General features: G+C 43.9%; 47 protein-coding genes and 2 pseudogenes (2 of these 49 cut by a window edge). 24 read left to right on the forward strand and 25 right to left on the reverse strand.

All coding sequences use genetic code 11. From position 1 onward, the window contains the following. The 6 genes from moaA to CXF82_RS21375 all read right to left on the reverse strand — a co-directional run. A protein-coding gene (moaA, locus tag CXF82_RS21350; RefSeq protein ID WP_102039950.1) for a GTP 3',8-cyclase MoaA crosses the window boundary here: on the reverse strand, positions 1-315 show its 5' end (the start). Its footprint begins 672 nt before the window's first position; 315 of the gene's 987 nt are visible here — the first part of the coding sequence; the start codon lies at positions 313-315; the stop codon falls past the left edge of the window. A gap of 20 nt (positions 316-335) precedes the next feature. Continuing rightward, a complete protein-coding gene (locus tag CXF82_RS21355) occupies positions 336-2,132 on the reverse strand; it encodes a bifunctional molybdopterin-guanine dinucleotide biosynthesis adaptor protein MobB/molybdopterin molybdotransferase MoeA (RefSeq protein WP_102044908.1) in 1,797 nt (598 codons plus the stop codon). Further along, positions 2,129-2,743: a molybdenum cofactor guanylyltransferase MobA gene (gene mobA / locus CXF82_RS21360; RefSeq protein ID WP_101090081.1), complete on the reverse strand. Its 615-nt coding sequence runs from the start codon at positions 2,741-2,743 to the stop codon at positions 2,129-2,131. Before mobA ends, CXF82_RS21355 begins: the two co-directional genes overlap by 4 nt. Before the next feature lie 94 nt (positions 2,744-2,837). Next, complete coding sequence (locus CXF82_RS21365; RefSeq protein WP_180961243.1) at positions 2,838-3,566, reverse strand: ABC transporter ATP-binding protein; 729 nt, start codon at positions 3,564-3,566, stop codon at positions 2,838-2,840. After that, a complete protein-coding gene (locus CXF82_RS21370; protein ID WP_101090079.1) occupies positions 3,566-4,273 on the reverse strand; it encodes an ABC transporter permease in 708 nt (235 codons plus the stop codon). Before CXF82_RS21370 ends, CXF82_RS21365 begins: the two co-directional genes overlap by 1 nt. Further along, positions 4,270-5,082 carry an ABC transporter substrate-binding protein gene (locus tag CXF82_RS21375; protein WP_101090078.1) on the reverse strand — a complete coding sequence of 271 codons (813 nt, stop codon included), beginning with the start codon at positions 5,080-5,082 and terminating at the stop codon, positions 4,270-4,272. Before CXF82_RS21375 ends, CXF82_RS21370 begins: the two co-directional genes overlap by 4 nt. A 279-nt stretch (positions 5,083-5,361) precedes the next feature. Here CXF82_RS21375 and CXF82_RS21380 point away from each other — a divergent pair, with 279 nt between their 5' ends. Then, positions 5,362-6,744: a sigma-54-dependent transcriptional regulator gene (locus tag CXF82_RS21380; protein ID WP_101090077.1), complete on the forward strand. Its 1,383-nt coding sequence runs from the start codon at positions 5,362-5,364 to the stop codon at positions 6,742-6,744. Positions 6,745-6,766: 22 nt separating this feature from the next. Next, positions 6,767-8,902, forward strand: a complete 2,136-nt coding sequence (locus CXF82_RS21385; RefSeq protein ID WP_102044910.1) for a sensor histidine kinase — start codon at positions 6,767-6,769, stop codon at positions 8,900-8,902. 866 nt (positions 8,903-9,768) lie between these two features. Here the strand turns inward: CXF82_RS21385 and CXF82_RS21390 are convergent. Both CXF82_RS21390 and CXF82_RS21395 read right to left on the reverse strand, forming a co-directional pair. Then, positions 9,769-10,428 carry a 7-cyano-7-deazaguanine/7-aminomethyl-7-deazaguanine transporter gene (locus tag CXF82_RS21390; protein WP_101090075.1) on the reverse strand — a complete coding sequence of 220 codons (660 nt, stop codon included), beginning with the start codon at positions 10,426-10,428 and terminating at the stop codon, positions 9,769-9,771. A 220-nt stretch (positions 10,429-10,648) separates the two neighbouring features. After that, on the reverse strand, positions 10,649-12,007 hold the full coding sequence (locus CXF82_RS21395) for an isochorismate synthase (RefSeq protein ID WP_102044911.1): 1,359 nt from the start codon (positions 12,005-12,007) through the stop codon (positions 10,649-10,651). A gap of 430 nt (positions 12,008-12,437) precedes the next feature. Here CXF82_RS21395 and CXF82_RS21400 point away from each other — a divergent pair, with 430 nt between their 5' ends. The 9 genes from CXF82_RS21400 (at position 12,438) to CXF82_RS22430 (ending at position 20,734) form a co-directional block, all read left to right on the forward strand. Next, on the forward strand, positions 12,438-14,471 hold the full coding sequence (locus tag CXF82_RS21400; RefSeq protein ID WP_102044912.1) for a TonB-dependent receptor plug domain-containing protein: 2,034 nt from the start codon (positions 12,438-12,440) through the stop codon (positions 14,469-14,471). Between the two features lie 17 nt (positions 14,472-14,488). Next, positions 14,489-15,862: an ATP-binding cassette domain-containing protein gene (locus tag CXF82_RS21405; protein ID WP_102044913.1), complete on the forward strand. Its 1,374-nt coding sequence runs from the start codon at positions 14,489-14,491 to the stop codon at positions 15,860-15,862. Further along, positions 15,852-16,538, forward strand: coding sequence for an energy-coupling factor transporter transmembrane component T (locus CXF82_RS21410; protein ID WP_102044914.1), 687 nt, complete (start codon positions 15,852-15,854; stop codon positions 16,536-16,538). The genes CXF82_RS21405 and CXF82_RS21410 overlap by 11 nt, the downstream gene beginning before the upstream one ends. Continuing rightward, positions 16,535-17,080, forward strand: a complete 546-nt coding sequence (locus CXF82_RS21415; protein WP_102044915.1) for a core component of ECF transporter — start codon at positions 16,535-16,537, stop codon at positions 17,078-17,080. Before CXF82_RS21410 ends, CXF82_RS21415 begins: the two co-directional genes overlap by 4 nt. 40 nt (positions 17,081-17,120) lie before the next feature. Continuing rightward, positions 17,121-17,879 carry a DNA-binding protein gene (locus CXF82_RS21420; RefSeq protein WP_102044916.1) on the forward strand — a complete coding sequence of 253 codons (759 nt, stop codon included), beginning with the start codon at positions 17,121-17,123 and terminating at the stop codon, positions 17,877-17,879. A gap of 8 nt (positions 17,880-17,887) precedes the next feature. Beyond that, complete coding sequence (locus CXF82_RS21425) at positions 17,888-18,112, forward strand: hypothetical protein (protein WP_102044917.1); 225 nt, start codon at positions 17,888-17,890, stop codon at positions 18,110-18,112. Positions 18,113-18,371: 259 nt separating this feature from the next. Beyond that, entirely contained in the window at positions 18,372-19,568 is a 1,197-nt protein-coding gene (locus tag CXF82_RS21430) for an HD-GYP domain-containing protein (RefSeq protein ID WP_101090067.1), read from the forward strand. A gap of 182 nt (positions 19,569-19,750) precedes the next feature. Further along, complete coding sequence (locus CXF82_RS21435; RefSeq protein WP_232775014.1) at positions 19,751-20,467, forward strand: DJ-1/PfpI family protein; 717 nt, start codon at positions 19,751-19,753, stop codon at positions 20,465-20,467. Between the two features lie 117 nt (positions 20,468-20,584). Continuing rightward, positions 20,585-20,734 (forward strand): hypothetical protein, encoded by a 150-nt coding sequence (locus tag CXF82_RS22430; protein ID WP_180961128.1) that lies wholly within the window; start codon positions 20,585-20,587, stop codon positions 20,732-20,734. A 17-nt stretch (positions 20,735-20,751) separates the two neighbouring features. On the opposite strand, the gene CXF82_RS21440 is transcribed toward CXF82_RS22430, so the two are convergent. The 4 genes from CXF82_RS21440 to CXF82_RS21455 form a co-directional block, all read right to left on the reverse strand. Further along, the gene (locus tag CXF82_RS21440; RefSeq protein ID WP_101090066.1) at positions 20,752-21,684 is read right to left on the reverse strand and encodes a YeiH family protein; all 933 of its coding nucleotides are present in this window, start codon (positions 21,682-21,684) and stop codon (positions 20,752-20,754) included. 221 nt (positions 21,685-21,905) lie between these two features. Then, positions 21,906-23,261 carry a glutathione-disulfide reductase gene (gene gorA / locus CXF82_RS21445; RefSeq protein WP_101090065.1) on the reverse strand — a complete coding sequence of 452 codons (1,356 nt, stop codon included), beginning with the start codon at positions 23,259-23,261 and terminating at the stop codon, positions 21,906-21,908. 344 nt (positions 23,262-23,605) lie between these two features. Next, positions 23,606-24,073 (reverse strand): hypothetical protein, encoded by a 468-nt coding sequence (locus tag CXF82_RS21450; protein WP_102039939.1) that lies wholly within the window; start codon positions 24,071-24,073, stop codon positions 23,606-23,608. A gap of 112 nt (positions 24,074-24,185) precedes the next feature. After that, on the reverse strand, positions 24,186-24,971 hold the full coding sequence (locus CXF82_RS21455; protein WP_101090063.1) for a hypothetical protein: 786 nt from the start codon (positions 24,969-24,971) through the stop codon (positions 24,186-24,188). Between the two features lie 273 nt (positions 24,972-25,244). Here CXF82_RS21455 and prlC point away from each other — a divergent pair, with 273 nt between their 5' ends. Next, positions 25,245-27,284, forward strand: coding sequence for an oligopeptidase A (gene prlC / locus CXF82_RS21460; protein ID WP_101090062.1), 2,040 nt, complete (start codon positions 25,245-25,247; stop codon positions 27,282-27,284). A 135-nt stretch (positions 27,285-27,419) separates the two neighbouring features. Beyond that, positions 27,420-27,950 carry a thioesterase family protein gene (locus CXF82_RS21465; RefSeq protein ID WP_101090061.1) on the forward strand — a complete coding sequence of 177 codons (531 nt, stop codon included), beginning with the start codon at positions 27,420-27,422 and terminating at the stop codon, positions 27,948-27,950. Positions 27,951-28,035: 85 nt separating this feature from the next. Here CXF82_RS21465 and CXF82_RS21470 read toward each other — a convergent pair whose 3' ends face one another. Next, a complete protein-coding gene (locus CXF82_RS21470) occupies positions 28,036-28,662 on the reverse strand; it encodes a glutathione S-transferase family protein (RefSeq protein WP_102039937.1) in 627 nt (208 codons plus the stop codon). Between the two features lie 229 nt (positions 28,663-28,891). Here CXF82_RS21470 and CXF82_RS21475 point away from each other — a divergent pair, with 229 nt between their 5' ends. The 3 genes from CXF82_RS21475 (at position 28,892) to CXF82_RS21485 (ending at position 34,247) form a co-directional block, all read left to right on the forward strand. Continuing rightward, positions 28,892-29,581: a DNA-3-methyladenine glycosylase I gene (locus tag CXF82_RS21475; protein ID WP_102044918.1), complete on the forward strand. Its 690-nt coding sequence runs from the start codon at positions 28,892-28,894 to the stop codon at positions 29,579-29,581. Between the two features lie 343 nt (positions 29,582-29,924). Next, on the forward strand, positions 29,925-31,082 hold the full coding sequence (locus CXF82_RS21480) for an efflux RND transporter periplasmic adaptor subunit (RefSeq protein ID WP_102039936.1): 1,158 nt from the start codon (positions 29,925-29,927) through the stop codon (positions 31,080-31,082). A gap of 9 nt (positions 31,083-31,091) precedes the next feature. Continuing rightward, entirely contained in the window at positions 31,092-34,247 is a 3,156-nt protein-coding gene (locus CXF82_RS21485; RefSeq protein WP_101090057.1) for an efflux RND transporter permease subunit, read from the forward strand. 499 nt (positions 34,248-34,746) lie between these two features. Here CXF82_RS21485 and CXF82_RS21490 read toward each other — a convergent pair whose 3' ends face one another. Further along, a complete protein-coding gene (locus CXF82_RS21490; protein WP_102044919.1) occupies positions 34,747-36,366 on the reverse strand; it encodes an AbgT family transporter in 1,620 nt (539 codons plus the stop codon). A gap of 1,843 nt (positions 36,367-38,209) precedes the next feature. Between CXF82_RS21490 and CXF82_RS21495 the strand changes: the two genes are divergently transcribed. The 3 genes from CXF82_RS21495 (at position 38,210) to CXF82_RS21505 (ending at position 40,579) form a co-directional block, all read left to right on the forward strand. Then, on the forward strand, positions 38,210-38,779 hold the full coding sequence (locus tag CXF82_RS21495) for a LemA family protein (RefSeq protein WP_102039933.1): 570 nt from the start codon (positions 38,210-38,212) through the stop codon (positions 38,777-38,779). A 91-nt stretch (positions 38,780-38,870) separates the two neighbouring features. Then, complete coding sequence (locus tag CXF82_RS21500) at positions 38,871-39,893, forward strand: DUF3137 domain-containing protein (RefSeq protein WP_102044920.1); 1,023 nt, start codon at positions 38,871-38,873, stop codon at positions 39,891-39,893. Continuing rightward, complete coding sequence (locus CXF82_RS21505; protein ID WP_102044921.1) at positions 39,890-40,579, forward strand: lytic transglycosylase domain-containing protein; 690 nt, start codon at positions 39,890-39,892, stop codon at positions 40,577-40,579. Before CXF82_RS21500 ends, CXF82_RS21505 begins: the two co-directional genes overlap by 4 nt. Before the next feature lie 12 nt (positions 40,580-40,591). Here the strand turns inward: CXF82_RS21505 and CXF82_RS21510 are convergent, their stop codons facing one another. After that, positions 40,592-41,974: an MATE family efflux transporter gene (locus CXF82_RS21510; RefSeq protein ID WP_102039931.1), complete on the reverse strand. Its 1,383-nt coding sequence runs from the start codon at positions 41,972-41,974 to the stop codon at positions 40,592-40,594. A gap of 96 nt (positions 41,975-42,070) precedes the next feature. Between CXF82_RS21510 and CXF82_RS21515 the strand changes: the two genes are divergently transcribed. From CXF82_RS21515 to CXF82_RS21525, 3 genes are all read left to right on the forward strand, one after another. Beyond that, complete coding sequence (locus CXF82_RS21515) at positions 42,071-42,952, forward strand: LysR family transcriptional regulator (protein WP_101090051.1); 882 nt, start codon at positions 42,071-42,073, stop codon at positions 42,950-42,952. Between the two features lie 171 nt (positions 42,953-43,123). Further along, entirely contained in the window at positions 43,124-44,518 is a 1,395-nt protein-coding gene (locus tag CXF82_RS21520) for a M28 family peptidase (protein WP_101090050.1), read from the forward strand. 20 nt (positions 44,519-44,538) lie between these two features. Further along, complete coding sequence (locus CXF82_RS21525) at positions 44,539-44,790, forward strand: hypothetical protein (RefSeq protein WP_101090049.1); 252 nt, start codon at positions 44,539-44,541, stop codon at positions 44,788-44,790. Positions 44,791-44,894: 104 nt separating this feature from the next. Here the strand turns inward: CXF82_RS21525 and CXF82_RS21530 are convergent, their stop codons facing one another. Beyond that, positions 44,895-45,737, reverse strand: coding sequence for a 23S rRNA (adenine(2030)-N(6))-methyltransferase RlmJ (locus tag CXF82_RS21530; protein ID WP_101090048.1), 843 nt, complete (start codon positions 45,735-45,737; stop codon positions 44,895-44,897). Positions 45,738-45,877: 140 nt separating this feature from the next. Here CXF82_RS21530 and CXF82_RS21535 point away from each other — a divergent pair, with 140 nt between their 5' ends. Beyond that, positions 45,878-46,639 (forward strand): class I SAM-dependent methyltransferase, encoded by a 762-nt coding sequence (locus CXF82_RS21535; protein WP_101090162.1) that lies wholly within the window; start codon positions 45,878-45,880, stop codon positions 46,637-46,639. A gap of 353 nt (positions 46,640-46,992) precedes the next feature. On the opposite strand, the gene CXF82_RS21540 is transcribed toward CXF82_RS21535, so the two are convergent. Next, complete coding sequence (locus CXF82_RS21540) at positions 46,993-48,669, reverse strand: hypothetical protein (RefSeq protein ID WP_102044922.1); 1,677 nt, start codon at positions 48,667-48,669, stop codon at positions 46,993-46,995. A gap of 381 nt (positions 48,670-49,050) precedes the next feature. Between CXF82_RS21540 and CXF82_RS21545 the strand changes: the two are divergent. Next, a pseudogene (locus CXF82_RS21545) lies at positions 49,051-49,179 on the forward strand (class I SAM-dependent methyltransferase); the annotation flags it as partial. A gap of 425 nt (positions 49,180-49,604) precedes the next feature. On the opposite strand, the pseudogene CXF82_RS21550 reads toward CXF82_RS21545, so the two are convergent. The 8 genes and pseudogenes from CXF82_RS21550 to CXF82_RS21585 form a co-directional block, all read right to left on the reverse strand. Next, positions 49,605-50,250, reverse strand: a pseudogene (locus CXF82_RS21550) (ISAs1 family transposase); the annotation flags it as partial. 428 nt (positions 50,251-50,678) lie between these two features. Then, entirely contained in the window at positions 50,679-51,743 is a 1,065-nt protein-coding gene (locus CXF82_RS21555) for a porin (RefSeq protein ID WP_257982842.1), read from the reverse strand. A 178-nt stretch (positions 51,744-51,921) separates the two neighbouring features. Beyond that, complete coding sequence (locus CXF82_RS21560) at positions 51,922-52,803, reverse strand: cache domain-containing protein (protein WP_101090047.1); 882 nt, start codon at positions 52,801-52,803, stop codon at positions 51,922-51,924. Between the two features lie 57 nt (positions 52,804-52,860). Next, positions 52,861-54,201, reverse strand: coding sequence for a TRAP transporter large permease (locus CXF82_RS21565; RefSeq protein ID WP_101090046.1), 1,341 nt, complete (start codon positions 54,199-54,201; stop codon positions 52,861-52,863). Position 54,202: 1 nt separating this feature from the next. Continuing rightward, positions 54,203-54,748, reverse strand: coding sequence for a TRAP transporter small permease (locus tag CXF82_RS21570; RefSeq protein WP_102044923.1), 546 nt, complete (start codon positions 54,746-54,748; stop codon positions 54,203-54,205). 105 nt (positions 54,749-54,853) lie between these two features. Then, on the reverse strand, positions 54,854-55,861 hold the full coding sequence (locus CXF82_RS21575) for a TRAP transporter substrate-binding protein (RefSeq protein ID WP_102039927.1): 1,008 nt from the start codon (positions 55,859-55,861) through the stop codon (positions 54,854-54,856). Positions 55,862-55,919: 58 nt separating this feature from the next. Beyond that, on the reverse strand, positions 55,920-57,359 hold the full coding sequence (locus CXF82_RS21580) for an NAD(P)/FAD-dependent oxidoreductase (RefSeq protein ID WP_101090043.1): 1,440 nt from the start codon (positions 57,357-57,359) through the stop codon (positions 55,920-55,922). Positions 57,360-57,397: 38 nt separating this feature from the next. Continuing rightward, positions 57,398-57,671: the 3' portion of a nuclear transport factor 2 family protein gene (locus CXF82_RS21585; protein ID WP_101090042.1), read on the reverse strand. Its footprint extends 119 nt past the window's final position; the window shows 274 of its 393 coding nt (coding positions 120-393); the start codon falls outside the window, past its right edge; its stop codon occupies positions 57,398-57,400.

Here is a 57,671-nt window from a genome sequence, read left to right on the forward strand (position 1 = left end):
GAAGCGGGTTAACCGAGAACCATTGGTGGTCATCGAAAGCTCTTCAAGACCGGGTAGCTTGCCGAGTAGTTTTACCAACTTATCACAGTCGGTTCGCACTAAAGGTTCACCCCCTGTGAGACGTATTTTCTTAACGCCTAACTCGGTAAAAGCTTGTCCGATCCAGGCTAATTCTTCAAGACTTAGCACATGTTCTTTACTTAAAAAGCAGGGATCTTCACTCATGCAATAAACACAGCGAAAATCACAGCGGTCAGTTACAGACAGCCGTAGGTATTCGACTGTCCGGCCAAAATTGTCAACGATCAAACTCATACTACTTACCTATATGACCCTTAAAGAAGGTCGGAAAAAGGTTGGATATAAACTGTGTCACCTGGATTTAACTGGTCATCTTTTTCGCCTATCACGATGAGACAGTTTCCTTTTACCATAGAGCTAAGCATCCCTGAGCCTTGAGCACCTGTTGTGGTTACATGTAACTTACCATCTGCTGCCAGATGGTAGATCCCGCGCATAAATTCGGTACGACCGACTCGGCTGCGCAGTGGTTTTTCTGTGATTGCTGGCACCATGGTGGGTGTCCAGTTTTGCTCTCCCGCAAGCTTGCGGATAGCAGGTTGAACAAATTGTAGGAACGACACCATTACCGCAACGGGGTTACCTGGTAAGCCGAAAAATAAGCTGTTGTCGATTTGACCAAAGGCCAATGGGCGACCAGGACGCATATTAATACGCCAAAAGTTTATCTGACCAACTTCTTCCAATACGGTTTTGATGTAGTCAGCGTCACCCACAGATACGCCACCTGAACTGATCACGATATCAGCTTGCTTAGCGGCACTTGTTAAAGCCTCTGCTAGTGCGGCTTCACAATCTTGAATAATGCCCAGATCGATTACTTCACAACCGAGCTTCTTCGCCATCGACTTGATGGTGTAGCGGTTGGAGTCGAAGATGCAGTTTGGCTTTAACGGTTCGCCTGGTTGGCAAACTTCATCACCGGTAGAGAACACGGCAATGGTTGGACGTTTGAAAACGGGCAGTTCGCCAAAGCCTAATGAGGCGAGTAAACCTTGTTCGGCGGCATGCAGGCGAGTGTTAGCGGCTAGTGCGGCTTCGCCTTGCGCTATATCTTCGCCCGCTTGTCTTACGTGTTGGCCTAACGCCATAGCACCTTCAAACTCGACTTTCCCGTCTTGCTCGTTGGCGAGTTCACGTAGCTGAATGGTGTCGGCACCAGCAGGCACTGGAGCGCCTGTCATGATGCGTACGGCTTCACCCGCTTGAATAGTGCCAGCATAAGCGTGACCTGCCATGACTTCGCCCATCATGGTATAGGCTTGGTTCTCTTCGCCTAGCTTAAATGCGTAGCCGTCCATTGCTGAATTGGTGTGTTGTGGCACATTGACTGGTGAAATAGCATCGGTCGCTAAAATACGATTTTCGAGTTCGTCCAAATCCACTGATTCAGTGGTACTGATCGGCTTGACGTAAGAGAGAATTTTATCGATGCCTTGGCGTACCGACAGAGTGGTGCTGTTATCGAGTTCGCAACCACAGCTCAGTGCCATAGGCAGGTCGATTGGGCAGGGTTTCCACGCCGCAATATAGTCACTGACATAATCAGCTATTTGCGCCACGTTATTAATATCTAAACGCTGCAGCTCACTTGGCAATTTGGTGTCATCGCAACACGCCACAGCAAGAATATTTTCATCATGGGTGTGAATAAACGGCTTACCATGCGCGGCGCGGTGGAGTTCTATTTTAGGCAGTTCTAATTTTTTGAAGCCTTCAACCAACACGATATCAACACTGTCTGTTTCAATCTGCTTGAGCAGGTAAGGCAGTTCAGGATCTGATTCCCTGGCATCTTCGGTCATCAACGCCCAGCGTATATGAGAGGCGACTAACATCTGCTTGGCGCCAGCTTTACGCATCTCAAAGCTATCTTTACCCGGAATATCTACGTCAAAGTTGTGATGAGCATGCTTGATGACGGCAAGTCGAATTCCACGGCGATTAAGCTCAGGGATTAATTGCTTTAATAATGTGGTTTTACCGGTGCCGCTATAGGCACAAAATCCGAGAACAGGGATAGGTAGCGGATTCGTAAAAGGTATGCTCATTTACACCTCTGGTTGTTCTTTTCGTTGGCGATGGCTTCGCTAAGCTGCTGTTTTTGTTCTGGCGTATTCACGTTAATAAAGGCATTTGGTTGGTCACTAAAGTCGGTCACAACATAATTGTGTTTGGCATACCAAAAATCTATCTTGCGTTCGCCAGCATCTAAGAATGCTTTCATTGATGTGCGTAAGCTGGGCTTTAATAACATGACGACGGGTTGCTCCCGTTTACCGTCACTAGCCACTGCAAGCTCTGCATCTTCAGCAATTAACTGCGCTAGCATTCTGGCTACCAAATCTGTGGGTAGCAACGGGCAATCACAGGGGACAACCATCAAATAGTCTGCTTGTGTGTGACTCATCGCAGTGATCATACCTGCTAATGGGCCTAAGTAGCCTGTATCTTGATCACTGATCACCTGAAAGCCAAATTCAGAATACACCTTTTGATTACGGTTTGCGTTGATCAGGATCTCCTTAACTTGAGGTCGAATCCTATCAATTGTATGTTTGATCATCGGTTGGCTTTCTAATTCAACTAAGCCTTTATCATTGCCACCCATACGTCTGGCCATTCCGCCGGCGAGGATCACTGCATCGATCTTTGTCATCACATATTCCTGTTATTAGTTGCAGCTTACGTAACAATAGCAATCATACTCCGTCGCTCCATAACTTAATGCTGGCGCGGTAGCAATTTTAGCAAGGCTATTTGACCATACTGTTTAACATGTTGGGATTGATATGGACTGCTAAAGTCGGTGCTGCTGCATGCACCATGTCATTGGTGCTAATTTTGTTATTGTCGATTAGCCACGCATGATCGCAGATTTGCGTCAGCATACATGATTGATGGCTACTAATAATCATTCCTGTGCCTTGCTGTTTTAGATCTGAGACCATCTGCAACACAAGTCGTTGAGAATGCTTATCCATATTTGACGTTGGCTCATCGAGCATCAACAGCTTGGGTTCGACAATCCAGGCTCGCGCTATCGCAAGCCGCTGTCGTTCACCGCCAGATAAACTAGAGGCAGATTGCCCTAATAGATGGCTTAACTGGGCCATTTCAATTGCTTGTTCAGTGCGTGCACTCAGCTTTGCCTTATCTTCGCTTGAGAATGCTAAAGGATAAGTCAGGTTATAAAGCACACTCCCATCAAAAAGGTAGGGGTGCTGATGCAGATATAGCGCTTTACCAACAATAGCATTACTACGCCACCATGGCGCCAGTGAATAACCGACGGCCTGCACTTGGCCTTGACTGGGTTTAATCAGTCCTGCAAGTAATTTCATTAATGTGGTTTTCCCGCTGCCATTATCACCCTGTAGGTGGATCACTTGCTTCTGCGGAAAAATAAGCTCTTGAGCGCTAAACAGATGCTTATCATCGAAACGCATCTCAAGATCTTGTGCAATAATTTTTGCCATGCTAATTAATGACTCCTCGGCTCGGCCTTGCCTCTTAGGGTACCTAGGGCAAAGTTTAGCACTAGTGCTAATACTAACAGTACCAGCCCAAGCGCTATCGCTTGAGCAAAGTCGCCCTTGCTGGTTTCTAAGGCGATAGCGGTTGGAATATTTCGAGTGACGCCAGCAATATTACCACCGACCATCATCGAGCAGCCTACCTCGGTCAGGATGCGGCTAAATGCGGCGATTATAGTTAATAATAGTGGTACTTTAAGCTCTCTGCAGACGGTCCAAATGGCGCTGTACCAAGGCGCGCCTAATGTTCGAGAGGTTTCCCAAGCACGGCGGTCAACACTGGTGAAAGCGGCTTGGCTCATGGCGACAATTACGGGTGCGCAAATCATCATCTGCCCTAAAATCATGCCTTGTTGGGTGAAAAGCCATTTCAGATCGCCAAGCGGCCCCATTCTGGTTAACAAAAGATAGACCAATAATCCGATGACAACGGTGGGAATAGATTGCAGGGTTTGAATCAAGTTAGTGACGAGCCAGCGACCACGGAAGCGAGAAAAGGCCAATATGAAGCCGAGCACCATTGAAGGCAGCAAAGTAATTACTAATGCTGCCAATGATACTGAAAAAGATACCGATATAATGGACCAGACTTCTGGATCCAATGAAAACAGCAGGCTTAACGCCTGCTGTGTTAGGGCTAACCAGCCTTCATTCATTCGCTATATGTTGCCTTGAACAATTGCTCACCTTTAACTTTATAGTTATTGATCATCGTTTGCGCTTCAGCGCCGATCAGCCAGTCGCTTAATGCTTTAGCCCCTTTATGATTTAAGTCAGGGTACTTGTCAGCATTAATGAGCATGATTTGGTATGGATTCGCCAGAGCTTCACCACCATCAAAGTCTACTGCAAGGCCTATTTTACCCGAATATGCCACGAAAGTACCACGGTCAGATAAAGTATAACCTTGTAATTCGTTTGCCATTAATAGTGTTTTACCCATGCCTTGGCCTACAGAAGTATAGCCTGCAAATTCTGGCTTAACATTGGCTTTGCCCCAAAGAATAAGTTCTTTCATATTAGTGCCAGAGTTGTCACCACGTGAAATGAACGGTGTATCTGATTTAGCTATCTTGGCAAATGCCGCTTCTGCTGACTTGCTAGAACGGATGTTAGCGGGATCGTTTTTTGGGCCTAGGATAACAAAATCATTTTCCATTATCCCGCGTGGAAGTCTGCCATAACCTTCAGAAACGAACTTGGCTTCTGCAGCGGGGGCGTGTGTCATTACAACATCAACATCACCTTGGCGAGCAAGCTTAAGGGCTTTACCAGTTCCGGTTGCAATTACCTGTACTTTATAACCGCTTTCGGCTTCGAAAGTCGGTAAAAGGTTGTTTAACAAACCTGAGTTTTCAGTACTGGTTGTGGTTGCTAGCTTAATAACTTCATTGGCTTGAACTGGCATTCCAACAAATAATGCGGCAGTCACAGCAAGACCAATAACGCGTTTAAGGTTTAACATTTTTACTCCTTGGCAAATATATATGGGTCACTCTATACCTGAGTCACCGCTGGGAAGTGAAATCACTTGTCTGTTTAAGAGCAAGTTTAATGCCATTTTTAAATTTGATGATTTTGTATCACATCAGTCGTTTAAGTGTGAGCTTGCTCCCATGCTTATCCAAAATCATTCAGACAATATGTCCCAACATCACTAAACCGTGGTTCATAGTGACCTATTTTTACCACTTAGGTGTTAGACTTTATTCATTATGAGTCAAAATGTCCTGTTTAAGACAAGATGAACCAGAGAGTAAATGATATGAAGCCACTTCCTTCCGCTGTATCGGTACTAATTGTTGACGATGAGCCTGGTATGCGCAGTTTTTTGAAAAAGGCACTCGCCAAGAAATTTGCATTGGTAGAAACCGCTTCCAGTGTTGAGGATGCAGAACAACTGCGCTCGCGTTGTCATTTTGATCTGCTGATTGTCGATATTCGCTTACCTGGCCGATCAGGTATTGAATGGCATGAAGCGCTCAATGATCAAGAGAGACGTTCTGACATCATCTTTATGACGGGTTATGCCGATATGGACGTAGCCATCAAAGCACTTCGTGCTGGCGCGTCAGACTTTATTATGAAACCCTTCCATCTCGAGCAAATGATGAAAGCGGTTGACCGCTGTATTGAGCGACGCTTATTGAAGCGTGAAAATTTAATGCTGCGCCGTGAAGTCTCATTCAATCAGTCGTCCACCATTATTGGCCAAAGCGATGCCATGACTGAGGTCAAAGATGTCATTGCGCGCGTCGCACCGACGAATGCCGTAGTGTTAATCGAAGGTGAGTCGGGAACCGGCAAAGAGCTGGTGGCTAGACAATTACACATATTAAGCGGACGCCAGGGGCCATTTGTCCCGGTCAATTGTGGTGCGATAGCGCCAGAGCTGCTTGAGAGTGAATTATTTGGTCATTCTGCAGGCGCATTTACGGGGGCAAAGGGGAACCGTGAAGGACTGTTTAGCTTTGCTTCGGGTGGCACTCTTTTCCTTGATGAAATCGGTGAGATGCCGTTAAAAATGCAAACTGCTTTACTGCGCGTATTAGAGCAGAAAACCATAAGACCCGTGGGCAGTGAGAAAGAGATCAATATTGATGTCCGAGTGCTTGCAGCGACTAATCGTAAGTTATCTGAAGAGGTCGAGGCGGGTAATTTTAGACGTGATCTTTACTATCGCTTAAATGTCCTCGATATAGTCATTCCGCCACTACGAGATAGACCGGAAGATATCGTTGAGCTGACACATCACTTTACCTGCCAATTGGCCGCGGAACTTGGGGTAAAAGAGGTGGTTTGGAGTCATGAAGATTTGCTTAAACTACAACAACACGAATGGCCTGGTAATATCCGCGAGCTGCGTAATATGATTGAACGCTGTATATTACTCGGTAAACCACCTGCCGAGTACTGGAAAGCTCAGCCTAAGGCTGAGATGGTTGTCGAATCAGGCTATCCGCTGCAATGGGCCTTGAAGGATGTTGAGCGTGACCACGTGACTCGAGTTGTGGATATACACGGTGGTAATAAATCAGCGGCAGCCAGAGATCTTGGCGTGTCGCGTAAAACGCTAGACCGCAAGTACAAAGAGTGGTTTGGCGGCGAAAAGAACATTGAAGAATAACGCGTTAGTCAGGAGAGTTTAGGTGTCATTTTTTTCCAATATATTCGGTGTTAGCTGGCAGCAGATGCAGGCAAAGGTGCGCTATCGCATTCTTATTCTGACCCTGCTACCGATTTTGTTAACACTGGTTAGCCTAGTGTTTATTACCATCTATTGGAATATAAGCTACACAGGAAAGCAGCTCTTTATGAAAGTAAAAGCTGATTTAACGGTGGCTAACAATACCCTTATTTCAGTGCAAACCATTCAAGAGAAGCAACTTGAACTGGTAATGGAATCCTGGGCATTTCAAAATGACTTCAGAAAGCTAAATTTCAATGGGAAATTGACTAGAGAAGAGCTGAGACAGCAACTCACTTTGGCTAAAGTTGATATCGATTTAGACTTCTTACGTTTGATCACTGTCGCTGAAGCGGCGGCAGACCCTGACATACGCCAAATGTTACCTCATATTGAGGGTCACGAACCATTTTCTGGGTTAATGGTGTTATCACCCAGTCGCCTTTCTCGTATTGATCCTGTTCTGGCGGAACAAGCCAAAGTGACGGTGATGAAAACGCAAAGAGCGATGGAGCCAGTCAAGACGGAAGAGAAGCGCGGTTTATTAAGTCGTTCATTGCTGCCTATCCCGGACGCATCAGGCAATGTGGCTTGGTACTTAGATGGTGGTATTTTATTAAATCGAGATAGTCGTATTGTCGACCATATTCGTGATCTCGTTTATGACAAGGGAACATTGCCCGATCGCTCCATCGGCACAGTGACCATCTTTCTCGATAATATCCGTATTAGCACCAACGTCCCGTTGCACTTTTTTCCCAAAGGAGATGAGGAACGTGGCAGAGCACTCGGCAGTTTAGTGTCATCAGAGGTACGTGAAAAAGTCTTAAATCAAGGCCTGTTATGGGTTGATCGCGCCTTTGTATTTAATGACTGGTTTATCTCGGCTTATGCCCCTTTAAAGGACGTGCAAGGTAAACGTATCGGTATGATCTATACCGGATTCTCTGAATCTCCCTTTATCCATAACTATTTACTCAATATTATCGAACTCGGTACTATTTTAATGTTGGTGTTATTGGTTTCTGGCTGGTTGGTTTATCGCGGAGCCTACAGTTTATTGCAACCCATTGAGCGCATCCATCATGTTGTAAAAGCGGTGCAATCTGGGCGTGACTTACGTATTGGTTCATTGGGCCTAGATAGTGGCAATGAGCTGTCGAATCTTGCTGAACAGTTCGACCGTATGCTGGATCTGTTACAACGTCGCAATACTCAGATCCAAGCCGCTGCAGAGCAACTGGAAGTCAAAGTTGAAGAGCGCACTCGCAGCCTGCAGGAAAAAACGGAAGAGCTGCAAGCGAACGTTGCCTTGCTTAATGAAACCCGTCAACAGCTGGTGATCAATGAAAAATTAACCGCGTTAGGTGAGTTGACTGCGGGCATCGCCCACGAAATTAATAACCCTACCGCCGTGATCCTCGGCAACATGGAACTGTTAAAATACGAATTAGGTGATAAGGCTGAAGCCGTCGAAGAAGAGATCGAGTTGGTGATTCAGCAAGTAGGACGTATCAGTACCATTATTCGTAGTTTGTTGCAGTACAGCCGCCCCGGAGAGTTCAACGCCCCGCTGGAAATGCATCAAATTACACCGATTATTGAAGAGATGTTAGTCCTGGTACGTCACTCAATACAAACGCAAAAAGTAACTCTAAGGCAGGAGCTTAATGCGAGTTACCCTGTTCAAGTTAACCGCCCACAATTATTGCAGGTATTGATTAATATTGTGGTCAACGCCGCCCATGCAATTGATGATAAGGGTCAGATATGGATCCGTACATACGACTGGGTACAACGTGGTGAGCTTGTTGGAGTTAAAATAGAGATTGAAGATGAGGGTAAAGGTATTCCCGAAGAGGAACTTAATCGCATTTTTGACCCTTTCTACACCACGCGTAAAGATGGTACTGGTCTAGGACTATCATTAAGCTACGGTATTATTAAGCGTATTGGTGGCACTATTGAAGTGAGTTCAACGGTAGGTAAAGGCAGTTTGTTCACTATTGGTTTGTATCATACCGCGGTAGAAGAACAGACAAATACCCCCTACGAAGGCTTACAATTACACGGCCATCGCCCCGAGTTCGAGGAATAATCCGCTCAGTGCCAGCATTTAAATAATGAAAAGTCGGGATAAAAATCCTGGCTAATAAAAAGTGTGTGAGCAATGTGGTGCAGTTTCGGCCCGGTCGGGCTGGAGGGCGAGTCATTATTCACATAGCAAGATTGAAATTTTAGACAAAAAAAAGCCGGGATAAAAATCCCGGCCACAAAAGAGTGTGTGAGCAATGTCGTGCTTTGCAAACTCGGGCTTAAAGGAGATGAGATTCCTTACAGCTTGATGAGTTCTTGGAACGCATCTAAATAATAATCATTATCACTTGGGTCTGCAAGCTTTATTTCTACTCTGCGGTTAATTAATTGAGATAAGCTTACTGCAGTCTATTTATATCCATATTTAACAATGCCTTAAATTACTTTGTGGTGGTAGATATATTAACGCATAAGAATTTAAGGCAAAAAAAAGCCGGGGAATAATTCCCGGCCACTTAAGAGTGTGTGAGCAATGTCGTGCTAAAAACTAATAGAAAACTCGTTGCAGTATAAAGATGATGAGAACTTTATAGATTAACTTGAGTTTTGGAACGCACATTGATAGTAATGATTCTCATTTGTGTTTGCAAGTTTTATTATTAATTTTTATCTCCGAGTCGTTTTTGCAAGTGAGTTTTATTTTACTCAATACCGTTATCCGAGATCTTCTAGAAACATTCCGCCCAGTCAGCTGTAAAATACATCTGCAATTTATTCGTCAATTCTAAGTCGGTGACTTCGCCATCGAGCGAGCATATTTTCCACACTCATTCATTTAGCCTGTTCACCGATAATATCTCTCAAAAAATGAGGTGAAGGTGAATATAAAGGCTAAATTATAGTCAGGCTGCTGAGCCGAGAGTGGCGCTATAGCAGGGTTTTACGACCGGTCTCCTGCAAAATTTTCTCTTGCAGTACTTTTAATAGCAGACCGTAAACCGGTAAAAATAGACCCAGGCTAACGATGAGCTTGAAACCATAATCAACACTGGCAATCTCAGGCCAATTAGCAGCCATAAAACTATCTGTTGAGGCGTAAAAAGCCAGAGAGAAAAAGACGATCGTATCAACAAGGTTGCCTATGATGGTTGAGGCCGCTGGGGCAACCCACCAAGACTTCGTTTGTCTTAACTTGGCAAATACAAAGATATCCATAAGCTGACCTATAAAATAGGCTGCAAAGCTTGCAAAGGCGATACGAAATACAAAGCTGTTGAATTCTAGTAGGGCTGCTGCACCTTGAAAGCTGCCTTGATGGAACACCACACCCATTAAGTAAGAGATGACGAGTGCGGGGAGCATGGCTAGAAAAATAATCTTTCTGGCGGCCTGCTGACCAAAAATTCTGACGGTAAGATCGGTCGCAAGATAAACAAATGGAAAGCTAAAAGCGCCCCATGTGGTATGCAGTTCGAAGATCTGAAAGGGTAATTGCACCAAGTAATTACTGGTACAAATAATCACTATGTGAAAGCCTGCTAAAAGCAGTAACGCGCGGCGAACCTGCGTTGGAGATAACATCAACATCTTGTGGCCTTTTTTAATAAATCGGGCGGGGTGAGGGAACCCGCAATAGCGATAACCGCTATAATTTTACAATTTTTGGTTAGTAAAAATAGTGCGAACCCATAATATGGGGCGGCAAATTATAGAGCAGAATTTTTACAGAGCAAGCAGAAAAGTAATGTGGCGGCTAATTTCCTGCCACATTCGTTGTTCAGTCACTACTTTTGGTTTGGCTGTGGTGTTATAACTCGGTCAATATCGACAGAATAGTGGCTAACTTGTTTTCAAGCTCAGTCCACTCTTTATCCGGCTCAGATCCTGAAACAATACCTGCACCCGCAAATAGGTTAATACGCCCTGGTTCGATAAGTGCACTGCGAATGGCGACGGCAAACTCACTTTCATGCTTATTGAAGTAACCACACGCGCCAGCATACCAGCCTCTAGCATAGCCTTCTTGTTGGCGAATAAAGTTCATTGCCGGTTCTTTAGGGAGGCCACCAACAGCAGGGGTGGGGTGTAGCGCTTGGATCAGTTGAAAGTCATTAACTCCCGCTTTTAACTCAGCTCTAATTGAGCGGTGTAGATGCTGGATATGGCTTAGCTTAAATATGGTTGGAAACTCTTCTGCGCCAACGTAATGGCTTAGTGGACTGAGTACATCTACAATTTGCTGTCTAACCAACTGGTTCTCATGACTGTTCTTGGTATCGTCCAACAACTCCTGTGCCAGTGCCTTGTCTTGCTCTTGATTGATCCCTCTCACCGTTGTGCCAGCAAGCGCTTCAGTAAACAGCTCTCGTTGTCTGCGTCGATATAGACGTTCAGGTGTACAAGAAATAAAAGCACTTTCAGGGGTAAATTGAAAACCAAATTGAAAACTATTTGGATTTCTTCCCTGCCAGCAGGCAAGTAGCATCCAAGGGTCGACTGATTCATTAATCTCAAGTTGAGTTTGACGAGATAGCACGACTTTTGGAGTGTCTTTAATAAATTTTGGATGAGTAACCTGATTAACGAGCTCATTCCAGCGATAGCGATCAGGTTTATCGCTGCGACTCATTAACGCCACTTTATTGGGGGGTGTTAGCGGTTTTGGGTTATCAAGCGCTGCAATCGCTTCCAGTGCAATCGCAATCTCTTCTTCGAGGCTGCTATCGGTAAAGCTAAGGTTAATCAGTAGCTTATATTCATTTCCGCTACGGCGTAATTCAATGCGTGGCAAGATGAAACGTGCCTTGCCAAATTCTGGCCAGCTCTCATTTTTGCGATCAAAAGCAACGCCACCGTAATAACGTATGTCTTGATTATTGGTGAGGGCGCGTTGCTTTTGGTATTCCGCTGACATTTCCAGGTCATCAACATCATCACCAAAAAAGAAATCTTTACAGCAGCCAATGGCGGCGACTTCCTCTTCGGTGTCACGCCCTTTCCAATAGACTCTAGGATAAGTCGATTGCGCTGCGAGCCAAGCAATAACAGGGATCGCCGAAATCGTCACCGACAGCTGAATAATGGGGTCGCTGTGTGGTTGAAGAATAAAAGATGAAAGCTTGTCTGTTAAAGACTTAATAGCATGAGACAGCAAAGGGGCGGCCAATAAATACTCCAAATAGCATTTCGTGTGGGTTGTTTAGAGGTGCTGACCTCTACTTATTAATTAACCCAGTTTCAAATTGGTAATAAGAATCTTTACACAAAGTAATATCCAGTGGGAAGAGTGTCAAGTCGGTTGCTCTACTGCTGTGAGCTATCACTGACTATTTAATCATCATGCTTTAGTTTTGCACTCCGTATTTATCTTGGGTGGTGTGTTAGAGATCCTAGTTTGTTTCTTTTATGGGATTCACTGCGCCTTTTTGTCTGCCCTATCATTATGTGTGGTCAAAATGTCACAGGTGGTATTAGCCTTCTCTTCTATTTGTTCAAATTAGTCGATCTAGGTTGTTATTCCCCTATCTGTTACTTGTGCACGCAGGCTCTCTTTCTGACAATGGCTGCCATTAATGTCGTTAGGATAATGAAAACCAATGAGAAACAAAAATAAAGCCCTGAAACTATCTTCTATTGCGCTGGCACTGAGCTTTAGCTACCAAGTGCAAGCAGATGAGATGGAACGGGACCCTATTCTGAATGTGACCGAAGTGATTGTGGTTCATGGAGAGAAAGCAGCGGTAACAGAATCGGCAACAACTCATTGGAGTCTTAATGAAGATGACATCAAGGCAACTGGCGCTCAGAGTTTAGATCAGTTGCTAAAAAATGTACCAGGGTTATATGTTCGCGTTGGCGGACAGGGCACTCCTCGTGTTGATGTGCGCGGCTTTAAAGCACGGCATGTTATCTACCTGATTAATGGTGTGCCAGCCAATGGCGCTGAAGATGGTCAGTTTGATCCTAGTTTAATTCCAGCAAGTCAGATTAGCTCTGTAGAGGTGTCTGTTGGGCCAACATCAGTACTTTATGGCCCTGGTGGCGCGGGCGGTGTGATTAATATCATTACCAAACAAGGTGGAGATGCTCCTCGTTTATCAGGACGCTTAGAAGCGGCCCAAGACAACACGTTCAACGGTGACATCAGCGCTGCAGGCAGCGGTGACAACTGGCAAGGATTAATCAACTACAGTCGACAGCAAACTGATGGTTGGTCTATGTCGAGTGATTATGACGATACCGAGTATCAGCAAGGTGATTTACGTGAGAATGCCGATAAAACCTTAGATAATCTTTATGCTCAAGCGAGCTATTTGCTCAATGATAATACCCAGTTCATGGCGAATATGAGTTTTCGTCAAGGTGAGTGGGGTAAGCCCAGTCGAGATGGTACCGGCACTGGCAGTGTAAAATTCGAAAGAGTTGATGACTACCAAGCTAAGACATTCCAACTAGGTCTAGCACATAAATTCAATTCAATGTTCACATTGCGTGGCTTTGCTTATCACAATCAGAGTGACGTATTAGAAACCCAATACAAAGATGATAGCTATCAAGCAGTCAAAGCTCAGCAAGATGGCCGATCTACAGTCCAAGGGGCTAATCTGCAGTTTATTTCGAATTTTGATGAAGCGGGTATTTTAACCACAGCATTCATTGCTGAGAAGCAGAGCTGGGAATCGAGTGCGATCAAGAGTAGCAAAACGGATAAAGCCACAAGGAGTGGCGGAAATGATGGTGGCGGTGGCAATGGCGGCGGTAACGGCGGTGGAAATGGAGGCGGTAGTGATAATTTTGATGATGAAGCTTGGCTATACACCACAGCGCTAGAGTATCAATACCAAGGTGATAATTACGGCGTCACATTGGGCGGTGCATTTCACGACCAAGACCGTGTCTCAGAAGTTGAAACAGATTTTTCAGGACAATTATCAGGCTATTGGCAGGCGCTAGAGCATACTCGTATCAATATGGGTATCGCCCGCAAAGTACGCTTCCCGTCTATGCGCAACCTGTATGCACAATCATCAGGTAATGCTGATCTCGAAGCCGAAGTGTCAAAGCACCTAGAGTTGGGGCTACTGCAAGATCTTGGGTACTCAACAGAGCTCAATATTGCAGGCTTTTACACCGATACTGAAGACTATATTGCCAAAGATTTAAGCAGTGTTTATCAAAACATGGGCGATTATAACTTTAAAGGGGTCGATCTGGAGCTAAAGAATAATAGCGTTGATGATCTCTCTATCACTTTTGCTTATAGCTTTTTAGATACAGAAGACAAATCCGCAGTTGCTTCGATGCAGACTCTGGAGTATCGACCGCGGCACAAGCTGCGTTTCCAAGCGCAATACCAATTGCCTTTTGCGATGCGGATAAATCTTAATGCCGAGCGGATCATGGACCAAATCTACTACTCACAACAAAAAGTGGCTGGTCAGAAAATCTTGGTTGAGCAGTCTCTAGGTGATTACACCTTGGTTGATATCAACCTTGTTCAGCCTTTGTTGGATGACAAACTGGAGCTTTACCTAAGAGCCACCAATCTACTCGACGAGAACTACTACCAAAGTGAATCTTTACCGCAGGCCGGTCGCCAAGTGTTTATCGGCATTAATTGGCAGATCTAGGTAACGGGAGCAAATAGATGAATTTAATCGAGCTGAAAGGGATCCATTTTGGCTATGACACCCACCAAGTGGCGATCTTGGATGATCTTCATTTGTCAGTAAATCACGGAGAATGCCATTGTATTAGTGGCGCAACGGGTTGCGGTAAGTCTAGCTTACTGCATCTCATTGCAGGTGAGTTATCGAGACCCTTTGAAGGAGAGATGATTCGACACCCAGCGCTAATGGTGGGGTTAGTGATGCAAGACCCTAATGTGCAGGTGTTACGCCAGAGTGTAGGTGCGGAAATCGCCTTTGCTCTGGAAAACCTCGGCATGCCATCGGTAAAAATGTTAGATAAAGTACAACAAGCACTCAGGCGCGTGGGGCTATATGTCAGTATCGACACGCCTGTCGATGTGTTGTCCCTTGGGCAAAAATACCGTTTGATGTTGGCCGCGCAGTTAGTATTTGAGCCAAACTTACTGTTACTTGACGAGCCTTGGACTCAGTTAGATAACCATGGGGTGCAAGAGCTGTATTTTGTGCTTAAAAATCTATTGAGTGAGGGGGTAGCTATTGTGATGGTAGAACATCATGCCCAAGCTTTTGGCTCGCTAGTTTCCCATCTATGGCAGTTAGAACAGGGTAAATTGGTGGCGGGTTTATATTTACCGTCGGTGCCGCGCGAACACAAACTCAATGCGGCAGCAGCAAAAGTGACGACAAGTGAGAACAGCGCCGAAGAAAGAGTATGTATTGCGCCGCATCGATTTCAATTTACTAGCCGAGAAATATTGTTCCGCTGTGCTCATTCGCTAACGATTAATGCAGGGGAGATGGTCGCGCTCGTGGGGGATAATGGCAGCGGCAAAAGTAGTTTATTAAAAGCGCTTACAGGGATCCAAGCTGATATCGGTCAACTGCCATTATCGTTACTGGGTAAGCGCCCTAAGTTGGGTATATACGGGGCAAATGTGTGCCTGCTACTGCAAAGGCCCAGTCGTCAGCTATTTGAACAAACTGTATTGAGCGAAATGCAATTTAGCTTACGCCGATTCAAGCTGCCGCTGTCACGTGCCGAGAGCATGCTAGCGCAACTCTCCTTAATGTATTTAGCGGCGGTATCGCCACACAAATTGAGCTACGGACAGCAACATATTATCGCCCTAGCTTCGCTGGCGTGCCTAAAGCCAAAAGTGTTGCTGCTTGATGACCCTTTTGCTGGGCTCGATAGTGTGCATTGCGAGAAAGTGTGGCAACTGCTGCTGCAATTGCGGCAACAGGGCAGTGCAATCTTACTGACTTCTCACCGAGAAGTGCCACAGGATAATGTGGACCATGTCTGGCATATCGAAGCGGGATTCTTGTTAGATAAGTCACAAACTATGGCGCAGGCCGATGCGGGTTAAACCTCGAACACCAGTTGTAACTGGGAAATGGCATCGTTTGGGGAACGTTCTAAGCGAAACTCACGCTTGTGCACTGGCTTTGTTGTTGAGCATATTGCTTTCTAGTGGCGCTTTTTTGCTGCCGAGCAGTGCGCTGTGGATGTTGGTGGTTGTTAATGGTGGCTTGGTTGCTCACGGGTTGCTACTTAAAAATAAAATAGGCGTGTTACTTCGATTAGCGGCAGTGCAATTTGTCACTACGATGGGACTCTACTATCTGTTTCATGGTGAAAGCCAGCTGCTAGAAGGGGCTGTGGTGGTGCTGAGAGTTTTGTTGGCAATGTTACCCGGCTGGTGGCTTTCAAGTACTCAACGGCCTGAACGTCTTGGAGAGGTATTAAGTTGGGGCTTACCGCATCAATGGGCATTTGTCATTGCGGCATCTCTGAGCTTACTGCCTTTTATGTCACGAGAGTTAAAAGAGATCTATCAGATCCAATGTATGCGCGGCGCAAGAATCACACCTAAAGCGCTGCGAAATCCCCAAAACTGGCCAGAGTTTATTTACTGTGTGCTATTTCCGCTACTTATCCAGTTACTGAAGCTTTCTAAACAGATGGCTATCTCGGCCCAGCTGCGCCATTTTGGCGACGATGTTAAAGCAACACACTGGCCTTCAACAAGAGACTCAAAATGAAACCTCACTTCGAATTGCAAGATGCACTGTTTATTGGATTTTGCGCCACGTTATTAGTGATCTTAAAAAGTATGTTACGACTCAAGCTGGGGCTAAGCGGGCACTCAATGTTTTTGATGACCTTTTTCTATCTACTTTGTTATGGCGCCGTCGGTAGAGTCGGTTGTATCACGGCCTGCGGTTTACTTGCTGGCATCGTCGCCATGATGCTCAGTGTCGGTAAAGGCGGGCCTCTTATTCTACTTAAGTTCGGCTTACCTGCAATGGCAATGGATCTGGCGTTATTGATGATTGCTGGCGTATTTAAGCTGCGCTGGCAATGCGTGATTGTGGCGTTAGTCGGTTGCCTTGCTTGGGCGAGTAAAGGTTGGATTGAGAATATGCTCGCGGGGATGACACAGCAGATTGCGTTAACCAAATTTGCACTTAATTTCTTGCAGGGTAGTGTCTTTGCCATTGGTGCCGCACTCATTGTCCCGACAGTGCTCAGGCGATTGCAGTCACATGATTTATTGCACGACCACCACAAAAACGACACGTAACGAAAAGCCGTTGAAATATGATTATATCTTAGGAGCGTAAATGAAAAGTTGGTTGATCTGCATAGATGACACAGATGATATCGGTACTAAAGGTACTGGGGAGATAGCCGAAGAGATAGCAAACTTGTTGGCAGCGGAGCAATTGAAGACCGCGGCCAGCAGTGACAAGTGCTTAGTGACTCGGCATCAACTCTTTGTCCATCCGGATATCCCCTACACATCGCATAATAGCGCCATGTGTTTTCGGCTTGAAACCGATCTCAGTTTTGCAGCGATTAAGCAAATATGTGTAAGCCATTTACTGGCTGAGTCGGCTGAGGCTGCAGATCCGGGGCTGGCCATTTTAGATATGACATCGATGTATGACATTAACGCGCTTATTGCTTTTGGTCAGTCAACAAAAGAGGCGGTTAAAACAAAATCGCAAGCTTATGAGCTAGCAGCTGAGTTAGGCATTGATTTAACGGAACATGGTGGCACTGGTCAAGGTGTTATTGGGGCGTTAGCGGGACTCGGTCTACGTTTAAGTGGTCAGGACGGACGCGTAAAAGGGCAGCTTGAGTTCGAGCATTATGGTGACGGTTCTACCGAATTTGAGTTGAGTGTTGCAGATATTATATCGATGAGCTCGCTGCAAGCTGTGCTAAGCGACAGTGGTGATCTCTTGTCGATGGATGAGCGTGTATTACTGAGTGGCAAGGTCAAAGCTGTTTATCGGCAGCATATGTTCGCCTTGTTAGTCAGCCAGCACGGAGATGGGTGGGTGAATGCATCGAAACAAACCCTTAAAGCATATTAGAGGTCATTATGGATAAATGGTTTACCTATACTGGGGGGATCTGGCGCTTCAAGTTTGACTCAGAGGCGTACTTTATCTCCCGAGAAGCTGCGCAGCAGTGTTGCCACTTTGTGGAAGACGATGAAGATGAACAGATCGATGACCATTTACGTTCGTGCTACAACTGCCTTTATCGTCGCTGGCGTCCAAATGGGTTCGATTGTTATAAAAAAGATTATGCTGTTAAGGAGTGATATGTACTAATTTCAGTGTGATATATAGCGTATCTAACTAATTAATAGCTATTTTTGACTTCCCCCCGTATTACCCGAGTGTTTTAGTTGGCTTTAACTGTGGTGCTTTGTTAGCACTCAGAATAGAATGTGCGCCTCTACCCAAAATAATAATTAGAAGCTGAATGTAACTTCAGCAACATTCAGCCAACAGTCAGTAGAGGAAGCGCTTTTACACTCGAGTGCTTTGAACATTTTGTCATCCGGGGACGAAGAGATAATGGGTGATTCAATTGAATCAAAAAATCTAATTAAAGTACCTGTCGCAAAATTAGGCGTAGGTATGTTTGTCGAATCTATCGACAGCGCCAAAGGACACGTGAGTATTGCTAACGCAGGTCAAATCCGCAGCAAAGAAGCGATTACCAAATTGCTGCGCAGCGGGATTACCCATGTGTGGGTTAATGCTGAGCGTTCGTCAGTTGATTGTGGTTTGAATCGGCCAAATTTAAAGTCGACTTCCGTGGTCAAACCTGTGGCTAAAAGGGTCATAAAAGACCGAGCTACCACTCAAAATAAAGCAAAAGAGTTAATGGTTGAGGCAAAAGATCTTATCCAAAAAGTGCTGTCTGAAACCTTTGAGGGCAAAGCGGTAGAGGTTGGGCCTTTTGAAGTGCTGGCCGATAATATGATTGAATCGGTATTGCTCGATGCTGATGCTTTAAAATGCGTATCAGCCCTTCGTTCAAAAGACGCTTACCTGCTAGAACATTCCATCAATGTGGCATTTTTGCTGGTAACGTTTGGCCGTTATCTGAAATTTGATACTGATATGCTACGTAAATTGGCGGTGGGTGGCATTTTGCATGATATCGGTAAAATCAAAGTCGATAGCGCTATTCTCAACAAGCCTGGTAAGTTAACCGCCGAAGAGTTTGAGCACGTTAAATTACATCAAACGTTTGCGGTCGAGATCATGGATAACACCGCTGGCCTTTCGCAGGTGAGTAAAGACATCAGCTTGATGCACCACGAAAAGCTCGATGGTAAGGGTTATCCGCGCGGGCTAAAGGGCGATGAGATCCCGATTCATGGCCGTATGAGCTGTATCGTCGATATCTTCGATGCGTTAACCGCAGCTCGCTGCTATAAAGAAGCGATGAGTCCGGCTGCTGCGTTTAAAATTCTACTGAGTTTAACGCCATTTCATTTAGATCAAGCTCTGGTGTACGATTTTATTCGTTGTGTTGGTGTTTACCCCGTAGGCTCATTAGTGGAGTTATCTGATGGCCGAGTTGGTATTGTATGGGAAGCTAAAAACCGCGATGCACTGCATCCAAAGGTGAAGTGTTTTTATTCAAATAAACATAAGTACTACACTGGAGTGACGATGGTTGATTTGCTTAAATCCGATCTCAATATTGAGAAAGGGATCTCGCCAAGTAGCTTAGAGATAGATCCAACGCCTTTCTATTAAACGATGACTTATTTTTAAAGAGCTAAAAAAGCGCCATTCATGGCGCTTTTTTGTGACCAGAGCTTTACTTAGCTTTCGGCTTTTTTGATCTACCTCTGCTATTTGTTATTTAAGCCACTCTTTACTTAACTATCATTGAATTAAGTCATAAGCCGGCATTCTAACCAAAAGAATGGATAGCAGTGGATGATGAACAGATGCTTAAACGTAGACAATTTCTAAAGATGAGTTCGGTGGTCGTTGCGTCGAGTTTATTCGCTTTTCCAGCGGCAGCAGGCACGACAACAAGGCTATTTCAAAAAAAACGCTATCGCGTATTAGCTTTAGTATTTGACGATTATGAAACACTAGACCTACATGGCCCCATCGAAATGCTTGGCCATATGCCAAATGTAGAGATAAAGCTGGTGGGGCCGACTGAGTTGGTTAGAAGTTATCAAGGGCCAAGGGTGGTGGCTGATGCTTTAATAGATAGCACTTATGAATGTGACTTGTTATTAATCCCTGGCGGACTAGGTACGCGAAAATTAGTTGACGACGAGCGTATGATCCAATGGCTCACGGCGCAGCTTGCCAACAGTAAAAAAGTATTTTCGGTTTGTACGGGTTCGGCATTGTTGGCAAAAACATCAAGTTTAGATGGCGTTAAGGCGACCACTAACAAAATGGCCTTTAAGTGGGTGACCTCATTGGGCGCTAAAGTGCATTGGCAGTCTCAGGCGCGTTGGGTCGATGACGGGAAGTTTTTAACCTCGTCAGGCGTCTCCGCAGGTACTGATGCCGCTCTGTATTGGGTAAAGCAATTACATGGTGAAGCAGAGGCTAGACGTATTGAAACGCTAACCGAGTACCATTGGGTTGATGACAGTAAGAATGATCCTTACGCCGTTACTTTATAAATAAATGATATAGCCTTAGCTGAAAAAGCTATTAAATAGTAATAAAGGATATTGGCAGGAATTGCGAACGTCCTCAATAATTGCGATTGGTTCAGAACGCAAATTGGGGGAGTTCGCATGAATAAAGGGTTAATCTTACTGTGTTGTCTGCTATTAATCAGTGCTTCACTCATGACGTCAGGGTTGACGCGGGCACTTATTGATCTCGGTGCTTTTAGTGGTCTACTTTGGATTGTATTTCGCAACCAAAATAGTATGCCAAACTAATATAATCGGCACTCGCTTCAATAGAGAATATATCCTAACGAACTCGTACCAATCGCCAGCCATAGCAGTGAACCCAGCACCAGTGGTTTCGGGCCTGTGGCTTTCATCTTCTTGATTGTAATCCCTGCACCAATTAAAAATAAGCACACCACCAATAAGCGTTTCGACGCCTCAAACGCGACCTCATAAAAAGCCTCTCCCTGGGGGATCCAATAAGCAATTGAGATGGTTAAACAGTAAAAACCAATAAAGTAGGGAATGGTAATTTTTTTCTTATCGCCACTAAAGAACATGGCACTCAGTAATGCGATAGGAACGATCCATAAAGCCCTAGCAAGCTTAATGGTTGTCGCCGTCGTGAGTGCTTCATTACCATAGGCGGATGCCGCCCCAACCACTGAAGATGTATCGTGTATCGCTATTGCACTCCATACGCCAAACTCATGTTGCGTCATCGATAATGCATGGCCAATGGCAGGAAATAAAAATAGCGCAACAGAGTTAAGAATAAACACGGTAGCCAGCGCAATCGCCGCCTGTTCGTTGCTTGCTTTAATGGCGGGTGCAACTGCGGCTATCGCACTACCACCACAAATTGCCGTGCCTGAGGCGATCAAATAGCCTGTCTTTCTATCAAATTTAAGCAGCCGAGTGAGTACAACACCTAAAACTAAGGTGAAAATAATCGACCCTACAATTAAGGGAAGGTTGTCTAAACTGACCGAAATGGCAGTGTCGAGCTGAATGCCAAAGCCGAGGCCGACAATTGAAAATGCTAATAGTTTTTTGGTCAATTTAGCGAGAATGAGTTGCTCAGGCGCCCAGCCAATGCTAGCAAGGGTAAAGCCTAGAATAAGTGCAACAGGAGAGGAGATCATCGGCAGCAAACAAAGTAAGCCAGCTAGGGTAAACAGGGTGAGTTGTGTTCGAGGCTGGTTCAAAATGGTCATTAAACAGAACTTACGTTAGGTGTCGGTTGCAATTTAGCCGCCGAGTATAACGCTTATTTTGATTTTGATAAATTAAATACTGCTTATTGTCAGTTTAGCAACGTTGAATGTAAGTGTGTTGGGGACATAAAAAATCCGAAGCTGTTGTCAACTTCGGATTGTTTTTTTACAGGCTCTGGTAACGGAATGGGTAGCCAGTAATTGCACTTTAATTCAATAGCTTAGCGCATGGTGACGAACTCTTCAGACCCTGTTGGATGAATCGCAACAACAGAATCAAAGTCTGCTTTAGTTGCGCCCATCTTCATTGCCACACCAAAGCCTTGAAGGATTTCATCCATACCAAAACCAATGCCATGGATACCCACTACCACTTCATCTTCGCCGGCACAAATCAACTTCATTTTGCAGGCTTCGCGGTGTGCCGTAATAGCGGTATACATTGAGGTAAAGCCAGAGGTATATACTTTAACGTTATCTTTACCAAATTTATCATCCGCTTCAGGCTCAGTAAGCCCCATAGTGCCAATGGGTGGATGACTGAATACCACTGTTGGAATAACACTGTAATCCATTTTGGCATTTGGCATGTTGCCAAATAGGCGCTCTGATAATAAACGGCCTGCTTTTACTGCGACAGGGGTAAGCTCTACGCCACCTTCCATTATGTCGCCAACGCAGTAAATACCTTTTGCTGTGGTATTTTGCTGTTCGTCAGTGACCACATAGCCTTTTTTATTAAGCTTAACATCGGTATTTTCAAGGCCGATGTTGCCAGTAGAAGGTGAGCGACCAATGGCCCAGATTAAACTGTCTACGGTAATGCTTTCGCCATTTTCAAGCTCTAGTGTCAGGCTGCTATCAGTATTTTTAACCACGGCTTTTGGAATGCTGTGGGTGTGTAATGTCGGTCCATTGATTTTCATCGCTTCAACTAGGGTGTCAGTCAAAATGGGATCGAAGTTACGAAGAGGAGCATGTTTGCGAACTAATAAGTGAGTTTCGCTGCCTAACGCATGTAATACGCCTGCGAGCTCAACGGCAATATAACCAGCGCCAACAACTGCAACACGCTTTGGTTGTTCACGCAGCGCAAAGAACCCGTCTGAGTCAATGCCGTATTCAGCACCTGGGATAGTTGGAATCGTTGGTGCACCGCCTGTAGCGATAAGGATATGATCGGCTGTGTAGTGCTCACCATCAACTTCAATAGTATTAGCATTAACGAACTTACCGTAACCATTTAGCAGTGTGACGTTATTACTCGCAAAACCACGTCCGTAAGCATCATGGATTCGACCAATATAAGCTTCACGGTTATCAACTAATGTGCTCCAGTTAAAGTTATTAACGGTTACGTCAAAACCATAATCTTTAGCGAATAAATGCATAGATTCAGCGATATGAGCACCATACCACATGACTTTTTTAGGTACACAGCCCACATTTACGCAAGTGCCGCCAACGTGTTTTGCTTCAATTACCAATACTTTTGCGCCGCGCATTGCTGCACGATTACCTGAAGCAATACCGCCGCTACCAGCGCCAAGACAGATATAATCAAAATGTTGAGCCATGTGTATCTCCAAAAAAGTTACTTACTGACAAAAGCAAAATAGGGCAGAGGCTTTTGTTCCTGTGTATACGACTATGACGCACTTCGAGTTAAAAAGACGATAGTGTGCCTAGTATTTATGGGGGTGCATCGATATTGCACCATTGTAGATTGAAAAATTTATTTGAACCAGATCAAATATTTTAAGCATCCGCTTTGAACTTAGTCATTGATATTGGGACGCGTCAGCACTATTTCAATGCTTTGTCGTCAGTTCAACATGATGTGACAAAGCCACTTTAGCAGCTTAAACCTGATGATAAGACCTAGTTTTGGAACAGGATATTACAACAATATTTATCTCTGTTAGCGCCGATATTGGCAGCTATGATGATCACTTTGATTTGGCCCTTCTATGCCACACTTAAGGCATTCCCATTCATCTTGCCTAGCATTCAGTTCATGCTGGAGGTGCATGTTGCGATGATTGATACCAAGGCTTACGTTTTTCTCTAGTAAAGTCATGCGGCTATTCAGCCAGCGACAACCGGCGTCATTAGCCACCTTTTTACGGCTTGCCAATTGTTGCTTGCGGCTAACCTTCTTGAGTTTAGCTTTCGATTTTGGTTTTGATGGTTGACCCACGCGAGTTGTTTTTTTTTGCTTAACCGGCGTGTAGCTCAGTGCGGTTTTAGGCTGTGTGGGGATCAACAATGGCTGACCTTTATCGTCCAGTACCGTGCCTAAAGGCAGCGACGGTGAGTCATTTGCAAGACTGCAAGGGCTGATAAGGATTAGTGCACAGGCGATGTGTCGATAGGGGCTGAGTAACATTCCTTGTCCTCTGAGTTAGACACCATTTTCAATCCTTTGAAAGTGGTCATTTATGTTGGTTTTTATCGGGCCATTAGCAATAAACTATAGTTCAATTTTAAGTGTTCTGGCGTTAGAAGCTCCAGCTTAAATGAATACCTGCATAGGTTTCGTCTAAGCTAGCAGTAGTATTGTTATTTCGCGCTTCGAGTTTTATGTCTTCTTGAGCAATACTGTGACTAACATGGCCTGATAGCACCCACTGATTAGGCAGCTGATACTCTGCTTCAATGCCCAATTGGAAGTGATTAGCACCGTCATGCTCTTCGCTGACATATTGAAAATCGAAACCTTGGGTGATGTATGGAGAGACGCTGAAGTTTGGTGTCAGCTCCCAATTACTGTGTATACTTACTTCGACGAAATAGCCTGCAGCTTCCGTAGAATATGTATAGCTCACGGAAGGCACTAACCAATCAACGGCGGCGTACTCCAGTATGCCAAAGAGTTCGTTATCATGGGCGCGTTCGTCACCGTAAAACTCTAAACGTTGGTAACCGACACTGCCGCCTAGGTTGTCGGTTAAGTTGAAAGCATACTCTACCCCCACGTTCCACTCGGTATAGTGCTGGCTATCACCACGTCCGACAGTCGCGTATAGGTTAAAATTGTTTCTTTGTACAGCAGCGGTTGCCCAATAGATACCGCCTTGGTCGAGATTATTTCGACCTTCTGAAATGTAGCTAGAGTCCCAACCAAGGTCAAAAAGCGCATGAACTTGTCCACTATCATCTAACGGCAGTTTTTCAATAATTTTAGTATTGTGTGAGTCATCGATATTAGACGCTGCATCGGCTAATACAACAGATGATCCGATTAATAGTGGGATCATGGCGATAAGTTGCAGTGCTTTTCTCATTACAAGACTCAGTATTTAGCAGGAAGTGAAAATCCCATACATCATAATTTTTACGCCGTAAATGTAAATGATAACAAGTTGTATTTGCGAAGTGGTTTGCAATACCAATACGGAGCGGGGTTTATACGGCTGGAATATGACCTTCATCAAGGAAATGAGCGTTTTTTACTGCTAGAAAACCCTCGAAGCATAAGTTTTATTGCCAATTCATTGAATATTGCCTTCTTAACCCCTATCTCTTAATTATCAACATAGAATGTTAAGGACTCACTCATGAGCAACCCCTTGCTAAATAGCACTAAGCTTCCGCCTTTTTCTAGTCTTAAACCTGAGCATATTCAGCCTGCTATTGAACAAGGTATCGCGAACTGTCGAGCGCAAATAGAACAAGTGTTAAAGAATGAGGGTAACTATTGTTGGGATAATTTAGTTGCTCCACTTGATGACGTTGATGATGAACTGGGAAAAATATGGTCACCTATTTCGCATATGAATTCGGTTGTCAGTAATGATGCATGGCGCGCGGCACATGATGCATGTCTGCCTTTGTTATCTGAGTACGGTACCTTTGTCGGCCAGCATCAGGGGCTCTATCAAGCCTATAAGTCACTTGCGGCATCAGCAGAGTTTGCTGATTATTCACAAGCGCAAAAGAAAATGATTGAAAACAGCCTGCGTGATTTTGAACTATCAGGTATTGGCTTAAGTGATGGCGACAAGCTGCGTTATGGTGAATTGGTTAAGCGTATGTCGGAACTGACTAGTGGTTTCTCTAATCAATTATTAGACGCAACTCAAGCCTGGAGCAAGCTGATCACTGATGAAGCAGAGCTAAAGGGTTTACCTGAATCTGCTGTTGCGGCTGCGGCGGCGATGGCGATGGCCAAAGAGTTAACCGGCTGGCTGTTTACCTTAGATTTCCCCTCTTACCTACCCGTGATGTCTTACAGCGAGAATCGTGCGCTGCGTGAAGAGTGTTATCGTGCGTTTGTCACGCGAGCATCTGATCAAGGGCCCAATGCTGGCGAATTTGATAATGGTCCGTTAATGGATGAAATTTTATCATTACGCCACGAGCTGGCTAACCTATTAGGTTTTGACAGCTTTGCCGACAAGTCATTGGCAACGAAAATGGCCGAAACACCGGCACAAGTATTAGCGTTTTTAACGGAGCTTGCTGCGCGCTCTAAAACACAAGGCGAAACCGAACTTAACGAGCTTAAAGATTTTGCTGCCAGCGAATACAGTGCTGTCGATCTTGCGGCATGGGATCTTGGTTTTTATGCTGAGAAATTGAAACAGCATCGCTACGAGATCTCCCAAGAGCTACTGCGTCCCTATTTTCCAGAAGATAAAGTCCTTTCAGGGCTGTTTTATACTGTATCGCGCCTATTTGGTCTTAAGGTCGAGGAGCAAAAAGAGTTTGATAGCTGGCATAAAGATGTTCGTTTCTTCCATATTCGCGACAGCAATGACGAACACCGTGGCAGTTTCTATTTAGATCTTTACGCCCGTGAAGGTAAGCGTGGTGGCGCATGGATGGATGATTGCCGTGCTCGTCGTGCCACTAGCGCAGGTTTGCAAGATCCGGTTGCTTACCTCACGTGTAACTTCAATGCACCTGTGGCAGGCAAGCCCGCGTTATTTACCCATGATGAAGTGACGACTCTGTTCCATGAATTCGGCCATGGCATTCATCATATGTTGACTAAGATTGATGTTGGCGGCGTTTCTGGGATCAGCGGCGTACCTTGGGACGCGGTTGAGCTACCGAGTCAGTTTATGGAGAACTGGTGCTATGAAGAGGAAGCTCTGGCTGAAATTTCAGGCCATTTCGAAACCGGTGAGCCGTTGCCAAAGGTGATGCTGGATAAAATGCTGGCGGCGAAAAACTTCCAGTCAGGCATGATGATGTTGCGTCAGCTTGAGTTTTCACTGTTTGATTTTAAGATGCACTTAGAGTTTGACCCTGCCAAAGGCGCAGAGATCCAAGCTAAGCTAAATGAGGTCCGTGAGTTAGTGGCGGTCGTTAAGGCACCTGAATTTAACCGCTTCCAACATGGTTTTGCGCATATCTTTGCAGGTGGCTACGCTGCAGGTTACTACAGCTATAAATGGGCTGAAGTGCTCTCTGCAGATGCATTCTCTCTATTTGAAGAAGAAGGGATCTTTAACGCCGAAACGGGCAAGCGTTTCTTAGAGAATATCCTCGAAATGGGCGGCAGTGAAGAACCTATGACATTGTTTAAACGTTTCCGCGGTCGAGAGCCTAAGACTGATGCTCTGCTAAGACATTGCGGTATTAACGGCTAATTGTTAAGTCAATTTTTATCATTTTAAGGCGCCTAGTGCGCCTTTTTTATTTGATCTACTTCACAGCTTGTTATCTGGTATGACCTCTGCTAGCCTTTCGGCTCTTATTTATCAAGGATGTAGGTTGAGCTGTAAATGAATCTTTATTTTAGGCTTTTTTGGTTGTTTATTTGGCGCGTTCGTCACTGTAATAAAATCGATTTTTTAGGCAAGAGCACACTCAGTTATCGTGCATTACCTTCCGATTGCGATATCAACTTCCACCTGACTAATTCGCGTTACCCAGCGTTTATGGATCTGGCTCGAACTTACATGTTGTCCGAAATGGGCTTGCTAAAGCGTTTTATAAAATTGGGATGGATGCCGATTATTAATGCCGCTGAGTTCACCTATATTCGCGATATCAAGCCATTTGCTAAGTTTGATATTGAAAGCAAAGTGGTCGGTTGGGATGAGAAATACTTCTATGTCGAACAGCGATTTGTCAGTGAGCGCGGTTTGCATTGCATTGCCCATGTGCGCGGCGTTTTTGTCTGTAAGAAGAAACAGGTGCCAATTTTAAAGATGCTAGCAGAGATCCCATTTAATGATGCTGCACCAGAGCTGCCAGCTGAAGTTGAAAAGTGGAAACGCTTCTTAGAGTTAAAGAAAGCGCAGAACATATAATCACCATTCTACTACTGTCTGATCTTTCTGTGGGCGTTCCATCTCCAGCTGGCTATCGCTGTGTTTGCTCGGATGCATAGCGGCGTCATGACGTACGAGCAAGAGTGAGCGCCACCTCCTCTTGCACTTGATTGACGGCTCCCCGCAGTGTGGCTTGGATCCAATAACGGCCGAGATGTTCATAGTCGAGTAGCTTAAAATCGGTTTCTAATGTCAGTAAACATGGGATCGTCGCGCAGTCGGCTAAGCTAAAGCTGTCACCACATAACCAATGATATGTGGCGAGGCGTCGGTCTAAACTGTCCAGGGTTGTCAGCAGTTCATTTTCAAGTTGCTTGACCTTAATTTGATTACTGAGCTTTTGATGCTTGGCTGCGAGCCAATGGTCGATCACTGTGTCGAGCCGTGTATCGCTGAGTCTGTCGTAGAGCCTTACTTGCAATGCATCCTTGGTTAATGCAGGAATGAGTTGAGTACCTTGCTCAATGTTGGTATCAAGGTATTCTACAATAATACTCGCGTCGGGAATGATCTCACCTGATGCAATTCTGAGTAAAGGTAGGTGGCCGCTAGCATCAATTCGTTGCAATTCCCGCCTCGCGTAAGGATCCGCTAAATTAATAATATGCGGATAAAAGTGGGCTTGTTTTTCATAAAGGGCAATGAGTACCTTTTGTGATTGTCGTGACAGTGGATGGTAATACAGATCCATGGTCGTTACAGACTCCAATCAAAAGCATTTGTGTTAACTCTAGTTGCTAAAACGGGTCCCCACAATGTGCTGTGTTGGTTGCGTGAGTGCCTTACACTATGAGTTATCTTGATAAAGTAATGCCTCTCAGCAGGTTAATGGTTATCTGCCGCAGAATATATACCCATGCGACTTCGAAATGCAGCATCGAGCATGTCGAACTGTGGCTTGGGTATCAACAGGAGAACAGATGAGTCGTATTGAAACGTTTGCATCAATTTATCAGCGGGCATCGGAGCGTAAAGGCGGCAGTGCAGGACTCGAACAGTTAATGTCAGCGAGCCTGACGGAGGACGAAATTGGTCAATATAGCGATGCTCCGTTGTTATCTGAGATGAGTAAAAAGGTATTTCAAAGCGGCTTTGTGTGGCGAATAGTCGAGGCTAAGTGGCCAGCATACCAAAAAGCATTTTTTGATTTTGAGCCTTTTAAGGTATTGATGCTGTCGACCGAGCAGTTGCAAGAGCGGGCTAATGATGTCGTATTAATCAGGCATCTTAAGAAAACGATGGCGATCTATGACAACGCGCATATGGTCAACGACCTTGCGCGTGAGCACGGTAGTTTTGCTGAGTTTTTGGCAAGCTGGCCTAGCGAAGATATTATCGGTTTATGGGCAAGCTTAAAGCGCAAAGGTACACGCCTTGGCGGTAACACAGGTCCCTATTTTTTACGCGCTATCGGTAAAGACACCTTTCTACTGACTAGCGACGTGCAAGGCTATCTCAAGGCACACCAGCTAGTGGATTATGGCTTTAGCTCAAAAGCGGGACTTAAGCAGGTCCAAGCCGTCTTTAATCACTGGCAACAGGATTCAGGCCGCAGCTTGGCTGATATCAGTCGGATTCTAGCCTGTAGCGTCGGTGATAATCGGATTTAGTAGCCAATGTTATGGATCTTGATGTGATGCTTTTTTGATAATGTATTGGCATTACCTGTTAATTTTCAGCATCTAATGTCATCTGTTCTAAACTTAGGGCTAATGCGAATGTTGAAAAATATATATCGTTAACAATAATTAAACATATGTGGCTGATTTAGTGCGGGAATTCTTATTAACTTACAAATTAATCTCGTATATTTCCTTGTTGACAAGCCTGCATTGTGAGATAAAGGCACGTTAAATAATCAGACAAAAATTTATGCTTTCAAAGGTTTAATTGGCGGCATTTAATGCTGAAAATAATTCAATTACCGGTTAGATGGCTTTTATAGGAGTTCTCATGCGGCAAATAGTGAAAATTGCCTCTGTGTTAAGTGTGGCGTTATGGATAACTGGATGTGGGCAAAAATCTGATCAAATGGGGCCTCAAGAAAGAGGACCTATGGAGGTGGGTGCAATTACTATAGCGGCTCAATCTCAATCTATTTTGGTTGAACTACCTGGACGAAGTAAGGCGTATTTAGAAGCAGAGGTTCGCCCTCAAGTCAGTGGTATTATTATGAACCGCGGCTTTGTTGAAGGAAAAGATGTAAAGAAAGGTCAATCTCTGTATCAGATTGACTCGGCAACCTATAAAGCGGCACTCGTTAGTGCACAAGCAGATCTTAAAAGTGCAGAAGCAAGCTTAGTGTCAGCTAAAGCCAAGGCTTTGCGTTTTAAGAAGCTGGTAAAGTTAAACTCCATCAGTGAGCAGGATTATGATGAAGCTGATGCGGCATACAAAGAAGCGTTAGCGCGTGTCACCGTTGCCGAAGCTGCTATCAATACCGCGAATATTAACCTTGAGTACACCGAAGTGCGTGCCCCTATTTCTGGGCGTGTAGGTAAATCTTCAGTGACTGCTGGTGCGTTAGTGACGGCAAATCAAACTCAAACGTTAGCGACCATTCAACAGCTTGATCCAATTAACATTGAGATAGCTCAGTCGAGTGCGCAGTTGTTGCGTTTAAGAGCTAAGTTAAAAGATGGCCAACTTAAGGCGTCTGATAATGCGGGAGTGCAGTTGGTGCTAGAAGACGGCACTACCTATAACCATGATGGCTTACTGCAGTTCGCGGAAGTTAGTGTGAATGAAAATACAGGTTCAGTCGTTCTACGTGCCGAGTTCCCTAATCCGGACGGCGTGTTAATGCCGGGTATGTATGTTCGCGCTATCTTGAATACCGGTACCGATCCACAGGCTATTCTTGTCCCTCAGCGTGCGATTACTCGTAACACTAAAGGCCAAGCGGTCGCGATGGTGATTATTGACGGCAAAGTTGCGTCGCGCATTGTGACGACAGCTGAAGTGATTAATAACCAGTGGCGTATTACGGATGGTTTGAATGTTGGTGATCAACTCATTGTTGAAGGCCTACAAAAAATTCGCCCTGGAGCACCTGTTAAAGCGGGTCCTTTAGTCGCGGATAAGAAACCTCAAGCACAACAACAGAAATAGGGTAGAGCTATGGCACGTTTCTTTATTGATCGCCCTATTTTTGCTTGGGTAATCGCCATTATTGTGATGCTGGCCGGGGTGTTATCTATCTTCGGCTTACCCGTGTCTCAATATCCTAATATTGCACCGCCATCGGTAGTGATTAGCGCTGTTTATCCTGGTGCGTCAGCTAAGACGATGGAAGATTCAGTTACCCAGGTAATTGAGCAGCGCATGACGGGTCTTGATAACCTGCGCTATATATCTTCAACCAGTGATAGCTTTGGTAATGCGCAAATTACCTTAACCTTTAATGCCGAAGCCGATCCTGATATTGCTCAGGTGCAGGTGCAAAACAAGCTTCAGCTTGCGATGCCATTGTTACCGCAAGAGGTACAAGCTCAAGGTGTTAATGTCGCGAAGTCGAGTGCTGGCTTCTTGATGGTGGTGGGTTTTGTATCTCAAGATGGCTCTTTAGATAAAAATGACATTTCTGACTATGTAGCCTCAAATGTGCAAGATCCTATGAGTCGTGTCCCTGGTGTGGGTACGATTCAGCTGTTTGGCGCGCAATATGCGATGCGTATCTGGTTAGATCCGCTTAAGTTGACCCAATATAACTTGACCAGCATGGACATTATCTCCTCTATAAAAGAGCAGAATGCACAGGTTTCGGCAGGTCAGTTGGGTGGTTCCCCATCGGTAGCAGGACAAGAGCTTAACGCGACTGTTTCGGCACAAAGCCGTTTACAAACTGCCGATCAGTTTAAGAAAATCATTATTAAAGCTGACTCTTCCGGTGCAAAGGTCTATCTCGAAGATGTTGCGCGAGTTGAGTTGGGCGCAGAAAGCTATGCGGTAGAATCTTTCTACAACGGCAAACCTGCAGCAGGTCTTGGTATTCAGTTAGCGACTGGCGCAAACGCGTTAGCAACGGCTGAAGGTGTTCGTAAAAAAATTGCTGAGTTACAGCCATTTTTTCCCGAAGGTATGGAGATAGTATATCCCTACGACACCACACCGTTCGTTGAAAAATCGATTGAAGGTGTAGTGCATACACTGCTTGAAGCTATCGTACTGGTATTCTTAATCATGTACCTGTTCTTGCAGAACTTCCGTGCAACGCTAATTCCAACGATTGCTGTACCTGTTGTATTGCTCGGTACATTCGCTATTTTGTCGTTCGCAGGCTTTTCCATCAACACCTTGACCATGTTTGCCATGGTATTGGCGATTGGTTTGCTGGTGGATGATGCGATTGTGGTGGTAGAAAACGTCGAACGTGTGATGCAGGAGGAGGGGTTAAGCCCCATCGAAGCGACTAAGAAGTCGATGGATCAGATCACTGGCGCACTAGTGGGTATTGGTTTGACGTTGTCAGCGGTATTCGTGCCTATGGCATTTATGTCGGGTTCAACTGGTGTTATTTACAGGCAGTTCTCGATAACTATCGTTTCAGCAATGGCATTATCTGTGATGGTGGCGATTATTTTAACGCCAGCACTTTGTGCCACCATGCTTAAACCTATTGCTAAAGGTGAGAGCCATACAAAAACAGGCTTCTTTGGTTGGTTTAACCGCAAGTTTGATGCGATGACTTCGCGTTATGAAGCGAGTGTTGCGGCGATGATCAAGCGTGCTGGTCGTACTATGATGGTATATCTTGCCATTACGGTCGCAGTGGGCTGGATATTTATGCGTATGCCAACAGCCTTCTTACCCGATGAAGATCAGGGGATCATGTTTACTCAGGCAATCTTGCCGGTGAACTCAACCCAACAGGCGACGCAAGACGTATTGGACGATGTGACAGACTTTTATTTGAATACTGAGGGCGATAACGTTAAATCAGTATTTAGTGTTTCCGGCTTTAGTTTTGCGGGTAACGGTCAAAACATGGGTATTGCGTTTGTTAGTCTAAAAGATTGGTCTGAGCGTCAAAACCCAGGTCAAGATGTGCAATCAGTTGCTGGACGTGCCATGGGAATGTTTATGCAGATGAAAGAGGCCTTTGTATTTGCGTTCGTGCCGCCCGCGGTTATCGAGCTAGGTACTGCCAATGGTTTCGATTTCTATCTGCAGGACAGAAATGGTCAAGGTCATGAAAAGCTTGTCGAAGCACGGAACATCTTATTAGGCATGGCATCGAAAAATCCAAACCTAGTGGGTGTACGCCCGAATGGCCAAGAGGATGCACCGCTTTATCAAGTGCATATCGATCATGCAAAACTGCGTGCATTGAGTGTCGACATTAGTGCGGTTAACAGCGTACTGGGTACAGCTTGGGGTGGTAACTACGTCAACGACTTTATTGACCGTGGCCGAGTGAAAAAAGTGTATGTTCAAGGTGAAGCGGATTACCGCATGCAGCCTGACGATATGGACTCTTGGTACGTGAAGAACACTCAAGGCGAAATGGTGCCATTCTCGGCATTTGCGACGGGTTCTTGGGAGTATGGCTCTCCTCGTCTAGAGCGCTTTAACGGTCTCCCCGCGATGAATATTCAAGGGGGTGTGGCAGAAGGCTTTAGTACCGGCGAGGCGATGAATATCATCGAAGAGATGGTCAAGAAACTACCGCCAGGATTTGGTGTTGAGTGGAATGGTTTATCTTATGAAGAGCGTCTTTCTGGTAATCAAGCCCCGATGCTCTATGCATTGTCGGTTGTGGTGGTCTTCCTCGTACTTGCGGCACTGTATGAAAGTTGGTCGGTTCCATTTGCAGTGATATTAGTGATCCCGCTGGGTATTATTGGCGCACTGATAGCGATGAATGGCCGTGGTTTACCTAACGATGTCTTTTTCCAAGTGGGTCTGTTAACCACGGTGGGGCTTGCAACCAAAAATGCCATCTTGATCGTAGAATTCGCCAAAGAGTTCTACGATAAGGGCGCAGGCTTAGTGGAAGCAACGCTGCATGCGGTTCGAGTGCGTTTACGTCCAATTTTGATGACGTCACTGGCATTCGGTCTTGGTGTTGTGCCACTTGCCATTAGTAGCGGTGTAGGTTCTGGTAGCCAAAACGCTATTGGTACTGCGGTACTGGGCGGCATGATGAGCTCAACCTTTATGGGGCTCTTCTTTATCCCAATCTTCTTCGTGGTTGTTGAACGTATCTTCAGCAAGCGAGAAAAGAAAGGGGCTAACGTTGAGGCTGCAAAAGTCGAGACACCCAAAACTGAATAACGTTAAGGTTATTAGGTGATATAAAAAAGCCCAGCAAATGCTGGGCTTTTTGTTGCGCTTTTATCGGTGTTGTTAGCCGCAAATCGACCATAGGAGCCTAGCGGTAAAGATGCGCTATCACGGGGAATCATCTTTTTATTGGATACGCGACCTAACTCATGGTGGCAGTGCGTTGTTAGCAGGAAAAGTGCTTCTTATACCAATTGCATTAAGTATCTGTTCATTCAGTGGGAATTCAAATCGCTGAAGGCAAGTCGGAAACATGAAGCTAATAGTTGTTCTCGGCTCTGGCATCCTCGGTAATTGCCCCATGCATGACTCTACCTCCTAAATCTGACCTGAACGTCAGTGGTTATGATCACCAGCAACCTCTAAATGTGGGATTCAGAGCGGCGACAAGTTATGGTGCTAATCTCAATAAAAAGCCCTCATCAATTGAAGTGACAAGGGCGATTGTTTTGAGTTCTATTTCCAAGCCGTTTGAGTATATTCCTGTACTTTAAGGCGTGTAATAAGTCTCTGCACCAGGTCCTACTGGTAGGCCAAAGACAAACACCCAAATGAAGAAAAAACAGGTCCAACCAACGAAGAACACCATCGAGTAAGGCAACATGGTTGCGACCAGTGTTCCTATGCCGAGGTTCTTTTTATATTGCGACGCCACCGCCAGAATCAAGCCGAAGTAACTCATCATAGGCGTGATGAGGTTTGTCACTGAGTCGCCAATTCTATACGCCGCCTGAATGGTTTCTGGTGCATAACCTACCAGCATCAACATGGGGACGAAAATAGGCGCAGTAACCGCCCATTGCGCTGATGCACTGCCGAGCATTAAGTTGATAAAACCGCACATCATAATAAACAGTAAAAACACTAATGGCCCGGTTAGGCCAATAGTGGTTAACGCATCGGCGCCTGATACGGCCAATACCGCGCCTAAGTTGGTCCATTTGAAGAAAGCGACAAATTGCGAGGCAAAAAACACCAATACAATGTACATACCCATACTGCTCATGCTGTGAGACATGGCATTAATCACATCAACATCACGCTTCATGCTGCCAACGACGCGGCCATAAACCAGCCCTGGAATGGCAAAACAGACAAAGATAAAGGCAACTATTCCTTTTAGGAACGGCGAGCCTGCAACAAGCCCGGTATCAGGGTTTCTTAATGGTGCGCCTTCAGGTACAACCGTTAGCGCTAATAACAGCGACATAGCGAGTACTGTAAGTCCGGCAACTTTGAGAGCTTTCTTCTCTAGTTTTGTCACGCCATCCATCTTTTGTTGACTGAGATCGGTGGCCGCTTCGCTAGGATCATATTTGCCGAGTTTTGGCTCCACAATTTTCTCGGTTACTAATGCCCCTAGAATGGTGATTAAAAAAGTAGAGACAAACATGAAGTACCAGTTTGCTTCAGGGCCCACTAGATAATCAGGGTCAATCATTTGCGCCGCAGTTTCGGTGATCCCAGAAAGTAACGGATCGACAGTACCGAGCAGTAGGTTGGCACTGTAACCTCCCGACACGCCGGCAAACGCAGCGGCTAAGCCCGCCAATGGGTGTCGTCCCAACGAATGGAAGATCATGGCAGCCATAGGGATCAGTACCACATAGCCAAGTTCGGCAGCGGTGTTAGACACAATCCCGGCAAATACAATGGTCAAGGTGACTAAACGTTTTGAAGCGCCCATCACCAATAAACGCATGGCAGCGGAAAGTAATCCGGAACGTTCAGCGATACCCACGCCTAATAGCGCAACCAATACCGTGCCTAATGGCGTAAAACCAGTGAAGTTGGTGACAAGGTTTGAAACTATCATCCGTAAGCCTTCAGCGTTCATTAGGCTTACCACATGGATGAGACCATCAGCACTACGTCCAGATGATCCCTCTGGGCGAGGGTCTATAACGGTGAGTTCAAAGTAGCCTGCAATACCACTGATAACGACGACGGCGGCACAAAAGAGTGCAAATAGTGTAATAGGGTGTGGCAGTAAATTACCGAGTCGTTCAACAACGTTGAGGAAGTTTACGAACCAACCGCTCTGCTGTGTTTCAGGGCTTGCGGGTGGATCATTGGGTAGAGGCAAGCTCTCACCTTTATCGGTGCTCATTTCATCATCCTTCAGTTGTGGGTATTTATTTGTTTTTATAATTATTAAATGTCATTTTTATGTTTACTTAATATCAGTTTCATAGCGTGAAAGCGGTAGGAATGTAAACTGACCTTGCATGATGGATAACAACAATTAATTGAACCTTAAAAGGGATTGGCGGCAGGTAACAAACTCACGGCTGGCTTTGGATTAAAGGGCTTTAAAGCGGAGGCTAAACGACAGGCAAAAAAAAGGACTCATAAATAATGAGTCCAAAAGGGATTGATTGGTTAACAATGCTCGTTGAATGAATGTCCGCTAGGGATGACACCAATATAGCGCGCTGTAGCTGTATCAACGCTGAACACCAACAGTAGATTAGATGAACAGTTATTCATGTTAACTAATGGCTTAGTCACCCGTGAAAGTATGCCGGGATTATCAAATTTCAGGCAAAAAAAAGACTCATAAATAATGAGTCCAAAAGGGATTGATTGGTTAACAATGTCCGCTAGGGATAACACCAATATAGCGCGCTATAGCTGTATCAACGCTGAACGCCAATAGCAGATTAGATGAACAGTTATTCATGTTAACTAATGGCTTAGTAACCCGTGAAAGCGTGCCGGGATTATCAAATTTCAGGCAAAAAAAAGGACTCATAAATAATGAGTCCAAAAGGGATTGATTGGTTAACAATGCTCGTTGAATGAATGTCCGCTAGGGATAACACCAATATAGCGCTATAGCTGTATCAACGCTGAACACCAACAGCAGATTAGATGAACAGTTATTCATGTTAACTAATGGCTTAGTCACCCGTGAGAGCGTGCCGGGATTATCAAATTTTAGGCAAAAAAAAGGATTCATAAATAATGAATCCAAAAGGGATTGGTTGGTTAACAATGCCCGCTAGGGATAACACCAATATAGCGCGCTATAGCTGTATCAACGCTGAACACCAATAGCAGATTAGATGAACAGTTATTCATGTTAACTAATGGCTTAGTCACCCGTGAAAGCGTGCCGGGATTATCAAATTTCAGGCAAAAAAAAGGACTCATAAATAATGAGTCCAAAAGGGATTGATTGGTTAACAATGTCCGCTAGGGATGACACCAATATAGCGTGCTATAGCTGTATCAACGCTGAACACCAACAGTAGATTAGATGAGCCGTTATTCATGTTAATAATGGTCTAGTCATCCGTAAAAGTGTGTTGGTATTGTCGGATTTTAGACACAAAAAAGGACTCATAAATAATGCGTCCAAAAGAGATTGATGGGTTTACGATGTCGGTTATGGCTGACACTAATATATCGATGTGTCGCAGCCTATAAGCTAAAAATAAGTAAGCTGTTTGTGGTTAACATATTGAGTTTGCGAGATTTGAAGTGAGTATTCTGCCTAATAGCATCAAATTCACTAGCAACAAGTCATAACTATAGCTTTAGCGGTAAATTATTAGCAATAATGGTAATAATAATTGTGAGGTTGTACAAAAAAACACTAGAGATAAAACACCTTTAGTGTTTGAAGCATAAGTTAATAAATTATATCGCTGATGATAAAGTAGTCGCTTAATTTAATTTGGTGAAGTTTAATCATTAATGGTGCTAAACCCTCAGATTACAACGTTCTAATGTGACTTTTCAGCGATAAAGGTAGCAACTTGGTGAGATGTGCGTTAAAAAACACCACGGAAAATGCTGGCAAGTCACTCTATTAGGCTGGATTTTGGTCGCTAAATGAGTAACAGTGTGGCTACTAAAGCCAAGAGTAGCGCCAAAAAATGATTATTTTTCCTGCGCATTGGCAAAGATGCCTATAAAAAAGGGCACCAAAACAATAAGGATATACAATGGAAGGTATTATGTTGGGCTTAGGGTTGGTGGTGATTATTGCTTACCTCTGGTATGTCAGTTTAATTAAAAAACGCAATGCAGGCCGAGAAGCCTTATCTGGCATCGATGTGCAGTTGAAGAAGCGCTCGAATTTAGTACCCAATATATTAAAGATTGCGCAGAAGTACATGGATCATGAAAAATCACTGTTAACTGAGATCACAGCGCTAAGAACCCAAGCAATAGAAAGGTACAGCGATACCGATCCTGATGCGGTTAAAGCGCACTTAGAGGTATCAGAGCTGCTTAATCAAAAAATGTCACAGCTTATGGTTAATGTCGAAAACTATCCTGAACTTCGCTCCGACAACACCATGTTGCAAGCGATGCAAACCTATAATGAAGTCGAAGCCCAGCTTTCAGCTGCACGTCGCTTTTATAATAGTGCGGTTTCAGAGCTCAATACTGCCGTAGAGATCTTTCCGGGTTCAATCATTGCATCCATGGCGAGTGTTAAAGTGATGCCCTTTTATGAAGCTGACGAGGTGTCCAAAGCACCAGTGGATGCGGCTGACTTTTTAAAGTAGCAAGGGTCTTTTAGCGGTGCTGGTGTCAGTGCCGTTACCTGACTAGAGCGTATTATCGGGCAGAAATTATATTAGTTAACATTATGATTATATGAATATCATCGGTTTTATTTTTGGTGCGCCGATCAAGGCATTGCGTGGCGGTGATAGACTCAAAGCACCCGCAAGCGAGCAAGATGCATTTAAAGCACATTATCAACAGTGTATTGAACCGCTAAGCAGTAAATTTGAAAATGCCAGAGTTTCAAGTCTTAAAGCATGTCGTGGCAGGCTCTATTTGAGTGGCGCTATTTATGTTGGCTTGGTTATTCTGGCTTTAATGTTCAAGCCCATGCTTGCTTCAGCCTCAACCCCTGAAATTTTCTATCTGCTTTTGGCGGGTCTTTTATTACCTTTTTTGTGGTGGACAAATCGACCGATTAAACATTATAAGCAAGATGTGAAACAACGGGTCTATCCGCAAATATTCAAGTACTTTGGTAGTGATTTTATCTTTAGTCGCGATCATCAAATGAGTCTCACAGGACTTAAAGCTTCAAAAATCTTGCCCCATTATGACGGAGCTAATTTCGATGATTATGTTCAAGGAACCTATAAAGGCGTTGAAATTGCGCTAAACGAACTGCATCTGACTAAGCAGGTGCAGCGTGATAAAAACACCGATACCGTCAGTGTTTTTAAGGGGCTGATGATCGAGCTCAGCAGTCATAAAGCATTTCAAGGTCATACTGTGGTGGTTAAAAACCGTGGTGGGCTGATGAACTTTTTATCAGGAAGCTTTAAAGGATTAGATAGGGTAAAGCTGGAAGATCCTATTTTTGAAAAACAGTTTGATGTGTTTTCTACCGATCAAATAGAAGCAAGGTACCTGCTTACCGTGACCTTTATGGAGCGCTTACAAGCGCTGTCATCTAGTTTTGATAACAAAATCCAATGTGCCTTTTATCAAAACCGGTTACTGATTATGTTAGAGAGCAAAGATAATCGATTTGAAATGGCATCAATATTTAAAGGGGCGACTTTTGAATATGAATTTAGCCAGATTAATAAAGAGATGAAGCAACTGTTTGCTATTGTCGACGTGCTTAAACTCGATAAATCGATAGGATTATGATTAAAGCCTTATTGCTCTGCCTTGCCGCTTTTAGTGTATGCAGTTGGGCACAAACCAGTAAGCCGCATTTTGTGGCTAAACCGTCAGATAAAAGTGTGTTGGGTAGTCAGAGAAATAGCAATAAGTTGAAGCAGGTAAAAAGCGATCCGAATCAGGTTTACCATTATCAGAATGCCGATGGGGTGGTGGTTTTTTCCGATAGACCGCCAGAGACAGGGCATTATCAAGTGCGTATTTATGACTGCTACGCCTGTAAACCCAGTTCAAATATTAACTGGCAGTCTATCCCGTTATTTACCCAACAATATAACGATGACATTCGGTTAGCCGCGAGAACCTACCAGTTAGAAGCCGCGTTAATCCGTGCCGTTATTCATGCTGAATCGTCATTTAGACCTGCTGCAATTTCAAAGACGGGTGCACAAGGATTAATGCAGCTAATGCCAGCCACAGCTAAAGAGCTCGGCGTGACAGATGCTTTTAAACCGAGTCAAAATATTCAGGCGGGTAGCCGTTATTTAGCACAGCTGTTAAAGCGATTTGATGGTGATATTACTTTAGCATGCGCCGCATATAATGCCGGCGCTTCAAGGGTTGAGCAATATCGAGGCGTGCCGCCATTTCCCGAAACAAAAGCCTATGTTGAACGGGTCAATATTCTGTTACAACGCTATCGTAAAAGCTAATTGTATTGAGGCTTAAGTTGTCACTGCATTGATAGTATTGAGATGATGATTACCCAGTAAACGACGTTTTTTTACATCAAAATATACTAGCGGTATTACCACGCTGCACAGGGCAATATTAGACAACGGCATGGCTAACCAGACACCGTCGACACCCATAAATTTAGGTAAAATAAATAAGAAGGGTAGCTGGACCAGCATATTGCTGCAGGCCACGATAAGTGCCTTTTTACCTTGATTAGTCGCCATAAAATACACCGACGCTAATGCAATAAACCCATCTAATGGCATCGCAAACAGATGCATACGTATTCCGTCGACTGCGGTTGTGACTAATGTCGGATCATCATTGGTAAATAGGCCAACCATTATTTCGGGAAAAAAGTTAAGCAGAAGGGTCCAGCTTATCCCCGCGATTAAAGTGACTTTAATCGACAGCATTAACATCTTATTGATATTTTCATGCTGCTCAGCGCCGTAATAGTAGCTCACGGGCGGCTGTAAGCCTTCAGCAACACCTTCGGCTACAAAATAGTACAACACCATTAAATAGCCAACAATAGCAAAGGCTCCGACGATTAAGGGCGAGCCATATTCCATAAAGAGTCGGTTATGCAGCGCAAATACAAAGCTAGTGTAGAGGTACATAAATAAACTTGAAGAGCCCAGTAAAAGTATCTGCCGACTAAAGCTCAAATTGAACAGGGTAAATTTGGCTGGCCACTTTATGTTGCTATAGGGCGATAAAAAATAGCCTAAACCAATCACACAAATAGTGACCTGAGCGGTGATAGTCGCAATGGCTGCCCCGCTTAAGCCCATTTCCCACACCGCGATAAACAGGTAGTCCAATACGATATTAATCACCGCACCCATCACCATTAATATAGTGGCCAAATGAGGGTTTTCATCATTGCGGATTAAGAAAGGCAGTGCCGCTGCCAGCACAGTAGCGAGGCCGCCCCAGGTAAAGACTGCAATATAATCTTGCCCCATCCGTAAAGTGGTTTCGACTCCGCCCTGAGCTTGTAATAAGTAGGTACTGCTCGCCAACAGAATGAGGGTGGACGCACCCGCTAACACCAGCATAATTATCATGCTGGTCGTTAATATTGTCGGCGCTGCCGTGGTGTCGCCTTTACCGCGTTGAATCGATAGCAAGCTGCCGCTACCCATCCCCACCATAATGCCAAAGCCCACCATAAAGTAGACCACGGGCCAAGCCATGTTAATCGCAGCCAGTCCTTCAAACCCGATGTAGTGACCGATAAAAATACCATCGACAATTTGATATAGGCCATTGACTAACATGGCCGCAATGGCGGGCAGGGTATAACGCCAAAAAGTTTGTTTGATGGTTTTATTTTGGTCTGATATTAGGGGGAGTGCTGACATAAAATTTACAGTGTTGAAGTACGTATGCGGGCAAGTTACTCTGTTATTAAGATTGAACCAAGTTGGTTTCTATCTGTTTTTGATATAGGAGTGGTTGTGAACTGGACTTTAGATGAACTAAACGCATTTGTGAATTCGGTCAAGTTAGGATCATTTTCGGCGGCGGGTCGGCGTATGGGCAAGGCACAATCACGAGTGAGCACCGCGGTAAGTAACCTTGAGGCTGATTTGGGTTTTGAACTGTTTGATCGTAGCGCTAAATTACCCATACTTACGCCATTAGGTGAAGAGATGTTTATCGAAGCGCAATCGGTATTAGCACAATGCCAACGCCTACACGCTCGGGCGATGACGGCGACATTAGGCGAAGAAGTTGCGCTTACGGTAGCGATTGACGAAGCCGTGCCGGTGAATGCGTTTGAAACCTTTTTCTTGCGGGTATCGACGCAATTCCCGCTGCTTAAACTGACGATTATTAATGGTTCCCAAGAAGACATTGCACTCTGGGTGGACCAAGGGCGCGCGGATATTGGCATTATGTTTCACACCGTATCGCTGCCCGACGCATTAGAATTTATGTCAATTGGTCAATTCAAACATAGTTTAGTCGTATCAGCACAGCACCCTTTAGCGCAAGTGCCCGTGCCGACGCTGGAGCAATTGATGCAATATCGGCAGTTAGCTATTTGCGATCGAACCGGGCAATCACAAAGCCAGCCATTATCGGCAAACCATTGGTATATCGACAGCTATTACTACATGGTGGCCTTAGCGCTGCAAGGTGTTGGTTGGGCGTTAGTACCTGAGCATGTGGCCAAAACGGAGTGGTATTCCAATGAACTACTAGAGCTATCGACAGAATATATTCCCGATCCGCTATTAGTTGAAATCGGGGTTGTTAATCGACGTGATAAAGAAATTGGACCTGTGATGCGTTGGTTCTTTGCAGAGCTTGATTCAGTGTTAGATGATGATTGATTTACAGGTGTTAATCCTCGATCTCTAATGGAAGATAGCTATCGCTATTATTAAATGAAGCGATGCCTTTCAGTTGACATACATACTAACAATTGAGGGTGGCTTAATTACCCGTAATGGCTGCCGTTTTGCTAAAGTGGTGCGCAAAATAACAACAAAAAGAATCATCAGATGAATACGTTCTTTGGTAAATGGTCTCTCAGCGCTAAGTGGCCTTTGGCTGCGCTTGCGTTATCGGTAGTGGCAGCAAGCAGTGTTGCCAGCGAAGCTAATGTTGCTCCCTCTGCAGAAGACATGCGCTTATACACTATCGCGACTGCGCCAAGCGCTAATCACTTACGTAGTGATGTTGAGAAATTGGTGAGTTTTGGTACCCGGCATACGCTGTCTGAAACAGCATCTGATACTCAAGGTATTGGCGCGGCAAGACGTTGGATAAAAGCGGAATTTGAGCAGATATCTACAGCTTGTGGTGGCTGCCTAGAGGTTATAACACTTGCCGATACTGTCACGGGTAAGCGCATTCCTAATCCTACCGAAGTGGTCAATGTCATTGCGATTCAGCGTGGTAGTACAGATCCTAAGCGTGTAGTGATGATGAGCGGTGATATTGACTCCCGAGTGACTGATGTGATGAATGCAACGTCACTCTCCCCGGGTGCTAACGACAATGCATCGGGTGTGGCTGGCGCGATAGAAGCGGCGCGAGTGTTATCTCAGTTCCAGTTTAACGGCACCATTGTTTACGCGGCGTTATCGGGCGAGGAGCAAGGTTTATACGGTGGCGCAACGCTAGCGCAATACGCTAAAGATAAAGGCTGGCAAGTTCAGGCTGTATTAAACAATGACATGATAGGTAACATTGAAGGCATTAACGGGGTAATCGATAACCACTCAGTGCGGGTCTTTTCTGAAGGGGTACGGATTGCAGAAACCACAGATGAAGCCAAACAGCGTTATTTTAGTGGCGGCGAAAATGATTCTGCATCACGTAACCTTGCCCGTAAAATTAAGACGTTAGCAGACCAATACATGACTAACTTAGATGTCATGCTGGTGTACCGTTTAGATCGCTTTGGTCGTGGCGGCCATCATCTGCCTTTTAACAAAGCGGGTTTACCGGCCGTGCGCATCATGGAAACTAACGAGAACTACAACCGCCAACATCAAGATATTCGCGTTGAAAATGGCATTGCTTATGGTGATGTAATTGAAGGTGTTGATTTCAATTTTAATGCAAAATTAACCGCGTTAAATGCCATTAGCTTAGCCTCAATGGCATGGGCACCCGCGCCGCCAGCTGGTGTCAGTATTGAAGGCCAAGTGTCAGCCAGTACCACGCTAAATTGGCATGCTGCTAAGCAAAAAGAGGTGGTGGGATACCGAGTGTACTGGCGGTTAACCACAGAGTCAGAATGGACGCATAGCCGTTATGTGGGCAAGGTCAATTCGTTCAAGCTGGAAAACATGGTGATAGATAACTACCTATTTGGTGTTGCGAGTGTGAGTGCTAACGGAAACGTCAGTCCGGTAGTCTTCCCTGGGGCTGCTGGGGCATTTTTTTAATCAAGGATGAATAAATTTTTATGAAAATAGTTTTAATATTATCAATAGCGCTACTTTCCATTAGCACAGTGGCTTGCTCATCCAATACGGTGTCTAATGCGGGTTGTGATTTTGTAAAAGGTGCAAGTACTAATGCGGCTGATCGAGAAGTTAGAGATTCGCGTCCAGGTCAAACATTCTCTAGCGATAATCACGATACAGAAATAGGTATCTTAAGTGCAATTATGGGCTTATTTACTCGTCAGATTAACGATGACGATGAGTGTTTATAGTTTTAATTGGTAGTATCAGGTTTATAGTGAGCTAGGGTTAAAACAAAAGCGCCCATGCAGGTTGATTCGCATGAGCGCTTTATGTCAGGTAATAACGTCAGACGTTATTCAGCAACTTCTAGTTTAACCACGGTTTTACCACCATTTTGGCCAATACGCCGCTCAAGATAATCGAGCATCTCTTTAGCAATGGTGTCTAATTGCCATGGTGGATTGATAATCCACAACCCAGCGGCCGTCATACCAAATTCATCACTGTCTGGCTTAATCGCTTGTTCAATACGCAGCTGGTTCTTAATACCGCTTTCGGCCAATACCTTAAGCATACGTTCGGTTTGCGCGCGATCAACGACCGGATACCAAAGCATAAATACGCCGCTAGAAAAGCGTTTGTGCGCCTTGATAATGGCTTTAGCAACATCTTGATAATCCGTTTTCATTTCGTAACTCGGGTCAATCAAAATAACCCCACGACGCTCAAGAGGTGGCACAGCACCAATCATACCTTTGAGGCCGTCTCCCTTGATGACGTTAACGTGTTTGTCACCGGCAAATTGTTCTTCCAGTGTTAGAAAGTCAGTACCGTGCAGTTCGTGCAAAACCATGCGATCTTTCTGACGCATGTTCATATCAACAAAGGCAGGCGAGCCTGGGTAAAACTCGAGATCTTTCTTACCTTGGTTAAAATGAGTCACATCGGTAATGTACTGTACTAAAGATTCAGGTAAATCACTTCGCTCCCACAGTCTCGCGACGCCTTCTAAATACTCGCCGGTCTTTTTTGAAAAGTCGTCCGTGAGTGCATAACCTCCAGCGCCAGCATGGCTATCAATGTAGGCCATTGGCTTATCTTTTTTATGCATTAATTTCAGCACTTGCACCAAGATTGCGTGCTTGAGGACATCGGCATAATTGCCAGCGTGATAGCCGTGACGGTAACTTAACATGAGGATTCCAGACTTAAATGGACAGTCATAAACTGTGTAATAGCGTCATTATAAGTTTTATGTGGCATCAGGTATAGGTATTCACTCTCGCTGGCTTTTGGCATAATGTGACTGAGCCTCTTAAACACTTGGAATTACTTTTGCAAATACCGATTTTTTTTAATCCGCAATACCCGTCTCTCGCTGATATTAGTGAACGCTGGGGACTGGTTTGGGATAAAGAAGCGCAGTTTGAGTTACGCTTTGAGCACAACACCTTAAGTCTGTATAAGCGTGATGAACCAAAATTGGACGGTATTAACGTTGATTTTGTTTCTGGTGCCGTTGCACACCGACGTAAGTTTGGTGGCGGTCGAGGTCAATCAATTGCAAAAGCGGTCGGCCTTAAGCAAGGCGTAATGCCAACCGTAGTGGACGGTACCGCTGGCCTAGGTCGCGATGCCTTTGTGCTTGCAGGTCTCGGGTGTAAAGTGATTATGGTTGAGCGTCACCCTGTGGTGGCCGCTTTATTGGAGGATGGTTTACGCCGAGCCTACGACGATGCTGAAATTGGAGAGTGGATGCGAGAGCGCATGAGCTTATTCCATGGCTCAAGCCTTAATGCGTTAGCCGATGCCGCTAAATCATCAGGCACCGAAATTGACGTGGTCTACCTTGATCCTATGTATCCACACCGTGAGAAATCGGCGTTAGTTAAAAAAGAGATGCGTGTCTTTCAAACCCTTGTAGGGGCAGATCTAGATGCTGATGGTTTACTTAAACCGGCTCAAGCCTTAGCCACCAAACGCGTGGTAGTTAAACGCCCTGACTATGCAGAAGATCTCGATGGGGTAAAACCGAGTATGGTTTTGGCGCAAAAGAAAAACAGATTCGATGTATATGTTAAAGCGGCGATGAAGTAGGTTTAAGTTATTGTTTCGACAATTAGTCGCTATGGTTGAACTCATACATTGGCATAACGTACCGACAGTCTGACAAATTAGACATGACTAGGAGTTTTAAAGCGGTTAATGCTCCTCATTTACCTAATGTTCTCAATTGCTGAGCAAAGATCATCATTAACACAACCTAGTGAATATACGGACAAAGAACGAGTCACTAATTCAAGTTTGTGTGAGTGTTGGCCTGAATCACCAGAGACTATTAGCGTTTACATGAACTCTTAACTTCCCTGGTTCACGAGGGTAAATAACGGTGAGAATTCCACGTGCAACATTATATTGAGGCCGCACAATAAGCTGTGCGGCCATTTCAGTTAGTTGACTTCTATATGCTTAACTTCATACCCGCTATCTTTTAACGCTTGCTTGCTGTACTGGTAATACATATTTCTGGCATTCTCTGACAGCTCTCTATTAATGATGCTGTCATATTTCCATTCGCCAACATCGTTCATCTGCTCAATAGGATTATCTATTACACGCAATCCTAGATTATTACACCAACTCTTATAACTTCTATGTATTACCTCACCATACTGAGTAACACTATTCATATCTGCGAAGCACATTAACGCACCAACTGCCTCTTGCTCTTTAGTTGGTTTCATCATTATCTTGGCATGAGCTGTCATTACACCGTCTTGATATTTCCAATCTCTACTAACAACTCCGCCTTTATCTTGATAGACAATTTCTTGAAGTGGAATAGCAGTTTCATTATTCAAAATGTATGTAACGGTATGCAATGGATTGCATGTGTTATGGCTAAATACGTATCGAGTATTTTCATTCAATGTTCCTAAGCCAAGATAAGACAAACTAATATCACTCTTATTGATATGGCACTCAGGCAATAAAGGCTCTTTTTGTGCTGTTTTTTGTGGCACTGGAAATTCACTAGGCGTTAAATTCCCACCAGGATTTTGAAGTGATAAAACCGGCACTTCAGCATTACCAAGTCTCTTTGGCTCCTGTATTGGTGTTAGCTGCGGTTCTAACGGCTTTGGTTGTGGCGATTCGATTAATGTAGGCACTTTATCATTGCCAAGCTTATTAGGTGCTTCTACTGGCACTACTTGCGGCGACACGATTGGCGCTAACTCTGGTATTAATTGTGGAGTTTCATCATTGCCAAGTTTATTAGGAGCGATAACAGGCACTAGTGACGGCGCTAATGGATCTTGTGGTTCCTGTGGTATTAAAGTAGGTATTTTATCATTCTCCAGCTTGCTAGGCATTTTAATAGGCACCACCTGCGGCGTCATAATTGGCGCTAATACTGGCGATAGTTGTGGTGCTTCATTGTTAATCGTCTTACTCGGAGCGATAACCGGTACTAATGACGGCATTAATGCTTCTTTTGGTGCCTGTGGTTCTAAAGTAGGTATTTTATCGTTACCAAGCTGACTAGGCGTTTTCATTGGTACTAGTTGCGGCGATACAATGGGCTCAAACTGCGGTACTTTATTATTTCCAAGCATATCAGGAACAATAACCGGCACTAATGACGGAGTTAGCATTGTGTTAAGAGTTAACTGCTTAAGCATTGGTATTCTCTGTGGGCTAATACTTGGCGTAAGTGATGGTAATTTATATGGTGCAACCATTTTATTATTAACCGGCGATTGGTGAAGCGTAGGAGTTAAGTTTTTTATCTGGTCTGGAGTAATAAAACCATTACTAACTAAACTAGGCACTTTGAAAGTAACAGGCTGCAGCAGCGGGGCTCTCTGATAAAGTGGTTTAGGCGCTATAACCGGTTGTAAGCTTGGTGCCTGATAACCTGCAGTCATTAACTGCGGAACTCTTTGAAATAGCTTAGGTGGCTCTTTTGCTAGCTCAGGAGTTTTAACTGCAGGCAATGTTGGTGCTACCTGCTCAGTTGGTTTGTCTTTGTTTGGGTGAATAAGGCTATTAACGTTGTGTTCTACTTCGCCACCACAAGCGGAAAGGCTTATCGTTATTGCAGCGAATAAAATCAATTTCTTCATTTACAATTCCTATATCTATAAAAATGTGTGTGAGCAAGCTTCAATTCTTCAATCAAAGTATCTTCCCACGCGGTTCTATACACTCATATTTCGCGATGTTCAAATAGTTTGTAAATACAAGAAATCACTAATTAACAGTATTTTATGTTGTTAATATGTAGTGTTTTGTGTTTTTTAACTACCTTTCCGCCCGCGAGTGGTACTTCCGGCTTACTCTGGTTTGTGACCACTCTGTGAATAGCAGGTCTAAGTTGTGAAGTGATTATTTTTGAACATCATTGGAGTGTGCTTATGACGACAGTTAGATTGTTGAATGCTTGAATGAGCTTATTTTATAGTGTGAGTATTGATGTGGCCTACTTTGATAGTTTACACAAACGTTTAACGGCTAAACGCGTTGTAGTTAAGCGCCCTGACTACGCTGAAGACCTCGACGGTGTAAAACCGAGTATGGTATTGGCGCAAAAGAAAAACAGATTCGATGTATATGTAAAAGCGGCAATGAAGTAGGTTTTATCGTTCTGCTCAAGGCAATTTTAGTCATCTTTAGTGGTGGCTAATATTTGATAAAAGATTATAAATTAAGATGTGGGTGGATGGTAAAAGAAACAATATATAGACCTCATAAATAAGCTGGCTCTTCTTGCCTATCCATATTTAGATCCAAATGTAGCATAGTTATGAAATTATTTTATTTACAAAAAAGGACTTAGTGATGCTACGTTTGTTGTATTAATTGACCGCTTCATATCGATCAAAGAACGCGATAAGTGAGAGGGATAGTAATCACAGGACAAACGCATGAGTGTTCATTATTTAGTCGAGCTACATAATCTAGGGAGGAAAGCTTTTTCTAGATGTTGAGGATTCATTAAACAACGCTTTTGTTTACCAATGATACTGAGCTTAGTCGCTTCTGTTCTAAGCATGTTGAGAGCCATATGCCTCAAGTAAGCTTGATTTACCGCTTTAGCTAAGCGGCCTTGATTGTTTTTTATAGCCAGTAGGTAATTACCATCTTTGTCGATGATCGTTTAGCAATCGTTGTTTGACTGCTTATTGCATCGATTGTCACTAGCGATCCGCGTAGTTCTAGTATTTTCAAAAAAGTTCTGTAATTGCCGTGATTTCATTATTTTTTTTGTCTAATTTTAATTGAGCAAGTACCAGCTTATTTGTTGAAGCATAAGCACTTATCATATGAATAGTGCTGTTTTGGTCATCACGATTATATGAATCGCGTAGCGTTTTTCCATCAATCGCAGTGACTTCCCCATTAGTTAGCTGCTGAACCGATTGCATCCATACTAGAAAATACTCGTTAAAACGATCAGGAGTAATAACAGGAATTGTTCTAGCAATTGTATCGTCAGTAGGGATCCCGCCGGTACAATTTTTTTGCGTTTTGAACCAATGGTGGTGACCAGTAATGTATTCTCCGATATCGAACCAATCATTCGAACCTGCAATAACAGCGCAAAGAGAATCGAACAGTATATCGAACAATGGATAGGTGATCTTTGCACTTTGGCGGTAGTCGTCAATCGCGCCAAAATGTTCTTTGAATGATTCGATATACATAATGAGACTCCTTAAAAAGGAGTATAAGCTCACAAGTAATTGATTCGGTCAATATTTTGCTGAAACTGCTTGAATAACGTTCACGATCTGACCCTGAGTATTATGGTGTTTATAGTGCATTTAAAATCCATTATAACGATAACACCTAAGGGGAACTTTGTTTTGGATTATAATTTATTACACGTTTTTAAATAAGTTTTTAAAATTAATTAACTTCAATATTCATGGGCTCTTTTTTGTTGGTGTTGATAAATTATAACGGAGATATTAAGTAGTTTTAATTATAAATTTGATATCATTGTGTGGGGTTATAATGAGTCACTCAATACATTGTGTAGTATGAATGTTGTATATATAAATAAATTCAATAGCTGTGATTGCAGCTATTGAATGATAAAGGCTTTTATAAAAAATGGGTTAATAATATTTTACTTTCCCCACATCATATTAAAGTCATAACGGAAGCCAAGTGTCACGCTTTGATCATCATTTTGTTGATCATAGTTTTTAGCTAAGTACTCTAAGTGAAGGCGGATATTGCTAACAGGGTTCCACTCAAGAGTAGTGTTATAACCGCTGTAGCTTTGGCTGAATAGATCACTCTTACCGTCATCGTAATCAAAGTAACCGAGCTTAACTTTATATTGATCAGCAATAGGATAAGCAAGTGCTGTATCTAATGTACTGCCGCTCTTATCAATAGAAGAGACATCAAAGTCGTAACTAACATCGGTATAGGCTGCAGCTAAGTAAAGACCATTTTTAAATCCATAAGCCACAGAGGCTGCCCAGGTTTCTTGCTCGCCATTAATTTCAGCACCGTTGACTGAATCACTGGTGTTTTGATCTAGATAAGTGACACCAACATGAAAGCTATCTTTATCAAAAGCGAGGCCTGAGTTATACAGGTAAGTATCATTGTTACCATTTAGCTGAGCAGAGGTCATCAAGGTAAATTGTTTGAGACTTAATTTGTAGGTAGCGAAGTTATCAACAAAAAATGGTCCGTTGCTATCGAAAGCAAAAGGGCTAGCTGCATTGTTAAAGATATCAACATATTCTTCAATTAAGGTGTATTGAGCCGGTCTTTGCTTACCAAAGGCAACTTGTCCATAAGGTGAAGCAATACCAAGATAGGCTAAACGAGCTTTACCTAAATCACCATTATTTGAGATATCAACACTCCACTCGCCTTGCGCAATTGCACTCCAACCATCAGAAAACTCTGTGCTAGCTTTAATGCCGACTCTAGAGAGTGCATCGCCTATATCCCAGTTATTATCTTGGTTGTCTTTGTAGACCAATGTGGGTCTAAAAGAACCGTATAAGCTGAATTTACTGTTTTCAAACTGCGAAGGACTCGCTGTTTCACCTTCTAACTGCTGAATTCGTTCATTTAATTTTTCCACTTTTTGTTCGAGTGTATCTGCAGCATGGGCGCTCATAGTTAACGCACACAGACTTAAAGGTAGTACTGTCATTATCTTCATCATTGTTATATCCCTTTTTATTTTGATTTTAGAATCCAGACACACCGCTACTCTAATTTTGTAGTTAAAAATTAGAGTAAGAATCTTTTATTGATGTTTATTAATTAATTCTAGTTTTCCACGCTTAATTTATTATTAATCTTTTATGTTGTTAACCTTTTTTATTACTAAATAAATATCATTAGTTCGGAGTGTAATATCCTACACACAATAAATACCTATCAATTAATCTAAATAAAGTGCGCTTAACTTCTTTTTCATTCGTAATGGGGTTTGTCCAGACATAACTTATTTCGCCCGAATCTTTTTGTTTCGCCATTTCTAGCATTTTATTGGTGGCGGCTTTGCCGACATCATCTAACGAAGTGTCGATTGATTGGTTGATTAAGCTGCGACTAACTCCGTGAGCCAGAAATAACTTTGTTTTAATATCAATAACAAAAATATAAAGATCACCTTTAATATATTCACCGTCTAAATTATTGAATTTATGCAGCGCTGCTTTTACATTTTTATGTATTTCAACTGTGGCTAAGCCTAATAGTTCTTTTGCTTGAAATGCAGTAGCTCTGACTGGATAATAGCCTACCGCAACAATGGTATTTCCAACACGTTGAAATAAAGTTCTTTTTGGTGAAGCTGAACGATCTGTCGGGTTCTTCCAGTGATACTCAACAGCTCCGTTCCCATCTTTTATGGCTTTTTGGATCATTTCTCGGAAAAAATATTTACCATACATATCAAAGGTATCTAATACTGTATCACCGACTAATACAGAAGATGAACCGCCACTGGCTAAGAATTCACCGTCAATATTGAGTGCGAAAACATACAAGTTACCGTCAAAAAATTCAGGCTTTTGGTTGAAATCACTTGCGGCTTCACTACCATTTTCTTTTATATAGTCAACGGCTGTTGCTAAAAGTACTTTGGCTCTAACTTCTTCTTTTGTTTCGATGTGAGTAACACTCAGATCTTCATCAGCTGCTGTCATGCCTGCTGATACAGAGGTGCTGATCACTAAACTTGCGGCTAATAAGCTACTTTTTAATTTAGTATTCATAGAATATTCCTAAGTATGTCAATTTAATAAAATGTGTGTTGTTACCGAGTTGATTCATTAATATCCCACCAGAGAGGGAAGCCAAAGTGTTAACTGTGGGAAGAATGCGATAATAATAACGCCAATCACAGAAGCTAAGACGAAGGGGTGAATACGTGCGGTGATCTGTTCAACGCTCGAACCGCCAATACCGGATGCGACAAAGATATTCTCCCCTAGAGGAGGCGTCGCAAACCCAATTGAAAGTACGCATACCACAACGATACCAACATGGGTTGGATCCGCGCCTAACATATACATAATAGGCAGCATGACCGGGACAATAATCATGATGGCTGCCAATGTCTCCATAAACATACCGACAAAGAGTAGGAAGACAATCATCAGAATCCAGATCAAGTACATGTTATCGGTCATGTGCAGTAAATTTTCAGCAATGATGGCTGGAATTCTTTGCTCGACCAATAAGCGACCAAATACTGTGGCGGCAAATAAAATTAGAAGTACTCGCCCTGTGATCCAAGTGGTCGTAGATAACGACTTAAATACGTTTTTGATTTTCATCTCTTTGTGGATAAAGAAACCCACAAAAAGTGAATACATGACCGCGACGATGGCTGATTCTGTTGGCGTAAAGAAGCCAGAGTATATGCCACCGAGTATTAATACTGGTGCAAGCAGTGACCAAATCCCGCGGCGGAAAACCGTTCCTATCTCAGAGAACGACCATGTATCGGTTAATCCTTTATAGCCTTCGCGTTTTGAGATGACATAATTCATTACGATCAAGCTACCAGCGATAATAAAGCCAGGAATAACACCTGCAATAAAGAGCTTAGGAATCGAAATACTGGCAAATTGACCATGTAAAGCGATGGCTTCAGCGGGTGGCTTGAGTCCCATTGATGAGATGCCAAAAATGACTAAGGGAATTGAAGGGGGAATAATAATACCCAGTCCACCAGAGGCGGCAGTTACGGCTGATGCATAGCTTCTATCGTACTTACGCTTGACCATGGCGGGAATCATTAACATACCTACTGCTGCCGTAGTTGCTGGACCAGAACCTGATATTGAGCCGAAAAATACGCAAGCGATAATTGTCGCGGCACCTAAGCCACCGGTAATTGGGCCAGCTAAGTGTTCGGCTATATCGACTAATCGCCGCGAAATACCTGCTGCCTCCATAAGGGCACCCGCAAGGACAAAGGCGGGGAGGGCCATTAAAGGGAAGTTACCCACAGAGGTAAATGCGATTTGAACCATTGCTATAGGATTTTTATCAAGTATTAGGTAAGCAGCCATTGCTGCGCCAGCTAAAGAGACCGTAATTGGAGCACCTAGGATAAGCATCACTAAGAAACCGCCAAACAAAATCAGCGTGAGATATTGTTCCATGCTATATCTCTCCTTGATTAGCTTGACTGATTTTTTTCAGTTCTTCTGCTTCAGGATCAAGAGCTTCAATCCCTTTAAATAATCGTAAATACATATTCCACAGTATTCTTACCGACATCAATGTGAATGCAATGGGTAAAATAAGGTAAAAGTACTTCATTGGAATTCCTGTCGTTTGCGACTTCCAAAATAGGTTCATTTTATTAAAGACAAAGTCATAACTTAAATAAACAAAAAAGAGGTTGAATCCAATCCACAATAGATCGGCAATTGTCTCACTGATGGTTTTAACGATTGGTGGAAACCATTTAAACTGAAATGTAACTCGGTTATGCGCAGACATCTTAGCGGCGACTACGGCCCCCAGATAAGCAAACCAAACAAACATGTAAGTTGATACTTCATCCCCCCAAGGGATGGAGTACTGAAAAAATTGGCGTAATACAATTTGTGCAAATAACAACATAACAAAGGTGGCTAACAATAAAGCACACAAATACTCTTCAATATTATTAATGTGTTTTATAAAAAAATGCTTAGCAGACATATTCTTGTCCTCAATAAACAACTAAGAATAAAGCGAACAAACTCATTGTTAATATTCGCACTCGCCATTTTTATGACTATTTTTAAAGGGAATTAATCGATGAGATTAATTAGCGGCGCGACCGAGTGTTGCTAAGGCTCCATCAAGTTTATCCTTGCCACCTATGCTGTCATAAAATTTAGGCCAGACAGTCTTAGTTGCTAGATCTATCCACTCTTTTTCACCATTACTTGGATCAGAGATAACCATGCCTTTGGCGACTAAAGATTTCTTAATTTTATCTTCAGACTCTAATAAGAAAGAGTAGCTATGTTCAGTGGCTTCTTTACCTGCTTCTAAAATGATGGCTTGCATTGCAGGCTTTTGAGATTGGAATACAGATTCACTGATGATAAGTGGCTCAATTGAAAAGATATAACGAAGGTTGGTGACGTACTTTTGGACTTCATTAAATTTCATCGCATCGATAGTGATATAAGGATTATCTTGTCCATCAACCACGCCTAACTGCAGGCCTGTGAAGGTTTCTGACCAAGCCATAGGTGTTGGGTTAACGCCCCAGGCTTGGTAGGTCGACATCATAATCTCATTACGTGGCACACGAATGACTAACCCTTTAAGGTCGGCGAGTGATTTTACCGGACGTTTTGAGTTAGTGAGTACGCGAAAACCAGAATATGCCCAACCAATAATGCGTACACCTGCATCGTCAATCGTATTTTGAACGAGCTCTTGACCGATTTTACCTTGGGTTAATGTTTTTGCATCTTCAGGGCTTAAGATAACGTAGGGCATAGTCAGTAAGCCTACGCTAGGTGAAAATGGCGTGACGTTGTTAATCGCCAATACTGAGAAGTCTAATATACCCATAGAAGCATTGTTAACAGTATCTTGCTCATTGCCTAATTGGCCATTAGGAAATAGATCAACAGTGGCTTTGCCACCTGTTTTTTCGTTGAGTAATTCCTGAAATGTTTTTCCTAATTCCCACTGAGTTCCTCCGGCAGCGTCCCCTAATGCCATTTTGAACGTTTCAGCAGAAGCGATGGGTGACATTGCGAGTAAGCTAACACTGGTGATAATGGGTACAATTACGGCTTTAACAAATTTCATAGTTCTATCCTGTTTTATAATTATTAGATTCGAATTGAAAATATTATTTTGCATCAACTTAAAAGACTTCATCTTTAAGGTGATACCAGTTGTACAAAAACTTCTGACCCATTCTTCTAAAAGGAGCAAATGCTTCAGATTCAATAGCCTCGCGAACATTCGGAAAGGGCAACTGAGATTGAAATATCGGGAGATCTATCTGAGTTTCTTCTCCGGCAATCCACTGCGCGAGTCGTTTACCTGCTTGGGCTGAATACATCACGCCATTACCGCCGTAGCCCATGGCGTAATAGATGGTTTCTTTCGGATCTGGTCGGTAAATACGTGGCATCATGTCATGGCTGACATCGACCCATCCCCACCAGGAGTAATCTATTTGTATTCCCTTAAGTGCTGGGAATTTCTTTGCTAAATCATTTTCCAGAAATTGTTGGTATTTTTGCTTGGGAGCATTTTTACCAGTAATGGCACTGCGGCTGCCTATTTGAAGGCGGTTGTCAGGTAGAAGGCGGTAATAATGTCTTAATATTCGGGTATCGGTGATAACTTGATGAGTTTTAAAATTACACGCTGCGAGTTCTGCGTTGGTTAATGGTCGCGTGACAATTGAATTAGAAAGAATAGGCAGTAAACGATTTTTAGTACTGGCATGCAAACCTTGAGAAGTATAACCGCCAGTTGCCATTCCTACAGCGCCCGCTTTGACGACACCACCTGGCGTACGTAAGCAATGTTCTCCATTACGTGTTTCCCAGCCGATAACTGGGCTACCAGGATGAACTTTAACCCCGAGTGCACGCGCTTTTTTCAAATAACCAAAGGCGAGTTTGCCTGCATGAATGCCAATACCTTCGGGCTCGTGCATAGCACCTGCCGCTTCGGAGTCATTAACATACTCATTTTTGACGGTGGCAGCATCTAAGATCTGCGCATCATAATTAAATGTTTTACGCAGTATTGAAGCTTCTTTTTCCAGAGTGGGCATAACCTTGTCGCGGTGGGCTATATAAAGGTGTCCACCTGCTTGAGGCTCACAATCAATATCTTTAATCAGATCCTTAAATGTTTGCATACCATCCAGACATTCTTGGTGCATACGCAGTGCAGTATCGACTCCCCAGCGTTCAATCCATTGTGAGCGCTTTAAGCGTCCTGATGCACATTGAGCTTGTCCGCCATTACGGGTACTACAGCCCCAACTTGTTCTATTTGCCTCTAATACCGTGGCTTTAATACCGTAATGCTCAGCAAGATAAATCGCAGCACATAGTCCCGTATAACCAGAGCCAACAATCACAACATCGGCTGTGATATCACTCACGATTGGGCCATCATCTTCAGGGGCTTCACCCGCAGTACCAATCCAGTAGGTTGGGGCATAATCTTGCCCGTGACCTGGGTTAGGCTGTACTAATGGATCATATTGTGGATTATACGGTTCCCGTGCATTCATCCCTGCTTTTAGATCTAAGCCAGCGGTTTCGAGGTGTATGCTCATAGTCATCCTTAATGCGTTTTGCAGAAATCAGACCGCAATTAAGCGGACGCTGCCAGTGAGGGACGATCTTTACGGAAGGCATTTTTTACCAAAATTTTGCCATCACGTAGGGTAAATACATCAACCATGCGTGCTTCGACGCGAGTACCGTCAGCTTTAGTACCGCAGAATGTAGATTCAGTTACCGCTTTATCACCAATGATAAAGTGCTCTGCATCTAACCATTGCGCGTCAGGAAAGTTTGTCCACGCGAGTTGGAAGGCGGCTTTAACGTCATCAGCACCACTAAAGCTACTGCCTAAAACTGTTGAG

It is taken from the genome of Shewanella sp. GutDb-MelDb (assembly GCF_002836075.1).
GTDB lineage: Bacteria > Pseudomonadota > Gammaproteobacteria > Enterobacterales > Shewanellaceae > Shewanella.

Excerpts from the sequence above, each read along its gene's own strand:
- CXF82_RS21355 (WP_102044908.1), bottom strand. The coding sequence starts at position 2,132 with ATGAGCATACCTTTTACGAATCCGCTACCTATCCCTGTTCTCGGATTT.
- CXF82_RS21370 (WP_101090079.1), bottom strand. The coding sequence starts at position 4,273 with ATGAATGAAGGCTGGTTAGCCCTAACACAGCAGGCGTTAAGCCTGCTG.
- CXF82_RS21375 (WP_101090078.1), bottom strand. The coding sequence starts at position 5,082 with ATGTTAAACCTTAAACGCGTTATTGGTCTTGCTGTGACTGCCGCATTA.
- CXF82_RS21380 (WP_101090077.1), top strand. The coding sequence starts at position 5,362 with ATGAACCAGAGAGTAAATGATATGAAGCCACTTCCTTCCGCTGTATCG.
- CXF82_RS21390 (WP_101090075.1), bottom strand. The coding sequence starts at position 10,428 with ATGTTGATGTTATCTCCAACGCAGGTTCGCCGCGCGTTACTGCTTTTA.
- CXF82_RS21400 (WP_102044912.1), top strand. The coding sequence starts at position 12,438 with ATGAGAAACAAAAATAAAGCCCTGAAACTATCTTCTATTGCGCTGGCA.
- CXF82_RS21405 (WP_102044913.1), top strand. The coding sequence starts at position 14,489 with ATGAATTTAATCGAGCTGAAAGGGATCCATTTTGGCTATGACACCCAC.
- CXF82_RS21410 (WP_102044914.1), top strand. The coding sequence starts at position 15,852 with ATGCGGGTTAAACCTCGAACACCAGTTGTAACTGGGAAATGGCATCGT.
- CXF82_RS21415 (WP_102044915.1), top strand. The coding sequence starts at position 16,535 with ATGAAACCTCACTTCGAATTGCAAGATGCACTGTTTATTGGATTTTGC.
- CXF82_RS21420 (WP_102044916.1), top strand. The coding sequence starts at position 17,121 with ATGAAAAGTTGGTTGATCTGCATAGATGACACAGATGATATCGGTACT.
- CXF82_RS21425 (WP_102044917.1), top strand. The coding sequence starts at position 17,888 with ATGGATAAATGGTTTACCTATACTGGGGGGATCTGGCGCTTCAAGTTT.
- CXF82_RS21430 (WP_101090067.1), top strand. The coding sequence starts at position 18,372 with ATGGGTGATTCAATTGAATCAAAAAATCTAATTAAAGTACCTGTCGCA.
- CXF82_RS22430 (WP_180961128.1), top strand. The coding sequence starts at position 20,585 with ATGAATAAAGGGTTAATCTTACTGTGTTGTCTGCTATTAATCAGTGCT.
- CXF82_RS21440 (WP_101090066.1), bottom strand. The coding sequence starts at position 21,684 with ATGACCATTTTGAACCAGCCTCGAACACAACTCACCCTGTTTACCCTA.
- gorA (WP_101090065.1), bottom strand. The coding sequence starts at position 23,261 with ATGGCTCAACATTTTGATTATATCTGTCTTGGCGCTGGTAGCGGCGGT.
- CXF82_RS21450 (WP_102039939.1), bottom strand. The coding sequence starts at position 24,073 with ATGTTACTCAGCCCCTATCGACACATCGCCTGTGCACTAATCCTTATC.
- CXF82_RS21455 (WP_101090063.1), bottom strand. The coding sequence starts at position 24,971 with ATGAGAAAAGCACTGCAACTTATCGCCATGATCCCACTATTAATCGGA.
- prlC (WP_101090062.1), top strand. The coding sequence starts at position 25,245 with ATGAGCAACCCCTTGCTAAATAGCACTAAGCTTCCGCCTTTTTCTAGT.
- CXF82_RS21465 (WP_101090061.1), top strand. The coding sequence starts at position 27,420 with ATGAATCTTTATTTTAGGCTTTTTTGGTTGTTTATTTGGCGCGTTCGT.
- CXF82_RS21470 (WP_102039937.1), bottom strand. The coding sequence starts at position 28,662 with ATGGATCTGTATTACCATCCACTGTCACGACAATCACAAAAGGTACTC.
- CXF82_RS21475 (WP_102044918.1), top strand. The coding sequence starts at position 28,892 with ATGAGTCGTATTGAAACGTTTGCATCAATTTATCAGCGGGCATCGGAG.
- CXF82_RS21480 (WP_102039936.1), top strand. The coding sequence starts at position 29,925 with ATGCGGCAAATAGTGAAAATTGCCTCTGTGTTAAGTGTGGCGTTATGG.
- CXF82_RS21485 (WP_101090057.1), top strand. The coding sequence starts at position 31,092 with ATGGCACGTTTCTTTATTGATCGCCCTATTTTTGCTTGGGTAATCGCC.
- CXF82_RS21490 (WP_102044919.1), bottom strand. The coding sequence starts at position 36,366 with ATGAGCACCGATAAAGGTGAGAGCTTGCCTCTACCCAATGATCCACCC.
- CXF82_RS21495 (WP_102039933.1), top strand. The coding sequence starts at position 38,210 with ATGGAAGGTATTATGTTGGGCTTAGGGTTGGTGGTGATTATTGCTTAC.
- CXF82_RS21500 (WP_102044920.1), top strand. The coding sequence starts at position 38,871 with ATGAATATCATCGGTTTTATTTTTGGTGCGCCGATCAAGGCATTGCGT.
- CXF82_RS21505 (WP_102044921.1), top strand. The coding sequence starts at position 39,890 with ATGATTAAAGCCTTATTGCTCTGCCTTGCCGCTTTTAGTGTATGCAGT.
- CXF82_RS21510 (WP_102039931.1), bottom strand. The coding sequence starts at position 41,974 with ATGTCAGCACTCCCCCTAATATCAGACCAAAATAAAACCATCAAACAA.
- CXF82_RS21520 (WP_101090050.1), top strand. The coding sequence starts at position 43,124 with ATGAATACGTTCTTTGGTAAATGGTCTCTCAGCGCTAAGTGGCCTTTG.
- CXF82_RS21525 (WP_101090049.1), top strand. The coding sequence starts at position 44,539 with ATGAAAATAGTTTTAATATTATCAATAGCGCTACTTTCCATTAGCACA.
- CXF82_RS21530 (WP_101090048.1), bottom strand. The coding sequence starts at position 45,737 with ATGTTAAGTTACCGTCACGGCTATCACGCTGGCAATTATGCCGATGTC.
- CXF82_RS21540 (WP_102044922.1), bottom strand. The coding sequence starts at position 48,669 with ATGAAGAAATTGATTTTATTCGCTGCAATAACGATAAGCCTTTCCGCT.
- CXF82_RS21555 (WP_257982842.1), bottom strand. The coding sequence starts at position 51,743 with ATGATGAAGATAATGACAGTACTACCTTTAAGTCTGTGTGCGTTAACT.
- CXF82_RS21560 (WP_101090047.1), bottom strand. The coding sequence starts at position 52,803 with ATGAATACTAAATTAAAAAGTAGCTTATTAGCCGCAAGTTTAGTGATC.
- CXF82_RS21565 (WP_101090046.1), bottom strand. The coding sequence starts at position 54,201 with ATGGAACAATATCTCACGCTGATTTTGTTTGGCGGTTTCTTAGTGATG.
- CXF82_RS21570 (WP_102044923.1), bottom strand. The coding sequence starts at position 54,748 with ATGTCTGCTAAGCATTTTTTTATAAAACACATTAATAATATTGAAGAG.
- CXF82_RS21575 (WP_102039927.1), bottom strand. The coding sequence starts at position 55,861 with ATGAAATTTGTTAAAGCCGTAATTGTACCCATTATCACCAGTGTTAGC.
- CXF82_RS21580 (WP_101090043.1), bottom strand. The coding sequence starts at position 57,359 with ATGAGCATACACCTCGAAACCGCTGGCTTAGATCTAAAAGCAGGGATG.